General features: G+C 49.4%; 49 protein-coding genes and 1 riboswitch (1 of these 50 cut by a window edge). Of the genes, 15 read left to right on the plus strand and 34 right to left on the minus strand.

Going from position 1 to position 57,671, the window contains the following annotated elements:
* The 3 genes in view from ACXX53_RS11755 to eutL are tightly spaced (at most 19 nt apart) and all read right to left on the minus strand, a layout consistent with a single transcriptional unit that may run on beyond the window.
* On the minus strand, positions 1 to 883 hold the 5' portion of the coding sequence (locus ACXX53_RS11755) for an aldehyde dehydrogenase family protein (RefSeq protein ID WP_458568845.1). The gene continues 608 nt to the left of window position 1, outside the view; only the first 883 of its 1,491 coding nucleotides appear in the window; the start codon lies at positions 881 to 883; its stop codon lies beyond the left edge, outside the window.
* A 15-nt stretch (positions 884 to 898) separates the two neighbouring features.
* The gene (locus tag ACXX53_RS11760) at positions 899 to 1,186 is read right to left on the minus strand and encodes a BMC domain-containing protein (RefSeq protein WP_458568846.1); all 288 of its coding nucleotides are present in this window, start codon (positions 1,184 to 1,186) and stop codon (positions 899 to 901) included.
* Positions 1,187 to 1,205: 19 nt separating this feature from the next.
* A complete protein-coding gene (gene eutL, locus ACXX53_RS11765; protein WP_458569050.1) occupies positions 1,206 to 1,859 on the minus strand; it encodes an ethanolamine utilization microcompartment protein EutL in 654 nt (217 codons plus the stop codon).
* Between the two features lie 653 nt (positions 1,860 to 2,512).
* Here eutL and ACXX53_RS11770 point away from each other — a divergent pair.
* Positions 2,513 to 2,800 carry a CD3324 family protein gene (locus ACXX53_RS11770; protein ID WP_458568847.1) on the plus strand — a complete coding sequence of 96 codons (288 nt, stop codon included), beginning with the start codon at positions 2,513 to 2,515 and terminating at the stop codon, positions 2,798 to 2,800.
* A gap of 90 nt (positions 2,801 to 2,890) precedes the next feature.
* On the opposite strand, the gene ACXX53_RS11775 is transcribed toward ACXX53_RS11770, so the two are convergent.
* The 3 genes from ACXX53_RS11775 to ACXX53_RS11785 all read right to left on the minus strand — a co-directional run bounded on the left by ACXX53_RS11775 (position 2,891) and on the right by ACXX53_RS11785 (position 3,778).
* The gene (locus tag ACXX53_RS11775; RefSeq protein ID WP_458568848.1) at positions 2,891 to 3,022 is read right to left on the minus strand and encodes a hypothetical protein; all 132 of its coding nucleotides are present in this window, start codon (positions 3,020 to 3,022) and stop codon (positions 2,891 to 2,893) included.
* Between the two features lie 97 nt (positions 3,023 to 3,119).
* Positions 3,120 to 3,470 carry a hypothetical protein gene (locus tag ACXX53_RS11780; RefSeq protein WP_458568849.1) on the minus strand — a complete coding sequence of 117 codons (351 nt, stop codon included), beginning with the start codon at positions 3,468 to 3,470 and terminating at the stop codon, positions 3,120 to 3,122.
* Positions 3,471 to 3,472: 2 nt separating this feature from the next.
* Positions 3,473 to 3,778 carry a hypothetical protein gene (locus ACXX53_RS11785; RefSeq protein WP_458568850.1) on the minus strand — a complete coding sequence of 102 codons (306 nt, stop codon included), beginning with the start codon at positions 3,776 to 3,778 and terminating at the stop codon, positions 3,473 to 3,475.
* 143 nt (positions 3,779 to 3,921) lie between these two features.
* On the opposite strand from ACXX53_RS11785, the gene asnB reads away from it, so the two are divergent.
* Positions 3,922 to 5,769, plus strand: coding sequence for an asparagine synthase (glutamine-hydrolyzing) (gene asnB / locus ACXX53_RS11790; RefSeq protein WP_458568851.1), 1,848 nt, complete (start codon positions 3,922 to 3,924; stop codon positions 5,767 to 5,769).
* 97 nt (positions 5,770 to 5,866) lie between these two features.
* Here the strand turns inward: asnB and ACXX53_RS11795 are convergent, their stop codons facing one another.
* The 5 genes from ACXX53_RS11795 to ACXX53_RS11815 form a co-directional block, all read right to left on the minus strand.
* Positions 5,867 to 8,314 (minus strand): glycoside hydrolase family 38 N-terminal domain-containing protein, encoded by a 2,448-nt coding sequence (locus ACXX53_RS11795; protein ID WP_458568852.1) that lies wholly within the window; start codon positions 8,312 to 8,314, stop codon positions 5,867 to 5,869.
* A 741-nt stretch (positions 8,315 to 9,055) separates the two neighbouring features.
* The gene (locus ACXX53_RS11800) at positions 9,056 to 10,348 is read right to left on the minus strand and encodes a homocysteine synthase (RefSeq protein WP_458568853.1); all 1,293 of its coding nucleotides are present in this window, start codon (positions 10,346 to 10,348) and stop codon (positions 9,056 to 9,058) included.
* Between the two features lie 178 nt (positions 10,349 to 10,526).
* The gene (locus ACXX53_RS11805; protein ID WP_458569051.1) at positions 10,527 to 11,171 is read right to left on the minus strand and encodes an XTP/dITP diphosphatase; all 645 of its coding nucleotides are present in this window, start codon (positions 11,169 to 11,171) and stop codon (positions 10,527 to 10,529) included.
* A 15-nt stretch (positions 11,172 to 11,186) separates the two neighbouring features.
* A complete protein-coding gene (gene rph, locus ACXX53_RS11810) occupies positions 11,187 to 11,951 on the minus strand; it encodes a ribonuclease PH (RefSeq protein ID WP_458568854.1) in 765 nt (254 codons plus the stop codon).
* 151 nt (positions 11,952 to 12,102) lie between these two features.
* A complete protein-coding gene (locus ACXX53_RS11815; RefSeq protein WP_458568855.1) occupies positions 12,103 to 13,188 on the minus strand; it encodes a GerMN domain-containing protein in 1,086 nt (361 codons plus the stop codon).
* A 206-nt stretch (positions 13,189 to 13,394) separates the two neighbouring features.
* Between ACXX53_RS11815 and ACXX53_RS11820 the strand changes: the two genes are divergently transcribed.
* Positions 13,395 to 14,030, plus strand: a complete 636-nt coding sequence (locus ACXX53_RS11820; protein WP_458568856.1) for a phosphatidylglycerophosphatase A family protein — start codon at positions 13,395 to 13,397, stop codon at positions 14,028 to 14,030.
* Between the two features lie 123 nt (positions 14,031 to 14,153).
* Here ACXX53_RS11820 and ACXX53_RS11825 read toward each other — a convergent pair whose 3' ends face one another.
* Entirely contained in the window at positions 14,154 to 15,227 is a 1,074-nt protein-coding gene (locus ACXX53_RS11825; protein WP_458568857.1) for an MBL fold metallo-hydrolase, read from the minus strand.
* A gap of 233 nt (positions 15,228 to 15,460) precedes the next feature.
* On the opposite strand from ACXX53_RS11825, the gene ACXX53_RS11830 reads away from it, so the two are divergent.
* The gene (locus ACXX53_RS11830) at positions 15,461 to 15,877 is read left to right on the plus strand and encodes a hypothetical protein (protein ID WP_458568858.1); all 417 of its coding nucleotides are present in this window, start codon (positions 15,461 to 15,463) and stop codon (positions 15,875 to 15,877) included.
* Positions 15,878 to 16,052: 175 nt separating this feature from the next.
* Here the strand turns inward: ACXX53_RS11830 and ACXX53_RS11835 are convergent, their stop codons facing one another.
* The 4 genes from ACXX53_RS11835 to ACXX53_RS11850 are packed head-to-tail and all read right to left on the minus strand — an operon-like array spanning position 16,053 to position 19,727.
* On the minus strand, positions 16,053 to 16,772 hold the full coding sequence (locus tag ACXX53_RS11835; protein ID WP_458568859.1) for a ThuA domain-containing protein: 720 nt from the start codon (positions 16,770 to 16,772) through the stop codon (positions 16,053 to 16,055).
* Between the two features lie 55 nt (positions 16,773 to 16,827).
* On the minus strand, positions 16,828 to 17,796 hold the full coding sequence (locus tag ACXX53_RS11840; RefSeq protein ID WP_458568860.1) for a sugar phosphate isomerase/epimerase family protein: 969 nt from the start codon (positions 17,794 to 17,796) through the stop codon (positions 16,828 to 16,830).
* Positions 17,797 to 17,826: 30 nt separating this feature from the next.
* Positions 17,827 to 18,909, minus strand: coding sequence for a Gfo/Idh/MocA family protein (locus tag ACXX53_RS11845; RefSeq protein WP_458568861.1), 1,083 nt, complete (start codon positions 18,907 to 18,909; stop codon positions 17,827 to 17,829).
* A gap of 50 nt (positions 18,910 to 18,959) precedes the next feature.
* On the minus strand, positions 18,960 to 19,727 hold the full coding sequence (locus tag ACXX53_RS11850) for a sugar phosphate isomerase/epimerase family protein (RefSeq protein WP_458568862.1): 768 nt from the start codon (positions 19,725 to 19,727) through the stop codon (positions 18,960 to 18,962).
* Positions 19,728 to 19,911: 184 nt separating this feature from the next.
* Between ACXX53_RS11850 and ACXX53_RS11855 the strand changes: the two genes are divergently transcribed.
* From ACXX53_RS11855 to nagA, 4 genes are all read left to right on the plus strand, one after another.
* Complete coding sequence (locus ACXX53_RS11855; RefSeq protein WP_458568863.1) at positions 19,912 to 20,760, plus strand: AraC family transcriptional regulator; 849 nt, start codon at positions 19,912 to 19,914, stop codon at positions 20,758 to 20,760.
* Positions 20,761 to 20,984: 224 nt separating this feature from the next.
* The gene (locus ACXX53_RS11860) at positions 20,985 to 21,842 is read left to right on the plus strand and encodes a MurR/RpiR family transcriptional regulator (RefSeq protein WP_458568864.1); all 858 of its coding nucleotides are present in this window, start codon (positions 20,985 to 20,987) and stop codon (positions 21,840 to 21,842) included.
* An 8-nt stretch (positions 21,843 to 21,850) separates the two neighbouring features.
* Complete coding sequence (gene nagB / locus ACXX53_RS11865) at positions 21,851 to 22,579, plus strand: glucosamine-6-phosphate deaminase (protein WP_458568865.1); 729 nt, start codon at positions 21,851 to 21,853, stop codon at positions 22,577 to 22,579.
* Positions 22,572 to 23,747: an N-acetylglucosamine-6-phosphate deacetylase gene (gene nagA, locus ACXX53_RS11870; protein WP_458568866.1), complete on the plus strand. Its 1,176-nt coding sequence runs from the start codon at positions 22,572 to 22,574 to the stop codon at positions 23,745 to 23,747. The genes nagB and nagA overlap by 8 nt, the downstream gene beginning before the upstream one ends.
* A 1,039-nt stretch (positions 23,748 to 24,786) precedes the next feature.
* On the opposite strand, the gene xylB is transcribed toward nagA, so the two are convergent.
* Complete coding sequence (gene xylB, locus ACXX53_RS11875; protein WP_458568867.1) at positions 24,787 to 26,280, minus strand: xylulokinase; 1,494 nt, start codon at positions 26,278 to 26,280, stop codon at positions 24,787 to 24,789.
* 105 nt (positions 26,281 to 26,385) lie between these two features.
* Positions 26,386 to 27,699: a xylose isomerase gene (xylA, locus tag ACXX53_RS11880; protein ID WP_458568868.1), complete on the minus strand. Its 1,314-nt coding sequence runs from the start codon at positions 27,697 to 27,699 to the stop codon at positions 26,386 to 26,388.
* A gap of 328 nt (positions 27,700 to 28,027) precedes the next feature.
* Between xylA and ACXX53_RS11885 the strand changes: the two genes are divergently transcribed.
* Entirely contained in the window at positions 28,028 to 29,194 is a 1,167-nt protein-coding gene (locus tag ACXX53_RS11885; RefSeq protein WP_458568869.1) for an ROK family protein, read from the plus strand.
* Positions 29,195 to 29,316: 122 nt separating this feature from the next.
* On the opposite strand, the gene ACXX53_RS11890 is transcribed toward ACXX53_RS11885, so the two are convergent.
* Positions 29,317 to 31,932, minus strand: a complete 2,616-nt coding sequence (locus tag ACXX53_RS11890) for a DUF4855 domain-containing protein (protein ID WP_458568870.1) — start codon at positions 31,930 to 31,932, stop codon at positions 29,317 to 29,319.
* Between the two features lie 281 nt (positions 31,933 to 32,213).
* On the opposite strand from ACXX53_RS11890, the gene ACXX53_RS11895 reads away from it, so the two are divergent.
* The 4 genes from ACXX53_RS11895 (at position 32,214) to ACXX53_RS11910 (ending at position 38,105) form a co-directional block, all read left to right on the plus strand.
* Positions 32,214 to 33,152: an ABC transporter permease gene (locus tag ACXX53_RS11895; RefSeq protein WP_458568871.1), complete on the plus strand. Its 939-nt coding sequence runs from the start codon at positions 32,214 to 32,216 to the stop codon at positions 33,150 to 33,152.
* A 141-nt stretch (positions 33,153 to 33,293) separates the two neighbouring features.
* On the plus strand, positions 33,294 to 34,076 hold the full coding sequence (locus ACXX53_RS11900) for a carbohydrate ABC transporter permease (protein ID WP_458568872.1): 783 nt from the start codon (positions 33,294 to 33,296) through the stop codon (positions 34,074 to 34,076).
* Between the two features lie 22 nt (positions 34,077 to 34,098).
* Positions 34,099 to 35,760: an extracellular solute-binding protein gene (locus ACXX53_RS11905; RefSeq protein ID WP_458568873.1), complete on the plus strand. Its 1,662-nt coding sequence runs from the start codon at positions 34,099 to 34,101 to the stop codon at positions 35,758 to 35,760.
* Positions 35,761 to 35,867: 107 nt separating this feature from the next.
* Positions 35,868 to 38,105, plus strand: coding sequence for a helix-turn-helix transcriptional regulator (locus tag ACXX53_RS11910; RefSeq protein WP_458568874.1), 2,238 nt, complete (start codon positions 35,868 to 35,870; stop codon positions 38,103 to 38,105).
* Positions 38,106 to 38,297: 192 nt separating this feature from the next.
* On the opposite strand, the gene ACXX53_RS11915 is transcribed toward ACXX53_RS11910, so the two are convergent.
* On the minus strand, positions 38,298 to 38,522 hold the full coding sequence (locus ACXX53_RS11915; protein WP_019422432.1) for a helix-turn-helix domain-containing protein: 225 nt from the start codon (positions 38,520 to 38,522) through the stop codon (positions 38,298 to 38,300).
* A gap of 184 nt (positions 38,523 to 38,706) precedes the next feature.
* A complete protein-coding gene (locus ACXX53_RS11920) occupies positions 38,707 to 39,546 on the minus strand; it encodes a YhcN/YlaJ family sporulation lipoprotein (protein ID WP_458568875.1) in 840 nt (279 codons plus the stop codon).
* Positions 39,547 to 39,823: 277 nt separating this feature from the next.
* Here ACXX53_RS11920 and ACXX53_RS11925 point away from each other — a divergent pair, with 277 nt between their 5' ends.
* On the plus strand, positions 39,824 to 40,837 hold the full coding sequence (locus ACXX53_RS11925) for a beta-ketoacyl-ACP synthase 3 (protein ID WP_458568876.1): 1,014 nt from the start codon (positions 39,824 to 39,826) through the stop codon (positions 40,835 to 40,837).
* Positions 40,838 to 40,937: 100 nt separating this feature from the next.
* Positions 40,938 to 42,023, plus strand: a complete 1,086-nt coding sequence (locus ACXX53_RS11930) for a glycosyltransferase family 4 protein (protein ID WP_458568877.1) — start codon at positions 40,938 to 40,940, stop codon at positions 42,021 to 42,023.
* Positions 42,024 to 42,106: 83 nt separating this feature from the next.
* Here ACXX53_RS11930 and ACXX53_RS11935 read toward each other — a convergent pair whose 3' ends face one another.
* The 13 genes from ACXX53_RS11935 to ACXX53_RS11995 form a co-directional block, all read right to left on the minus strand.
* Positions 42,107 to 42,826 (minus strand): glycosyltransferase, encoded by a 720-nt coding sequence (locus tag ACXX53_RS11935; protein ID WP_458568878.1) that lies wholly within the window; start codon positions 42,824 to 42,826, stop codon positions 42,107 to 42,109.
* Complete coding sequence (locus ACXX53_RS11940) at positions 42,823 to 43,800, minus strand: NAD-dependent epimerase/dehydratase family protein (RefSeq protein WP_458568879.1); 978 nt, start codon at positions 43,798 to 43,800, stop codon at positions 42,823 to 42,825. The genes ACXX53_RS11935 and ACXX53_RS11940 overlap by 4 nt, the downstream gene beginning before the upstream one ends.
* Complete coding sequence (locus tag ACXX53_RS11945; RefSeq protein WP_458568880.1) at positions 43,797 to 44,636, minus strand: SDR family oxidoreductase; 840 nt, start codon at positions 44,634 to 44,636, stop codon at positions 43,797 to 43,799. Before ACXX53_RS11945 ends, ACXX53_RS11940 begins: the two co-directional genes overlap by 4 nt.
* Positions 44,633 to 45,619 (minus strand): polysaccharide biosynthesis protein, encoded by a 987-nt coding sequence (locus ACXX53_RS11950; RefSeq protein WP_458568881.1) that lies wholly within the window; start codon positions 45,617 to 45,619, stop codon positions 44,633 to 44,635. The genes ACXX53_RS11945 and ACXX53_RS11950 overlap by 4 nt, the downstream gene beginning before the upstream one ends.
* Entirely contained in the window at positions 45,612 to 46,700 is a 1,089-nt protein-coding gene (wecB, locus tag ACXX53_RS11955) for a non-hydrolyzing UDP-N-acetylglucosamine 2-epimerase (RefSeq protein WP_458568882.1), read from the minus strand. Before wecB ends, ACXX53_RS11950 begins: the two co-directional genes overlap by 8 nt.
* Before the next feature lie 35 nt (positions 46,701 to 46,735).
* Entirely contained in the window at positions 46,736 to 48,361 is a 1,626-nt protein-coding gene (locus tag ACXX53_RS11960; protein WP_458568883.1) for a glycosyltransferase family 4 protein, read from the minus strand.
* Between the two features lie 258 nt (positions 48,362 to 48,619).
* Positions 48,620 to 49,717 (minus strand): acyl-CoA dehydrogenase, encoded by a 1,098-nt coding sequence (locus ACXX53_RS11965; RefSeq protein WP_458568884.1) that lies wholly within the window; start codon positions 49,715 to 49,717, stop codon positions 48,620 to 48,622.
* Between the two features lie 53 nt (positions 49,718 to 49,770).
* Positions 49,771 to 52,110, minus strand: a complete 2,340-nt coding sequence (locus tag ACXX53_RS11970) for a histidine kinase (RefSeq protein ID WP_458568885.1) — start codon at positions 52,108 to 52,110, stop codon at positions 49,771 to 49,773.
* 28 nt (positions 52,111 to 52,138) lie between these two features.
* On the minus strand, positions 52,139 to 52,762 hold the full coding sequence (gene kdpC, locus ACXX53_RS11975; RefSeq protein ID WP_458568886.1) for a potassium-transporting ATPase subunit KdpC: 624 nt from the start codon (positions 52,760 to 52,762) through the stop codon (positions 52,139 to 52,141).
* A 38-nt stretch (positions 52,763 to 52,800) separates the two neighbouring features.
* Positions 52,801 to 54,831 (minus strand): potassium-transporting ATPase subunit KdpB, encoded by a 2,031-nt coding sequence (gene kdpB / locus ACXX53_RS11980; RefSeq protein ID WP_458569052.1) that lies wholly within the window; start codon positions 54,829 to 54,831, stop codon positions 52,801 to 52,803.
* A 99-nt stretch (positions 54,832 to 54,930) separates the two neighbouring features.
* Entirely contained in the window at positions 54,931 to 56,607 is a 1,677-nt protein-coding gene (gene kdpA / locus ACXX53_RS11985; protein ID WP_458568887.1) for a potassium-transporting ATPase subunit KdpA, read from the minus strand.
* A gap of 41 nt (positions 56,608 to 56,648) precedes the next feature.
* Complete coding sequence (gene kdpF, locus ACXX53_RS11990; protein WP_458569053.1) at positions 56,649 to 56,729, minus strand: K(+)-transporting ATPase subunit F; 81 nt, start codon at positions 56,727 to 56,729, stop codon at positions 56,649 to 56,651.
* Between the two features lie 261 nt (positions 56,730 to 56,990).
* Positions 56,991 to 57,157, minus strand: a riboswitch (cyclic di-AMP (ydaO/yuaA leader).
* Positions 57,158 to 57,195: 38 nt separating this feature from the next.
* Positions 57,196 to 57,606 carry a hypothetical protein gene (locus ACXX53_RS11995; RefSeq protein WP_458568888.1) on the minus strand — a complete coding sequence of 137 codons (411 nt, stop codon included), beginning with the start codon at positions 57,604 to 57,606 and terminating at the stop codon, positions 57,196 to 57,198.
* Positions 57,607 to 57,671 lie beyond the last annotated feature (65 nt).

Genomic DNA, 57,671 nt, shown 5'->3' on the forward strand with positions numbered 1-57,671 from the left:
CTCCGTTCAGCAGGATCAGCTTGGATACTCTCTCCTTCTCCGCATCTGATAGGACATAGCCGCCAAGCTTCACTAAAGCCTCTCTTACCGCCGGTTTAACAGCTCGATCCACAACGAGCGCCTGTTCAGACGCACATATCGTTCCGTAGTCAAATGTCTTGCTCTGTACAATCAGCTCCGCCGCTCGAGCAATATTGGCGCTGCGGTGAATGTAAACCGGCACATTGCCGGGACCAACGCCATAGGCGGGCTTGCCGGAGCTATATGCAGCCTTCACCATTCCCGTGCCGCCGGTCGCTAGGATCACGTCCGTGTCACGGTGCTTCATCAGCTCTGTGCTCGCTTCGAGCGTAGGCATCGTCAAGCACTGGACCGCATATGCGGGCGCCCCTGCGCGCTCGGCTGCGGCTTGCATGCACATCGCCGCTTCCAGCGAGCAGCGCTTCGCCCCCGGGTGCGGGCTTATCACAATCGCGTTGCGCGCCTTCAAGGCGATCATCGCCTTGAATATCACCGTCGAGGTCGGATTCGTAGACGGTACGATGCCGGCGATGACCCCGACTGGCTGCGCAATCTCCCACACCTTGCGCGCTTCATCGCGATGGATAATACCTACCGTTTGCAGCGGCCGTATCGCCTCGTAGATGTCCCATGCAACAAATTCATTTTTCGCCTTCTTATCCGCCGCATTTCCATACCCTGTTTCCTCTACCGCAAGCTTTGCCAATGCCTCGGCTTGGCGAGACGCCTCACTCGCCATTTCGTCGATGATGGCATCAATTTGTGCTTGATTAAGTTCTTCAAGCGCTGCCTGCGCTTGCTTGGCTCGCTTAAGAGCTGCCCGCACCTCTTGAATGGACAGTAAATCTGGATCCATGTCCACCATAACTCCTCCTTCCTACAAGGCTCTTCCCCTTATCCATTCCCTCAGTTGCCCATCAGGCCGCGCGATGACGTGGGTTGAAAGCAGCTTGCCTACCCGTTCAGCCGCATCCTTTCCCGCATCTACAGCCGCTTTCACGGATGCCACATCACCAACGACATAGATGGTCACGATGCCCGCATCCACCTTCTCATAGGTCAGCACCTGCACATCGGAGGCTTTCGCCGCCGCGTCGGCAGCCGCTATCAAGGCAGGCACTCCCCACGTCTCAATCATCCCTAATGCTTCCTGCTTACCAGCCATAGCTCACACCCTCCATCCTTCATCGCAATGAGTGCGGTGTCTGGGCAATCTCTTTAACCTTATCTCGGAATGCCTTCGCCGCGGCAGTGCAAGCCGATTGGCTTCCAGTCAACAAGCCCCCTGCAAAGTTCGTTTCGGTCGGCGGGCCGTAAAAGGTTTGCAGCGTCACATCCGCAGCCTTCAGCGCGGCGTCCAGCCCGGCAATCGCCTCAAGAGGCGGGGCGATCAGATAGGCAATCGGATCGCCTTCCCGCACGCCAGCGATTCCGGATAGATATCGCCCTGATCGTGAGATGACATGCGCGTAATAAGCGTGGCTCGCATCCTCATTCAGCGAATAGAAGCATGCGCCGCGCTCCATAACCTCCATAGCCGCATCCAGACCGCTCTGCACCTCCGCAGGGTTGTCGCCGGCTATGATGCCGATAAACTCTCCAGACAGCGGACCAGACGCATGTGCCGAGCCTGCATAAAAGGACTTGGCATACACCACCTCTACCGCCGCTCGTTTAGTGGCTTCATCAATAGCTGTATAGCCCACATCGTCAATGCTTGATGTTATCAGTCCCAAGCTGCGGACGGATGCTTCCAGATTCAGATGCCTGGCAAGTCCCGCGTCCACATTCGGTATAATTCGCACGGCTAGAGGGACTGCGCGAATAGGTTGATCCAACACATGCATGCAACTCCGTTCCTCATTCGAATTGGAAACATAAAAACGCCAAGCCAAATGAAAGCGATTACTCGTTTTCATTCGACAAGGCGCCATTGCCTCAACATTTACTTGTATGATCAGCATATGATGGACAACTGTGATTATTCCCTTAATCTGCACATTTGCTTTGCCTATAGAGCCGCGACGATTATTTTTTGTAAAGAATACTTGTAATTGTTCTCTCCATTGATTGCCAACAATAGCTATGATTAACTATAGTTAGCCGGCCGGCTTAATCCTGTAGAAAGGAGTTGGTTCCGTTGATCAAACATTATGAGGTGATCTCTGCGTAAGCAGAGAGAAGCCAATGCAAGGAAAGGAGGCGTCTAACGCGGCGCCTTCTTTCCCCAATATAATATGTGCTAGAATGGTCACATTTGCAAAAGTAGAACTTATCACGAGGTTCACAATGCCCCGTTAACCTAGTGTAAATAAATATCCCGCAGGCGGTTGTCTGCGGGTCGATTTCGTTGTAGCATAGTAATATGTGTTATCCAAATAATTCAAATATTCGAGAGGAGGCGTAAGCATGTTGAATTTCATCGATTTCAATCAACAAATCGCATGTTCCAACGTGAAAGGCATTAAAGGTATCAGAGGAGGTAACCAGAATGGGTTACGTAAACGGAAAGGATATTCTTCCGGCTAGTTTGCTGCGTGAAATTCAAAAATACGTTCAAAGTGAATTAATTTATATACCGCGTGAGTGCGGACATATTCGCGCCGGATGGGGAGACCAAAACGGCACGAAGGAAAGTTTGGCTAGACGCAATCAACAAATATTCGAGCTTCACGCAACAGGTGCATCCATTGACGAATTGATGAATCAGTTTCATCTGTCAAGGGACAGCATCTATAAGATTGTGCTGAAGACACGAAAGATGGTTCAAATGCAGTGAGACCGAGAGATCGTACTCACTCATGGATCATCTTATTTAGTCATTAGGATGCCCCGCCACGCTGTTGGACTGGGGCATCTTGCTGCATTCTTACTTGTTTCTGCCAAGCTCCCAATGGTTTTTAGCTCCGGGATGCTTTAGGTTTTTTGCGAGTACAGCCTCCGCATGCTTGCGTTGATGGACGTATTTGTTGCCTTTATTAGACTTGAATTGTTCTGTCATGTAAAGCCCTCCTTCGTTGGGTTCACTTCGAGTTCATTTCAACTCCATAGAAACTGTACCTTCTTGCTGCTGCTCATCTGATACTGCTTCTTAACGCCTACTGTCCGAACTGCTGCTCCAGCTCGCTGCGCACCTCATTGCAGGACAATAGATTGTCCAGAAAATGCGATTGCGCATTCCAATCCATACCAAAAGCTTGATGGTCTACAAACATCTCACTCGATCCTGGGATTACCGTTTGCGACAACGAATAAGTATACCAACCCTCCGGCGCATCCCCTTGGTTCTGTGTGATCTTTACAACCTCAAACCCTCCGCTCTGGATAGGAGCTATATAGGCAATCAGATGACCGTATTCTGGCTGCAATGGCACCACTTCAACAGAAGCGCAGACGCGTCCATTCAAGTCCACCTTGCCGCGATAGTAAGCTTGTTGAATCTCAAGCATCGTTAGCTTCCCCCTATATGTTGTTCAATAAACGCTCTTGTATTGGCAGTTCCCAACCGATACAGTTCTTGATACAATTCATGTAAACGACGATCATATTGTTGATTGATCTGATCGTTCGTCTCCTTCGTAAAGAGCATAAAGTGCTCGTACATGGCATCTGACTCTTCATCTGCCACTTGACCTATCAGCTTGTACAGCTGATCGACCTGAGCTTCTGTCGCCTCAATCTCTAGATCAACGCCTTCTGACGGCTCCAGCAATATAGTCCGGTGATGCACCGAAACATAATATTTCCTGTAATCCATGGCAACACTCCTTTTTTCATAGCATCTCCCGATGGACATACATCTTATGCCGATTCCTGCATACCCATGTTATTATCTGATTTGCCGGCAACCCGGTTCATTGGTCTTCTGGGAAGTTACGGAACGGAGAGGATGAACAGCACATGTGTGGAATTACTGGATGGATAGATTGGAATCGGGACCTCACCCAGCATACAATCGCCTTGGAGAAAATGACCGAAACTTTAGCATCTCGAGGACCGGATGCCAGTGGTACCTGGATTGCCGGTTCATGCGCGTTTGGCCATCGAAGATTATCGGTGATCGACCCTGAGAACGGTGCGCAACCTATGATCCGTCAACATGAGAGTGGATTATACTCCATTGTTTATAACGGAGAATTATACAATTTTATCGAGCTCCGAGCTGAGCTGGCGAGTTACGGGTATCCTTTCTTAACGAATTGCGATACGGAAGTGCTGCTGTATGCTTATATTCATTGGAAAGAGCATTGTGTGGAGCGCTTTAATGGCATATTTGCGTTCGCTATATGGGATGAGCGGGAACAGAAGCTGTTTATGGCGCGTGATCGGCTCGGAGTAAAGCCGCTCTTCTACAGTGAGGGCAACGGCTGGTTAGCCTTTGGGTCAGAACCTAAGGCTCTGCTGCAGCACCCTGACGTTCATCCTGAGATCGGAGCGGAAGGGATTGCGGAGATCTTTCTCGTCGGACCTGCACGCACTCCAGGTCATGGGGTTTACAAGTCGATGCTTGAGTTAAGACCCGGACATACGCTGACCTTCGATCGCGATGGCAAGCACGTAGCAGCTTACTGGCAATTGCGCAGCATCGAGCACGAGCACGATGCGGAAGAAACCGCACGCGCAGTGCGTGAACTGCTCATTGATACGGTGGAAAGACAGCTCATCTCTGATGTGCCTGTCTGCACATTGCTGTCTGGCGGACTAGATTCAAGCGCCTTAACCGCGCTGACTGTACAGTCCTACAACAGAAGAGGCATGGGGCGAATTGACACCTACTCAATTGATTATGTAGACAATGATCTCTTTTTCCAAGCGCATGCTTTTCAGCCTAATGCGGATGAACCTTGGATCCGCCGTATGGTGGAAGAGTTGAATACGAACCATCATTGGGTCAAATTCGATACACCTGAGCTAATTGCCGCATTGGAACACGCGGTTCAGGTTCGCGATATGCCAGGCATGACAGACATCGACAGCTCGTTGTACTTGTTCTGCCGTCAGATTAAGGAGGGCGCAACTGTTGCATTGTCCGGTGAAGCGGCGGATGAAGTATTCGGCGGGTACCCATGGTTTCACCGTGAAGATGCCTTGAACGCAAATACATTTCCTTGGGCGCTTGCAACGAAGCTCCGCTTAAGCCTGCTAAAGCCCGATATAGCTGAGAGCATCAAGGGGGAGCAATATGTCGCGGATCGCTATGCGGAAGCGTTGAATGAAGTCCCTAGGCTCCCAGGCGAGGATCATGCCGCCGCACGCATGCGTGTGATGTCCTACCTGAATATTACACGCTTCATGCCTACTCTGCTGGATCGCAAAGATCGCATGAGCATGGGATCTGGCCTCGAAGTGCGTGTACCTTATACGGATCATCGGCTTGTGGAATATGTATATAACATTCCATGGGGGATTAAGACCTATGGCGGACGTGAAAAGGGTATCTTGCGCAAAGCATTAGAAGGCATACTGCCAGATGATGTGCTGTACCGCAAGAAGAGCCCTTATCCGAAGACGCATAATCCGAGCTATCTGCATGCGGTGAGAACGCTTGCGTTAGAACGGCTCAGCGATTCCAGCTCCCCGCTTCACACCTTCATTAACGCGGATCGAATCCGTGAGATTGCGGCTTCCGAGGAAGCCAGCTCCCATCTGCCTTGGTTCGGCCAGCTCATGTCTGGTCCGCAGCTGTTCGCCTACCTGCTGCAGGTTGATTATTGGCTGCGCACCTACAAGGTTAAAGTCATTCTGTGAAATAGGCATTCATGCATAAGAAAGAGCCGCTGAATATGAGCGGCTCTGTTCTTTATGGGTCATATGGGCACATACACCATATCCCGAAATCCTGATATTATCGTGTTCTCCACGCTAATATTCCTGCATTCATACTTTCGCAAGCTTCAATTGCTTTTTCCGGCGTGTGATAAGCCTCGCCCCAAGCTACATTGTAGCGGAATTCATAGAAGCCTCCCAAAGTTGGCGCAAAGTTCGTTTCCCAATAGTTGTTCATTGGCCAGGAATACAGATGTGCTGGATCTGATGCCAGCTTAGCGTGGCCGCTCAGCAAACGGGACTCATATGCTAAAGATCCAAGCTGAACCAGTGGTGTATCCGGCAAGGCGATGACGACACCTTCGGACTCACCCACGTAAGCAACCCCTTCACCAGCACAATAATAATCCGCCAATGAACCTTCAAGCTGATCTATTCGCGGACGGACCAGCGCACCGGCCTTATCGAGCCACAATTGAGGATGATCTGCTGCAATCGAATTGCCAAACGGCAATGATACGTACAGGTTCTCAGGATCCCAGACGCTATCCTTATGCAGACGTACCGCAACATCAACTCGAGGTCGATCTGCATACGCTGTGATCAAGAGCGAATAATGGCTGCAGCCGTCTACTTCATATGTCAGCTGAACCTTGCCATATACAGCTCCCTGTTCGATAACAGCTGCATTCGTGAGCTTACCTACCGAAATCAGCGCATCGGCTCCTTTACGATTGCGTCCCATCTTGCGACGTACCTCGTTCATATCCGATAAACCATTCGCCTTCGTGACATCATATACCGGTGTAAAGGCGTCGTGATTCCGATCCTCGCGCAGCATATCACGATTGTTGCGCTTATCGACCCAACTCGTGATCCCTTGCCCCTTCTTCCACTCGATGCGGACATAAGGGGTTTCAAGATAGGTAGGTGTTACGAGCATTGGTTGCTCTTCTGGTCCAAGCATATCACTCATCCGATCAGAGCCAACATAATCATTGCGGAACGCCGTTTTCGCAGGTACCTCGCTCAACGGTTGAATTTTCAATACCCGTTCCTCTTTTGGCTGCAGCACCAGCGGCACACTCACGACAACTCCGCGTGAAACAGTCGCCATCTGTGATGGATATACGGTGTTATTCTGCTCATCAATTACTTCAAAGCCATTTTTGATCAAGTCATAGTGCCAAGATTCCATGATCAGATGAGCAACCTCGTTCTGCTCTATTTCAAACGGATTATATACCTTGAACCGCATCGGACGGTCCGGAGACAGCAGCGCATCTCCCTTTGCTTCCAGAATATCATAGAGTGCAGTATGCGCTAGTCTGCTCGCATTAGCCGCATAGGCTTCCTTCCGCACGCCAAGCTCCTGAACAAACGGATTCCATGGCTCGCTCACGGAAGAATGATAGCCCCATGTATGCTCTGCAAACAGTGCCAGCTCATACTCGATATCACGGATTCGCGCGTCTGAGACGATTCGATGCTCCGGATCCAAGCACTTCACCTTGTGATACACGCGCTGCGCTTCACGGAATATCTGTACATGCTTAGGCGTTGAGCACGCACCATCCGTCCACCAGTCAGGCCAGTCGCCACGATGCACAGCAATTGCATCTGGGTGATGCTCCGCATATTGGCGAAGCTCTGCAAAGAAATCGTCCAGTGTAGCTGGCACAATGCATATGTCATCGACATACTTCTCATTCCATGCATTGACGAACTCCATCATCTGCGCATTCGGTGATCCATTATCCGTTGGCAATCCCGACAGCATAACAGGTACAAATGGGAATTCATAGCCATCCTCTGTCAATCGTTTGAGGTAACGCTTAATCCGTACTTCTGCTATTTCAAAGGTAACGCCTTTGCTTGCGTCCAGCTCATCCTTGATCGTATACGATCCTCCCAAGCCCGGCATCAAGCCTAAGTCATTACCGAACATATAATGTTCACCATTCCAGACTAGGAGGTGATCCCCATTCGGAGTCTCCCACCAAAATGGCTGCTGCTTTTTCCACAATGGGAACATCGAGTGATGAGTGTGTATACAGGTGAAAAAGTTTTGGATGCCTGCGTCTGCTAATACTTGTCCGTAGCCCCAGCCAAAGCCTGTAATGTCTGCAGTCATCGCAGATCGAACCGGTACTTGGATGCTGTCGCCATATGCTGTAATTCGTTGAATCACGGCTTCAAGCATTTCCTTGCTTATGAGCTCGCCAAAGTTAAGATAAGTACCAGACAAGCCCATATCGCCGCGTTGAAATGCAGCCTTTAACTGTGCCTTCTCCTCTTCACTCGCCTTCTGCAAGAAGGATTCAACAGGCCAGAACGTCTCACATACCCACTTATAGCCCTTCCAATCTGGACGACGACCAGATTCAATCTCTTGAAAAATACGCAGTGCTTGGCGGATATAGTCCACATGGTACTGCTGGATCTTTTCCTGTCTTTCCGTGTAGCCTACATCTGTATGCGAATGTTGGATCGCAAATATTTTCCATTGTTTCCCTTTAGTTGTCATCATTTCTGTCCTCCCAAATCTCATAATTGAATTAGCCGAACGGCATCATGTTGTGTAATGAAGCTTCAGCCCATAAGCCACTAGCCAAGAGTGTCCATGATCCAGATGTCCTCTGAACATGATCCCAGCTTAAGACCGGATGAATTAGCTGATTGCTCGCTCCAAATATGGAGATCTGCTTCGATCATATATTTTTTTCATCGTGATGACTTCCTTATAGATATCTAATAGGATTATAAACATCATGATGCCAGTTCGCTTCCGTAACACGGTTTTACCCCGTTATCGCGCATCCTCATGCTCGCTCCTCACTCTGTAACGGGGTTATACCCCGTTAACTCCACCGCGGGGCTCCTCTCGCGTACCGGTTCGCCTCCGTAACACGGTTTTACCCCGTTATCGCGCATCCCATGCTCACTCCTTACTCCGTAACGGGGTTATTCCCCGTTAACTCACCCGCGTGACTCCGCTCGCATGCCGATCCGCCTCCGTAACACGGTTTTACCCCGTTATCGCGCATCCCATGCTCACTCCTCACTCTGTAACGGGGTTATTCCCCGTTACGGAGCGCGCGGGACTCTGCTCACCCGCAGGACTCCGTTTAGCGCACCGCACAGCACTTCTCAGGCCGGATGTGAGAAAGAGCTTGCCGAAGGCAAGCAAGCTACTAAGCAAAGAGAAAGGCCGCCCCGCACAGCGCTCTCGCAGCTGCTATAGGACGGCCTACATATATGATTTAGATTATACCTGACTTGCTCGAATCGCTTGGTCAAGATCCGCAATGATATCTTGGATGGATTCCGTTCCGATGGATAAACGAATCATGCCAGGTCCAACGCCTGCAGCGATCTGCTCTTCCGGACTCAGCTGCTGATGCGTCGTGCTCGCCGGATGAATGATCAGCGACTTCGAATCGCCGACGTTCGCCAAATGGGAGAACAGCTTCACGTTCTCGATCACTTTGCGGCCCGCTTCAACGCCGCCCTTAATCTCGAACGTCATGATCGCGCCCTTGCCGTTCGGCAAATACTTCTCAGCAAGCGCATAAGACGAATGGTTCGGAAGTCCGCAGTAGCTGACAGACTCCACACTTTCATGCTTATCGAGGAACTCAGCCACCTTCTGCGCGTTCTCGCTGTGGCGCTCCATACGCAGATGGAGTGTTTCCAAGCCTTGAATGAGCATGAACGCATTGAACGGCGACAACGCCGCACCCATATCGCGCAGCAGCTGAACTCGAGCTTTAATGATATAAGCAATCGGACCGACCGCTTCGGTATACACCACGCCGTGATAGCTTGGATCCGGCTCAGTCAAGCCTGGGAACTTGCCGCTTGCAGCCCAATCGAACTTACCGCCATCAACGATAATTCCGCCGATTGAAGTCCCGTGACCACCGATAAACTTCGTTGCCGAATGAACCACGATGTCCGCGCCGTGCTCAATCGGACGCAGCAAGTACGGGCTCGGGAACGTATTGTCAACGATAAGAGGGATACCATGCTCATGCGCAATCGCCGCTACAGCTTCAATATCGAGCACATCTCCCTTGGGATTGCCCACGGTTTCCGCGTACAACGCCTTTGTATTCGGCGTGATCTTCTTGCGGAAGTTCTCAGGATCAGTCGGATCTACGAAATGAACCTTGATTCCCAGCTTCGCTAAAGTCATAGAGAACAGATTGTAGGTTCCGCCATATAAGGAAGCTGCGGACACGATCTCGTCTCCAGCTCCCGCGATGTTCAAGATGGCATACGTTATCGCCGCTTGACCGGACGCCGTCGCAAGTGCTGCCGCGCCTCCTTCAAGAGCCGCTACACGCTTCTCAAGCACATCAGTCGTTGGATTCATTAGACGCGTATAAATATTGCCGAATTCCTTCAGTGCAAACAAGTCCGCAGCGTGATCTGCGTCGCGGAAAGCGTAAGAAGTCGTTTGATACAACGGCACTGCGCGAGACAGTGTGGTCGGATCTACTTCTTGTCCTGCATGAATAGCCAATGTTTCTAAGCGGTATTGCGTGTTGTCACTCATAAATTCGGCCTCCAATCCAATGATTCCACTAGTGTATAAGTATAGTAATTTTGAAAAAGACACCTCTACAAGATGATCTTGTGAAGGTGTCTGTTCTACTCTCCTAAATGTACTTCATTATGCCAAAAATGTCCATACCCAAATAAATTAATCAGATTACTTGGGATTAACAAGCGAATTACAGGATGGACAGGCGCTGAGTCAATAGACGCAGCGCTTCGCCCCGATGGCTGATCCGCTGCTTCTCCTCAGGGGTAAGCTCCGCCATTGTGCGATCATATGATGGCACATAGAACAGCGGATCATAACCGAATCCGTTGTTGCCGCGCGGTTGATCAATAATCTGCCCATCCACCGTGCCCAATGCTTCATAGGCCCGCTTTCGTGACGGATCGTACAGCACCAATGCGCATACGAATTGCGCTGGACTCAGCAGATTCAGCTGTTCCTGCTTCTCATTCTCGACCTGGCAAGCTGTGCCGCATGCAGGCAGCGCATGAAGTGAAGCAAGCAGCTTAGCGTTGTTCGCCTCGTCGTTGCCGTGTTCGCCCGCATATCGCGCGGAATATACTCCGGGCTCGCCGTTCAACCGATCCACACATAGCCCTGAATCGTCCGCCAGAACGGGCATCTGCAACACTTCAGCAACCGTCTTAGCCTTCTTCAGCGCATTCTCCAGAAATGTGTCCCCATCCTCTACTACATCAGGAATGGCAGGATAATCGGCTAAGCTCTTTACTTTTAAACCAAGCGAAGAGAACGCATAGGCAAACTCACGGAGTTTGCCTGCGTTTCTCGTCGCCACAATGATCGTATCTCCCATGATCGGCACTGCGGATCAGCCCTCCTTGTTCAGGCTTGCAGCGCGAGCGGCGATCTTGTCTGCAATCGGACCAAGAACAGCCTTCTGCTGTTCAATCACTTGCATGATGCCGTTCTCAGCCAGCTCAAGCAGCTGATTCAGTTCTTCACGGGAGAATGGGCTTTCTTCGCCTGTACCTTGAACCTCTACGAACTTGCGGTTCCCGGTCATGACGACATTCATGTCAACCTTAGCGGAAGAATCCTCATCGTAATTAAGGTCGCACACGGGACGTCCTTGGATAATGCCTACACTTAATGATGCAAGGAAGTCGGTTATTGGGAATTTAGATAGATGATGCTGTTCTGCAATCTTATGTACTGCTATCGCCATAGCAACGAACGCGCCTGTAATCGATGTTGTCCGCGTTCCGCCATCTGCTTGGATTACATCGCAATCCAATGTGATCGTGCGCTCGCCAAGGGCTTGAAGATCGACGACTGAGCGCAGCGCTCTACCGATTAAGCGTTGAATTTCCATAGTGCGGCCAGTCAGCTTGCCTCGTGCAGATTCACGTTGATTTCGTACATGCGTTGCACGCGGCAGCATCGAATACTCTGCCGTTATCCAGCCCTTGCCTTGACCTTTCATAAAAGGTGGAACTTTCTCGTCTACTGTAGCCGTACACAGCACTTTCGTGTCGCCTACTTCAATAAACACGGAACCTTCCGCGTATTTGTTTGTTTCCGTGCGAATTGTGATTGGGCGAGTGTCCTCTGCTCTACGTCCATTGCTTCTCATTCAAGTGCCTCCTACATTGCTCCATACTCTGTGCGGGGATATTACGCTTCCCACGAAGTAATTCGATTCATATCAAGTAACATCCCCTATTCTACCAAAGTCCATAAGGAAAAGCATCTTGATACCTTAAATCATAGCGTATTTTTCAGCCTTAACCTTTGCTCGCCTGATTCACTGACGGTCTTGTTACAGGCTGCGAATAGTCTTTGTCGTCTGTACCGATAATATCCTTCATTCCGTTCATCGTGATCTGCACTTTAGACACATCCGGCAGCTCAGTTAATGTAAGTACAACGGACTTCAACAAGTCAGAAGGAATCTTATCACCCTTCTCAAACATATTGTCGCTGAGTTCAACGGTAACCGTGTCGCCATTTCGTTCAGCATGCTTAATCTGGGTTCCCTCTGTTGCTACCATGGACATCGCCTTCTTATCTTGCGGACCTTCGATTATCTGTTCGAGCGCTGTCTTTACCAGATCATCGGATGGATCTACGAGACGCGTGACCGGGATATAGTACGATTTGCCGTCCAAGGTTAACGAAGTAAAATAAACCATAACAGGCATCGAGTTCATATAGCTGACGTTGTCTGCGATCTCCAGGTTAATACCGAGGCTGCGAGTCAGGTTCGAGTCAAGCGGTATTCCGCCCACCGGCATTTCAGTAAGCTTCTGTGAGTCCATCCAGAGCTGCACCTGCTGTACATCCTTCATCGAAGTCAGCGTCCACGTAACGGACTCGAGAATGCGGCGTTCCTGCTCAGCCGAATATTGTTTGAATTGTCCTGAAAATTCAACCACTGCGAGCTTCTGCTCTGGATCGATCGTCACATGTTTTACCGAAGTTCCCTTCGGCAATGTGGCACTGAAGCCAAGTGGAAGCGTAGCCGTATTCGGGTTACCTTCAATCAGAAGATCAAGACCCGCTTTCGCTAGGGATTCACTATCTTGCGCTTCCAGCTTGTAAGATACCGGCGCCAAATAGCCGTTTCGGTCTTTTAAATATACCGTCATGTTTGTATCTGCCGTTTGATCGTGAATCAGACTTGTCCCTGATACACCTGCGGAATTATCTTCAACTGCGCGCAGCATCTCAGTTTCAACATCGGTAGGAGGCGCGTCAATGGCGCTGTTACCTCCACAGGCAGCTAGACCCATCGACAAGGCCATAATGCAGGCGGCTGCTCCATAACGGAGCTTTTGGGAACGGGATACAGAGTGCGATGAATGATTCATTTGGAACTTGAACCTCCTTGAATATTGGGATTTGGATGCACGCGTTCAAACCTGCATGAGCTCTAGGCTTGAATATCGCATGTTCGTCCTATGTATACGAGAAGGTTGTCCGAAACATGACAAGCATTTGCAATTTTGGCGTAAAACAGTCATGCTAAAGAAGTATGCTCAATGGGTTTATAAACCAATCTATAGAGGTGACCGAAATGACTCCTAAACACGAAGACAACAATTTGACGCAAGACGCGCATTTGCAGCCTGCTGATTATGTCCCTGAGCAGAATAAACCTTACAGCTTGAATAGTGAAAAAGTAGAAGAAGCAACGCGTGAATGGCTGCAGAAGCGCGGGGTTTCATTAGACGATATCGCGGAACTAGTGCTGTTCCTGCAACAGAAATATTTTCCTGAGCTCACGCTTGAATATTGCCGCTACAACATCGATCAGGTGCTTATGAAGCGTGAAGTGCAGAATGCAGTGCTGACCGGCATCCAGCTCGATCTTCTTGCGGAGGAAGGCAAGCTCATGCCTGCACTTCAGGAAATGGTGGAAAATGATGAAGGGCTGTACGGTGTAGATGAAGTGCTGGCGTTCTCGATTGTGAACGTCTACGGCAGCATCGGCTTTACGAACTTCGGATACGTTGACAAGATGAAGCCGGGTATCCTTGAACGTCTCAACGATAAGCACGATGGTCAGATACATACGTTCCTGGACGATATTGTCGGCGCGATCGCAGCGGCTGCGAGCAGCCGTATCGCTCACCGCAAGCAGGCGGAGCGAGAAGAAGATATGGAGAAGATGCGCCAGATCGCAAAAGCACAGGAGCAATCCAAGAACTAATGAAGAAAGGCTCTTGACTCTTCAACTATCGACGCAACACTCTAAACTACAAGCTGCTCTCTGTACGGAACAGGGAGCAGCTTGATTTATTTATTCTTGAAAAATGATAATGTAGGGATGAAGCTAGAGGGCGTGCCAATGTGCGCTGCCATCTGTCTTTATGGATGCCGCCTGACCGCGACGCTCCAACTCTTTCAGATGAGCTAGCGTTTCCCCCATCGCGAATCGGAATTGATGTACGGTCAGCTTGCCTACCGATCCGAAAGCGCGCAAGCAAATCTCGTATGCCGTCATTGGCCCTCCTGCAAGCCACTGCAGCCACTGCGACAACCGTTCTTCATGGTGAAGCTTCAAGTATTCAATTCTGCTGGCCGCATGACGGAAAGGATGCCGATGCCCCGGCAGCACAAGCGCCGCTGGAAGCTCTGCCAGCCGATCCAATCCCGCTATATACTGCTGCAGCGGTTCCGGCTCGCTATTCGGCAGCAGGCTGATATTAGGCGTAATCTGCGGCAGAATATGATCACCAGCGATCAGCACGCGATGCTCCGCATCATAGAAGCTAATATGTCCCGCAGCATGGCCAGAGGTCTCAATAGCTGTCCATCTGCGTCCACCCATCATAAGCTCGTCTCCATCACGCATGTACGTAACTTTAGGCAGCGGATAAACATGCTCCATAAAGCTGTCCATATGTACCACGAGCGGCTCCATCATCTCAGAAGGCAAGCCTTGTTCTTGGAATAATTGAGTCAAGGCCTCTGTCATCTCGTTATCAGGGCCCCACAGCATGAGCGCATGGCGATAGCCCTCCTCTGACAGCAGCACAACTGCTCCCGTCAGCTCCTGAAACCATCCGGCGAGCCCCATATGATCTGGATGATAGTGGGTGAGCACGATGCGTCTAATCCGTTGAACTGGAGTGATTAATTCACGTATGATATGTTCCCAAACAGCTCGCGCAGTTGGGGTGTTCAGCCCTGGATCAATCACTGTCCACTGCTCTCCGTCAAGCAGCATGTAGGCGTTCACCCATCGCAAGGAATAGGGCACCGGAATTCGAATCTGCCAGATTGCTCCCGCTGTTGAATCATACTCCCATTCCGTAACCGACCAGTTCTCTCCTTCTAATAGAATCCTTCCAGCTTGCTCTGTCCTGCTGTCCATCGCAGTCCGAGCCTGTTCTTCTGATGGCATGTAGACTCATCCTCATCTTAGAATTACGTTCCTATCATCCAGCATACACGATCCTGCCCTGCGATGCGATCTCATGGAACAAGCATAGCGCCAGCGAAACCGCTAATTCCCAAAGACTCAAGCCCGATTCCAAGTGAAAATGGACCCCTGCCTGCAATAGCTTTCAAGCATCCAATCACTTCACTGTTAAATGTCATACATATAATCTAACCATAAGTAAAGGAGGTTCACTGATGACGAGATTATTAGATGTACGAACATCGCAGAATGCTTCTGAAAATAACATTGCTATTCCGGTAGAGAGAAATACACAGACGCTATTTGCTCAGGTCGGACTGGATGCGACCGGTGCTGTCGGAGTGATTCGCACCACGATGGCAGGTATGATTGCACTGAAAATCACACGTCCAAACACCACTGTCACAATAACAGTTGTGCGCGGAACGACGGCTTCCAGCCCGGTTGTACTGAAGCTTGCTACAACGGTTTCAGAAAATGACGAATGCCCGCTTATACTGACCTTTGCTGGCGCCGACTTTGACGTGCCGTTTAGTCCGGAGATTGTATACTCTGTATTCTTACTCGTTGATCGCAAGGGCGTTACACGCACAGGTCCAGAAAGCTTCTACGCCCAGCTCTATTCGGACTAATCGTATCTCCAGTGAAACTCATAGCAGCAACTTGTCACCCTCTATTGCAGGGTGATTAGCGTCATGCCGTCGGTTGCATCGTCTCCGTCGGCTTTTTCTACGAATGTGTCCCGTATAACAAACAAGAAGGCAGGTGGAGACCATCTCCAACACTGCCTTCTTATATGTCTAGTTCTTATATTTGCTCCAGCGGTTGTGCATGTCCGTAAGCCGGATAATTTCTCGTGGATGGCTTAGCCCATTCCACCGCATTACGGATAACACGCTGTATCTGTTCATTATGATACGTCGGATACGTCTCATGACCTGGACGGAAATAGAATACCTTGCCCATACCGCGCTTGTACGTACAGCCGCTGCGGAATACTTCCCCGCCACTGAACCAGCTCACGAATACGAGCTCATCCGGCTGTGGAATATCGAAGTGCTCACCGTACATTTCCTCGGCAGGAAGTTCGATGTATTCTCCGATTCCTTCTACGATCGGATGTCCAGGTGTCACCACCCATAGGCGCTCCTTATCGTTCGCTTCGCGCCATTTCAGGTCACAGGATGTACCCATCAGCTTCTTGAATATTTTTGAGAAATGACCGGAATGCAACACGATAAGTCCCATGCCGTGAAGCACACGATTGTATACGCGTTCGACTACAGCATCGTCCACTTGATCATGTGCAATATGTCCCCACCAGATGAGAACGTCAGTGTCATTCAACACTTGTTCAGTCAAGCCATTCTCAGGCATATCAAGTGTAGCATACTGTACGCGATAATCGCCTTCGAGCGGCGCGCCTATTGCACCGTGAATACCCTTTGGATAGATGTCTGCGACTACTGGGTTCTTCTTCTCATGCTGATATTCATTCCAAATGGTCACTGTCAATGGTTGAGTCATGAATGTATATCTCCTTTATTTAAACCAGTATCATAGCCAGTTGGCTGATGAAGTATTACACCCACCACATCTCGCCAAGCGGCTCCTTCATTAAGATAGGCTGCAAGGCATTAACAGCTTTCGTGAAGCCTTCATCTACCGACATGAGTCCGTCTTCATGCTCAATGCTGATGACATAGTCATAGCCTACGAGACGCAGCTCGCTTATGATATCAGCCCATGTCTTCGCGTCGTGGCCGTATCCAACAGTGCGGAACTGCCATGCGCGGTCCAGCATATTCGTGTATGGCTGCATGTCTGTAATACCGTACATATTGACATTGACCGGATCGATCGTTGTATCCTTCGCATGGAAATGGTGCAGCGCACCCGCGCGGCCAAGAATACGGATCGCTTGAACCGGATCAATTCCTTGCCACCACATGTGGCTTGGGTCAAGGTTCGCGCCGATCACGTCGCCTACAGCTTCACGCAGCTTCAACAATGTAGCTGGCGAGTGAACGGAGAATCCGCCGTGGAGCTCCAGGCCGATCTTGATGCCGCGATCTGCAGCGTACTTGCCGACTTCCTTCCAGTAAGGAATTACTTTCTCCGACCACTGCCATTCGAATACTTCTCGGTAATCATTCGGCCAAGGAGCAACCGGCCAGTTCGGATACTTCGCGCCCTCATGATCGCCCGGGCAGCCTGAGAAGCCATTTACAACAGGCACGCCAAGCTTAGCAGCCAAGTCGAGAGTAGCCATGAAGTCATCATGGAACGACTTCGCGATCTCCTTCTGTGGATGCAAGGCGTTGCCGTGACAGCTCAACGCGCTGATCGTCAGATTGCGTGAATCAATCGCATCTTTGAATGCTTTCAGCTTAGCTTCATCTGCAAGCAGCTCATGCGGGTTGCAATGCGCCGGGCCAGGATAGCCGCCGCAGCCGAACTCAACAGCTTCAACTCCTTTGGCCGCGATTGTATCAAGTGCCTCTTCAAGCGATAAATTTCCATATAGTACAGTGAATACACCTAGTTTCACGTTGTCAGCCTCCTTTACCTAATACAGCAATTATTCGAAGTAAACCGCTTTGCCTGTTTCAGCAGACTCATAGATTGCTTCGAGCAATTGAGATACGACATACGCTTGCTTAGGAGTTACAACAGGCTCTTTATCCTGATCGATCGCATCAATCCACAAGCGCATTTCAACATCGGATTCACGTTCCGTTTGTCCGTCGAAGAACGCAACGCCGCCAGATGTCAATTCAACCTTCTGCTCATACAAGCGGCTGTGATGCTCACCGTTGATAGTCAAGCCGTTCAACATGTCAGCTCCGCCTTCAGTACCGCACAGCGTACATTTTGCTTCATGCACTTGTGTTGTATTTAATGCCCAGCTGGACTCCAATACAATCGTAGCGCCGTTCTTCATTACAATCATACCGAATGCGGAATCTTCTACTGTAAATTTCTCAGGATCCCATGGTCCCCAAGCATTCGCTGCATTCTCTTTCTGGCCAAGCTTGTGGAAGGATGTACCCAGAACCACTTTCGGCTCGTAGTTGTCCATCATCCACAATGTCAAGTCAAGCGCGTGTGTACCGATATCGATGAGCGGTCCTCCGCCTTGCTTCTCTTCGTCCAGGAACACGCCCCATGTAGGAACAGCGCGACGGCGAACTGCATGAGCCTTCGCATAGTACACTTCACCAAGAGTGCCCTCTTCGCATACTTTCTTCAGATGCAGGCTGTCTGGACGGAAACGGTTGTTGTATCCTACCGTAAGCTTCTTACCTGTGCGCTCAGCAGCTTCCATCATACGGCGAGCGTCTTCTGCTTTCTTCGCCATCGGCTTCTCACTCATAACGTGCTTATCGCTTTCCAGCGCAGCAATCGAAATTTCCGCATGGGAGTCATTCGGAGTACATACGTGCACGATGTCGATTGTGCTGTCTTTCAACAGCTCTGTGTAGTCTGTGTATACTTTCGCGTCTTCGGAGCCGAATTTTTCTTTCGCTTCGATCGCGCGTTCTTCGATGATGTCACAGAAAGCGACCATTTCAACGTTCTTAAGTCTGGACAGGGAAGGCATATGTTTGCCGTTAGCGATGCCCCCGCAGCCGATAATTGCAATGCGATATGTCTTTGCCATAATAATAACTCCTCCAATTAGTTGAATTAAAATTTAGTTGAATTAGAATATTATGAAATGATGCCTTGTAAATGCTCCTTAGCCCATTGCAGGCTTGCCTCTACGCTTTCCAGCGCATCACGCTGCGTAAAGTCTTGTTCGACGATCAGCCATTCCGCTCCTGCAGCTTGTGCAGCCTCTGCTACGGCGCGAAGATCCAATTCGCCTTGTCCTAGCTCTACGGTTAGCGGCTCGCCTTCTTCTGTTCTTCTCAGATCCTTCAGGTGAACGAGCGGCAGACGTCCTGCGAACGACTTTACCCATTCTACTGGTTGATTTCCGCTGTACTGTACCCAGCAGACATCCAGCTCACAGAAGAGCTCATCAGTAGAAGTCGAAGAGAAGATAATCTCTTCCATTGTCTTGTTGCCATAAGTTGTCAAGAATTCAAAGTGGTGATTGTGATAGCCCAGCTTCATGCCGTGTGCGGCAAGACGCTCAGATGCTTGTTGCAGCTGACGTATAGTCTCGGATAGCGCTTCTTCCGTATCGAAAAGCTCTTTCGGCAGATACGGACAGATCAATCTGTCATTGCCAACTGCCTTGTTCATTTCGATATGCATCTCTAAGTTGTCTGTTAATTGATCCAGCCCAACATGACTGCCAGCCACAGCTAATCCTAGGCGGGATAACGTAGCTTTCAGCTCTTCTGGAGTCAGTCCGCCGTAGCCTGCAAATTCAACACCCTGATAACCCATTGCGGCTATACGTTCTAGCGTTCCTACAAAATCTTTCTCCGCGGCATCCCGTACTGTATACAGCTGCAAACCGATACGCATTTCAATATCCACCTCAATCCAAATTTGTAAAAATTCCAGTCTAATTGCTCGTCTTAATATGGAACGCTTTCATTGTGCCATATGCTCAAGAAGTTTGGTATGAAGGATATCGTCCGAACATGAACTATCCTGCTGTTTGTGGTAAACTATTTCTATAGATTTTGTTGACGGGAGTGCAGTAATCATGACCAATTCTGGTTCTCATCACGAAGAACAGCCCTTCTATACTTTATTCTCAGGTTACGCAAGACACAGCAAGCCGCACAGCCTCATCATCCCTACCTTGAAGCACTATACGATTCGTATCCAACTAGAAGGCAGCGCTCATTCCATGATCGGTGATCACTATGAGTCTATGAAGCCTGGCCACCTGCTTATGCTGGCACCAGGACATTATTATGATCTCAAGATTGGCTATCAGTCCCCAGAGCGACTAGAGCCGCTGAACAAAGTCCACAGTCTCGATTACTATATGATTCTAAATGGGCCGTGGGTTGACAGCTGGTGGGAACAGCATAAGCCTCCGATGTTGTCGTATCATGCCATCGATGATCGCATGCTCTCCATCTGGCGCGAGATTACGCAGGAACAACGCCAGTCCGGCACCTCTATTAATGATATTGTGATGCATTTATCATTCGTGCTATTTCATATGCTGGAACGCGCCTTGGCTCATCCTATCCTGAATCAAAGCCGCATGTCGCAATCAGCTCAGATGATGAAGAACTTTATCGAGCAAAATGCTACAGAGAGCTTCACGGTTCTGGATGTGGCAGAACATGTTAAGCTGAGTTCGTCACGAGCAGCGCATGTGTTTAAGGAAGCCTTTCAGCAGTCAATCATGGACTATGTGATCGACCTGCGCTTGAATATGGCATGCGAGCGCATTCAGCACGGCTATATGTCGCTTGAGCAGATAGCCGAAATGTGCGGATTTCAGAGCTACTCTTATTTTCATCGTACTTTTAGGACAAGATTAGGGTTGTCACCGAGTCAATTCCGCGATCAACGTCAGCTGAAGGATGAGGCTTGAACTAGATCACCTGGCGTTCATTTTTTCAAATATGTCAGAGCTGCGAACTTGCTGTAATTGTTGAGCATTATGCGACAATCTCAACTGATTCTTGATTACGGTTGCATTATTATATATAGTAAAGATGTAAAAAAAATTTTCATGGTTTTTTATATGTACGTAAAAATGATTTTCATGAAAAATTGTTAACGTACTCGTTTTCCAAATGAAAGAGTGTGATTCCATTGTCTAGTATTTTACAAGCTATCCGGCAGCAATATGATCAATTGCATCAACAAGAACGCAAGTTAGCGGACTATATGCTTCAATTTCCGGGTAACGTAGTGACGATGGGAATTACTGAGCTTGCTGAACAATCCGGCACTTCTGCGGCAACGGTTTCGCGCTTTTGCAAATCACTGCATTTTCGCGGATATCCGGACTTTAAGACGAAGCTCGCAGCCGATCTGGCACAGCAGATGACGCCCATGACCTATCAGGATATTATTGCGGGCAACCCGCTTTCAGAGATCGTAACCGCGATGGAAACCAATCATCTCCGATCGATATCTGATACAACTCGCCTATTGGACGTGCATCAGCTGGAACGCGCGATTATCGCGCTCAACCAGGCCCGGCAGATTGACTTGTACGGAGTCGCCACTTCCGGCATTGTAGCTCTAGATTTCTATCAGAAGCTCATCCGGGTCGGGAAGCAGGCGACGGCATTTTCCGATCCGCATATGCAGATCACGTCCGCAGCCAACCTTGGTTCGGAAGATGTGGCAATAGCTATCTCCTATTCAGGCGAAACGCCTGAGACCCTCGACGCCTTAATGTGCGCCAAGGAGCGCGGAGCATTGACGATCTCTCTGACGAAGATCGGCTCCAACAGCATTGCGAATATCGCGGATATTAATCTGTTTGCCTCTTCTCTTGAAGAAGGCATGCGACGCGGCGACATGGCGTCCCGTATCGCGCAGCTGCACGTTATTGACATCCTGTTCTCAGCCATGGTCAGCGAGCAATTTGACGCGCATATTCCGAAGCTTGAGCAATCGTATCGCATGGTACGCAAGTACCGCAAAGATAAAGGGAGGTAATATCCAACATGAACATTATGACATTCAACACGAATGAAGAATTGAACCAGATCGGCGCTAACATCATTGCGAGCCTCGTGCAAACGAAGCCGAACGCAGTATTGGGTCTTGCTACTGGCAGCACGCCAATCGGCATTTATCAAGAATTGATTCGTCTTTATGAAAAAGGCTATGTCAGCTTCAAGCATGTTACATCCTACAATCTGGACGAATATGTCGGCTTGCCTGACGGTCATCCAGAATCTTATCTTTCCTTTATGAATAAGCAATTGTTTGATCATATTGATATCGACAAGAACAACACTCGCGTACCAAACGGCAATGCAGCAGATCTGAAGGTAGAATGCGAGCAATACGATGCTGCGCTGTCCGGCGCATCCATCGACCTTCAATTCCTTGGGATTGGGCATAATGGACACATCGGCTTCAATGAGCCGGATGCTAACCTGAGCGCAGGTACACATGTTGTAGATCTGAAAGAAGAAACACTGCAAGCCAACGCTCGCTTCTTCGATTCCATTGACGATGTACCCAAACAAGCAGTAACCATGGGAATCGGCTCCATCCTGAAAGCGAAGATGATCATGCTCGTCGTTCGCGGCGCAGATAAAGCTGAGATCGTTCATCGCGCGTTGACGGGTCCGATCACAACTGAAGTTCCGGCATCCCTGCTGCAAACTCATTCAAACGTGGTTGTCCTGCTTGACAAGGAGGCGGCAAAATATTTCCATGAATAATCAAACCTTTACTATCAAAAACGCGCGCGTCGTTACGCTGAGCAGCATCATTAACGATGGTGTTGTGCGAGTAGAGAACGGCCGCATTGCTTATATCGGCGCATCCTCTCAATTATCAGCGGCAGATCAAGCATGGCTTGCAGATGCCATTGATGCAGAAGGCGGATACCTGATGCCAGGCTTCATCGACGTGCATGTGCACGGTGGCTTCAGCGCTGACTTCATGGACGCTTCCGAGGAAGCGTATAATAAGATTACCAAGTTCCATATGGAGCACGGCACAACGAATATGCTGGCTACCTCAATGACGCAATCACGCCAAGCGCTTAGCGCTGTCGTTAAAGCCGTTGATGAGTATATGAAGCAGGATATGCCTTATGCTCAGCTTGCTGGCTTGCATCTGGAAGGACCATTTGTGAACCCGAAATACAAAGGGGCTCAGAACGAAGCATTTATGCTTGATCCGCAGATCGAGTGGCTGGAAGAATGGGACCGCGAGCATCCAGGCGTCATGAAGCAGCTTAGTCTCGCTCCAGAACGCGAGAACGCGCATCAGGCGATTTGCTGGTGCCGCGCTCACGGCATCAACGTTGCGGCGGCTCATACTGATGCAACCTACGAACAGCTGACAGAAGCCGCGAATGCAGGCTTGAACCAAGCGGTTCATACGTTCAATGCGATGACTCCTGTTCATCACCGCAAGCCGGGTGTGGCAGGCGCGGTCTTGACGGATGACCGCATTACAGCAGAAGTAATCGCGGATGGACATCATGTGCATCCAGCTGTTATTAAGCTGCTCGTCCGCGCGAAAGCTGCAGGCAAGCTCGTGCTGATAACAGATGCGATGAGTGCAGCAGGCATGCCGAATGGCATCTATGACTTGGGCGGCTTGTCGGTGACTGTGAAGGATGGAGTGGCGCGTCTAACTGAAGGCGATTCCCTGGCAGGCAGTACGCTGACGATGATCGGCGCTGTTCAATTCATGGTCAACCAAGTTGGCTTGTCTGTGGAAGAGGCTTCGCGTCTCGCCAGCATCAATCCTGCTACGCTCCTTCGCATCGATGACGTGACAGGCAGCATCGAAGTCGGCAAATTCGCTGACCTCGTATGGACAGATGCTGACCTAAATGTTCAGCGTGTGTGGGTTAAAGGCAGAACTCATATGTAATTAGCCTTGTATATTAACGGCTGTCGAGCTAGTCTCGATGGCCGTTTTTTTTCGTGTCAGAACAAGTAGACCCCTCTCCTGACTTGAAGGGATAATAGTCAGACGCTCTCTGAGATACCATATGCTTGTACAAAAACGCTTGAATTATCAACGAGAATTATGTTTCTTTTTGATCGAACAAACGCCATTCACTTACAGTATACATCTTTAAGTTAGCTTTTATAGTTTTCCCCTGTTACAGCGGGCTAGACTCGCAAATTTGGTGAGATAACAGGGAGAAACCGTGTTACAGAGGCGAGGCAGTGCACGCGTGGGAAGACCCGAGCGAGATAACAGGTTTTTACCCCGTTACAGCGGGCTAGACTCACAAGTTTGGTGAGATAACGGGGGAAAACCGTGTTACAGAGGCGAGGCAGTGCACGCGTGGGAAGGCCCGAGCGAGATAACAGGTTTTTACCCCGTTACAGCGGGCTAGACTCGCAAGTTTGGTGAGATAACGGGGGAAAACCGTGTTACAGAGTCGGTTCATCGTACATGTATATTCAACAGAAATCACATAACAGTCGTAGTTCACCCGATTATTCCAATCATTTTTGAACATACTTACACAAGCAAAAGTGTACATCATTAAATTAGCATTTATATATTTTGGGTAACATTGCCATAAAGAAAGGAACAGGAGAACACAACATCGAATAAGAAAAATGATAGTGAGCAAGGAGAGTGAGTTGAACTATGAAATTGATATTATTTTTAATTAGACCCATAGGTAATGCTATGTACTTGTTAATAGGGCTGGCAGCTTTAAATTCCATACAAAATGAATTTATAAACGAAGCTAATATGAGCTTTTTTTTATACTGTGCATTATTAATTGCAGACCTTATGATATTGTATTTGATACATGTTCAGTTCATCAGGCCGCATACAAGAAAGCTGAGTGTTAAATCGAAAAATCTTAGAGCCAAACATAAAAACCTCTGGCTCTTATAACAAGTTCCAGAGGTTTTCATTAGATTGAATTCACAATCACTGCATCTTATCGAAAAGGTACAAGCCGCTCGTTCAGTGCACGAGTTGCCTCATACACATCCTGATACACTGCAAATAACGCATCATAACGCGATGCCGTCTCTTCATTTGGCGTCCATCGCTTAGCCGGCTTCAAGAATGTTTCGCTGCAAGCCTGCAGCGAGTCGAACCATCCGCAGCCGTATGCGGCGAGCATAGCCGCTCCCATCGCCGGCCCCTGCTCTGTCTCCAGCTTAACGATATCCGCCTTGAAGATGTCCGCCTGCATCTGAAGCCACGCCTCATTTTTCGCCCCGCCGCCGATCGAGATGATCTGCTGCACAGACTTGCCTGATGCACGCAGCAGTTCAATCGATTCTCGCAGCGAGAACGTGATCCCTTCCATGACAGCTCGTGCCGCGTGCTTTAAGGTATGGCTTCCGTCCATTCCGATAAAGCTGGCACGGATGTTGGCATCCGCATGCGGCGTGCGCTCACCTACTAAGTAAGGAGTGAACAGCAGCCCTTGCGAACCAGCTGGGATCTGCTCGATCTCTTCTAACAGCTCATCGAAGCTGAGCTGTTGTGCGAACGTTTCCTTGAACCACTGCAAGCTGTACCCCGCAGCGAGCGTGACGCCCATAACATAATAAGCCTGCTCTTGCCCGTGATTGAAGTAATGGACCTTGCCGCGATAGTCAGCCGCTTGATCTTCCTCGTATGCCAAGATAACGCCGGATGTGCCAATACTGCACATCGCCGCTCCTGGGGCAACGATGCCGGCGCCAATTGCGCCGCAAGCGTTATCCGCTCCGCCCGCAAACACGCGCACGCCTTCGTGAAGCCCCATCGCTTCTGCCGCATCCGGCACTAAGCAGCCTGTCATCGCGTGTGAATCGACGAGCGGAGGACATAGGCTTACGGGAATCCCAACGCCTGCCGCAATCTCCTCGCTCCACTCGCGCGCGTTCACATCCAGCAGCAGCGTGCCTGCCGCGTCCGAGTAATCCATCGCCAGCTCGTTTGTCAGGCGATATCGCACATAATCCTTCGGCAGCACGAACACCGCTGCGCGCTCCATAATCTCCGGCTCATGCTCTTTTACCCATAGCAGCTTAGGCAGAGTGAAGCCTTCCAAGGCTTTATTTTTCGCAATATCGAGCAGTCGATCGCCTAATCTCGCTTCAATCTGTCGACATTGGGCTGTCGTACGTGTATCATTCCATAGAATCGCTCTTCGCAGCACCTCGCCTTGACTGTCCAGCAGCACAAGTCCGTGCATCTGTCCTGAGAAGCTCAAGCCTTCAACCAGCGCAGGCTGAAGATTGTTCTGTTCGATTAGCTTGCGAACGGCTTGATACGTTCCTTGCACCCAATCTTCCGGCTCCTGCTCACTATATCCAGGCCGCTCATGATACAGCGGGTATGGAGCACTTGCTTCGCCGAGTACCTTCCCTTCACGGTTAACCGCTATCGCCTTGACCGCACTTGTGCCAAGATCGATGCCGATGACATAAGACATGCTCGTGTTCCTCCTTCATCCATCACATGTGGGATAAAAAGGACTGTCCCGCAACAGATGTCGAGACAGTCCAAGAACCTGCTTGCAGCCGATACAGCCGCCCTATTATTCCGTAAACAAATATTGATTCAGCACCGACTTCAGGTGCTCTTGACGTCCGGAAACATTTTTGCGAATCTCGTTGTTCAGCGCGTATTGTTCCAACGACTTCAGCGTCGCCTTGCCTGACACGATCTCAAGCCCAATACCCTCTTTAAAGCTGGAATAACGCTGTTCAATCACATTTTCAAAAACACGGTCCTCGATCAGTTTAGCAGCAACTTTCAAGCCCTTCGCATATGCGTCCATACCAGCGATATGAGCCAGGAATAGATCGTCCTGCTCGAACGAAGCACGGCGCACCTTCGCATCAAAGTTCACACCGCCGCGGCCAATCCCGCCGTTCATTAAGATTTCATACATCGTAAGCGTCGTCGCATACAGGTCTGTCGGGAACTCATCCGTATCCCAGCCGAGCAGCATGTCGCCTTGGTTCGCATCAATGGAACCCAGCATGCCGTTAATGCGAGCAACACGAAGCTCATGCTCAAATGTATGCTGAGCCAGAGTCGCATGGTTTGCTTCCAGGTTCAGCTTGAAATGCTCTTGCAAACCATACTTCTGCAAGAATGAAATAGTCGTCGCCGCATCAAAATCATACTGATGCTTAGAAGGCTCTTTCGGCTTCGGCTCGATCAAGAACTGTGCATCGAACCCGATCTCTTTGGCATAGTCAACCGACATCTGGAACAAACGTGCCATATTGTCCATCTCTAATGCCAGATCCGTATTCAGCAAGCTCTCATAGCCTTCGCGTCCGCCCCAGAACACATAGTTCTCAGCGCCCAGCTCTTTACCAACTTCAAGCCCCTTCTTCACTTGTGCCGCAGCGTAAGCAAATACATCTGCATTGCAAGTTGTAGCAGCTCCATGAACATAACGCGGATGAGAGAACATATTTTGCGTATTCCAGAGCAGCTTCTTGCCTGTATCCTTCATATAATCCTTCATCATCGCTACGATAACATCCAGATTCTGATTCGTTTCACGGAGCGAGCTGCCTTGCGGCGCAACATCAACATCGTGGAAGCAGAAATACGGGATCCCCGTCTTCTCCATAAACTCAAATGCAGCCTCTACACGAGCCTTCGCCAGATCCATCCCCTTGAAATGGTTCCAGCTGCGCTCCATCACTTGATCGCCAAACGGATCAACGCCGCCATATGTGAAGGTATGCCAGTAAGCCATAGCAAACCGGAGATGCTCTTCCATCGTCTTACCCATTACGACCTCAGATGCATTGTATTGCTTGAATGCAAATGGATTCGTTGACTTGCTGCCCTCATAAGAGATCTTGCCTACTTGTTCAAAGTGAGCCATTTATAGTTCCTCCTTATGCAGATCAATTTAGCTCTATCCTAGCACAAGCCCCTCACTTTGTCTATCCATTAAACTAAGTAGCCGCATTAAGTTCTCCACTGTATAAAATGAACGACGATTTTCACTAAAATTCCACCTTATCCTTCACTTTAGTATCTATTTCCTTGCAACCGCCATCATCTCATCAACTGCAGTATTTTTCTCTTTTTGTTGATAAAGGTAGATATTTCTTCTACACTGTAAATAATTCTACATTCGATTCGATAATATATTTAACCAATAAACAAAGATGCAAAATAATGATACATACATATAAAGGATGAACCCAATGAAGATTACAGGCGATCAAGCTCTTGTGAAAAAAATAAATACCGCGTTAATTCTAGACACGATTCGTCTGCATGCCCCGATATCTCGAGCGGATGTTGCTGAGATGACAGGCCTTAATAAAGCGACTGTGTCTAAGCTTGTGAACGACCTGATCGAGAATCAATTGGTATCTGAACTCGGTCCAGGTCAATCCAGCGGCGGCCGCAAGCCGCTTATGCTGTTATTTAACCGCCATGCAGGCTATGCGATCGGCATCAATCTTGACGTAGACCGCTGCCAAGCGATGCTGTGCGATCTGTCCGGTCAAATCGTGATTGACAGCGGAGTGCTGCAGCTCCAATCAACAGATCCCGCTTCTGTTCTGGATGTACTATGCGGAGCCATCGATCATCTAATGAGCCAAATGCCGGATTCTCCTTATCAGGTCATTGGAATTGGGGTTGGAGTACCTGGGATGGTGGATGAGGACGGCACCATTCAATTCGCTCCTAACCTCGGGTGGGAGAACGTCCCTCTGCAGGCTTGGCTGCAAGAGCGCTATCCCGAGCAAATAATTGCGGTCGAGAATGAAGCCAACACAGGTGCGATTGGTGAACTTCGATACGATGCGGGCCAATCTTCGCCCCATCTGATCTATGTAAGTGTTGGTGCCGGTATTGGTACCGGCATTATCGTTGGCGGTGAGCTGCTGCGAGGCGCATTCGGATATTCGGTCGAGCTGGGCCACATGACCATCGAAGCGAATGGTCGAAAATGCTCCTGCGGCAATCGCGGATGCTGGGAGCTGTATGCCTCGGAGAAGGCGCTCCTTGATGAGCGGCTTAAGCTGCCGTTTGCAACGCTGGAGGAAGCGATCAGACTTGCTGAGACCGATGACCCGGCAGCGCTTCACGCGCTTCAGCAGATCGGCGAGTACCTTGGTATCGGCCTCACTAATCTGGTGAATGCCTTCAATCCGCAGCTTATTATTATCGGCAATAAGCTGGCGCACTCGGAACGCTGGCTTCGCAGCGCATTAAGCCGAACCGTACAGCAGCGCGCGCTGCGCTCCCATCAGAGCGGAATGAGGATCGAATTCTCCTCTCTCGGGTCGTACGCGGCTGCGCTCGGCGCCGCAAATCTCGTGATCTCTTCCTTTATTGGCAGGGCAAAAGTCAGCGTATAAATGTTGTCAACATAAAAACACCTCCAAGGTTGTCCCTATAACTTACGAAATAGGAGCATTCCCTTGAAGGTGTTTTGATTTATCTTACATTGTGAGGTCAGTCCCTTTCGACAGCCATACAATTAGAATCTTTTGTGGACTTCAAACTCATAGAACGAATAGCCGTATATCGTTGCTCTTTGAATGCCCTGAAGCTTCACGTATCTGGCATTCGTTGTTTGTAGACGAATGGTTTGCTTTCCGTCTTTCGCTTCGATTACGCCATCATTATCCGTAATATTTGTCCATTGTTCCTTATCGTTCGATACGAATATTTTAAAGGTTTTCGCGCGAGCATATTCCCAATCGATGACAATCGTATCGAAATCCTTCACCCCGCCAAGGTCAACGGTAAACCAAGTATCGTCCGTATAATTGCTTGACCACCTTGTGCCATACACGCCGTCCACGGCTTGATCAGGAGATAGATTCGGTCTACCCGATTCAACCGATGAAGCCTCCGCGTTTTTATGTAATGCAAGGTTGCTGCCAAGTAAGTAGTCTACATCGGTCTGCAAAACATCGTACGCCCGCTCGGATATCAGCGCCTCTTCTCTCTCCATGTCCAACATTTTATTCATATCTTTCAAATGCTTCATCGCTTTTGCCGTGTCGCCTTTCATTTGAAATTTCTTCACGGTTTCCAAATGGGCTTGTAACGAACGAGCGCTGCCATGATCCGTAAAATCTCCCGCTGCCTCGAAACGCGAAATCAGCGTCATCATCTCATCGACGTTCGTTGCGATCTCAATCCAGAGCGTTTTTTTCGTCACGTTGCCGACCATATCAATCGCAGTGATTTCCAGTTGGTGCTTGCCGGGCTTTCCTGCGAGATCGATCTTTGTTCCCGCTTGATAACTTCCGCGGTCGAATACCGCTTTCACATCCACAACACCGCTGCCGCTATCGATCGCATCCCATGTAAAGCTAAATGCTTCCGATTCGGTCACGGTCACATCGCCTGACACTTCCTTACCGTTCATCGATACATTGATGGTTGGACCTGTATAATCCGTCTTCTCGTAGGTTCCTTTCAAGAACTGATACAGCCAATCATACAATATACGCGTCTTAGGAACCTTGCTCATCGCAGCCTCATATACCGCGTCGTTGCCTTGGTAATAGGCTTTGAACACGTTCGGCTGCATATAACCATACTTGACGCCCGCATCCAGATACTCAATATACCGCTTACGGAACACGTCATCCGTGATCATCCGGTTGTCGAATTCCATCTCGATTCCCATGCCATACTGCTTCGCTATGTCTGCAGCGTCTTCAAGACGATTGATGTTCATGTCCTCAAAGAAATAATTCGGCTGGAAGGCCGCCGCGTCAATACCGAGATCCTTCCAGAGGAAGCTCTTGTACGCATTGAAATGCGGAACCCAGAACAGCTTCATCTGATTCTCTTGAACAAGACGGCTTGCGGCACGAACCAAATCTTCACCTGCGTTGTCGGTGCTGACCTCCTCGTCAAGCCAATACATCCCTGCAAGCTCAAGATGGGCATAATTGCCTTCAATCCATTTCGCATTTGATTGTTCAATCCACCACTTGATCGCCTTCTCCCGATTCGCGGCTGCAGCCTCTTCGCCGACGACTCCGGCATTAAAATTCTCGGAAACGCCGTCACCATCCACATCGCCGAAATCGGTTACCCAGTAGCCGGGATTCGGAATCATTAGCCCGACTTTGATCTTATGATCCGGTTGATTCAGCTTAAGAGCCACTTCCTTGGCGGCTTCATCCAGTTGCCGGATATCCCCGTGCTCCACATTATAAGTCTTCTCAAAATGCCATTTCCAGTCTTCGAGCGTTCCATTGCCATAACCAACATCCCGTCCGCTCGGCGAAGAACCCGCAGCAAAGAACACACTGTCGAACAACCAGTCAACCGGTTCACCTTGTTCATTCACATAGCTGATGAACGGAATGATCTTCTCCTTTGGGAAATCGCCTTTGCCGCCTGAATAATAGCCATTCGGAAGGAAGACAAGATTGTGGACACCGGCGGTGGCATCCCCAACTTCCTGATAGGCCGGTTGGTACGGAGGCACTTCTACAGCGCCGTCTTGCCGCCCGTCCGCACCCCAAACTTCGATTTCATCAATGAAGATCAACGCCGTTTGATGTGTGTAAAAAGTAACTTTGACGTATCGGGCATAAGCCATAGCTGCATCCGGATCAGACAGCAGCCCTGTCTTGCTTCCATCCCATTCAAAGGTCTGCTCGCGCGGTGGACCATACTGCAAAAATTTCAAGGTTGGAAGATTCGCCACGGTCCCCCAATTGACTTTATCGTTAGATACGTACACGGATACAGTCAGAGGAAACAGGATGTTATGCGCGCTGTAATCCTCCAAAAAATGCGCCTTCACACTGGCAATAGACTTCTCTTCACCTAGATCAAATACGACGGTACGCATTTTTTGATCCAAATGCCCCGTCCAAGCTGGATCATTATAGTCTTGCAAATTTCCATACTTGCCGTCTGTCAACGCTGTCCCGGTATCGGGATGAGATAGCATCGGAGCGACTGACCATTCATAGTCGAGCCCTGCTGCGAGATTACGCATCCCAGTCTGTGCTGCTTGTTCTGGTTGATTGGGTGCTTCACGCGCGGAGATTATCGGAGTCATCGTCATCATGAGTGCTGCAACCAGAACAATAGAGAAGCATGTCTTTAACGATTTCATTTCCTTACCTCCTTGGTTTTAACAGTTGGTAACTTAGCGTTATTATGTTGAGGCTATCGGGCCTCTGCAAGTCTCTGCAATATACATTTATATACTTTGATATACTTTTATTTACTTTTCAACGCTTTTCAAGAATTGTTTGGGCGTCAAAAATGGTGCGAAAATATTGTGCGAGTATCAAATTTTGTTTCTTGCCCCCAACCAAAATTACCCATTATCATGAATCCATGCGGAAGAAAGGGCCCAGTAATACCGCAATTAATCGGTGAAAGGAGAAAGTTATGAGAGCAGCCAGTCAGCCAAGTAAGCGTGTGTCATCCTATCGCTTACGTGAGAATATGCAGCTTTACTTGATTATGCTCCCCGTTCTGCTGCATATTTTTATTTTCAGCTATATTCCGATGTACGGGATCATTATCGCTTTTCAGAATTATTTTCCAGGAAAACCTTTCTTCTCTCTTGAAAGCGCTAACTGGGTTGGTTTTCAACACTTCATCGATTTTTTTAACGGACCTTACTTCGGAAGACTCATGCGCAACACCTTTTTACTCAGCTTTTATACACTCGTATTCGGCTTTTGGGTGCCAATTCTTTTTGCCCTTCTGATTAACGAGCTGAGGAGCGGTATTTTCAAAAAAATTGTCCAGACGGCAAGCTACTTGCCTCACTTTATCTCCAACGTCGTCGTTGCCGGCATGGTATTGTCCTTCATCAATGCGGACGGCATCATTAATGCTTTTGTTAATCTGTTTGGCGGCGAAACGACGGTGGCATTGAATACCGAGCCGGGATATTTTCCGGCCATTTATACGATTACGAGCATTTGGAAGTCGTTCGGCTGGAGCAGCATTTTGTATCTCGCAGCGATGTCTTCCGTTGATCCTCACTTATATGAAGCGGCGAGAATGGACGGAGCTAACCGGTTAAAGCAAATGTTTCATGTTACACTGCCTGCCATTCGTCCGACGATCTTCATTCTGCTGATCTTGGCAATTGGTAATTTACTGTCAGCGAATAGTGAGTTTATTCTACTTATTTATAATCCAATGGTTTATGAAACAGCGGATGTTATTGGCACCTATTTGTACCGTGAAGGCTTGCTTGGCGGAAATTTCAGCTCAGGTGCGGCTGTCGGCCTGTTTATAGCGCTCATCAATTTCACTCTCTTGTACATCGCTAACACACTAAGCCGCAAACACACGGATTACGCTTTATGGTAAGGGGGAATTCGATTGTTCGCCTCGTCCCGAAGAAACCCGAACGCGATTAGGCAAGGTTCTATAATCGTCGATATTGTCTTTCTTGTAATCGCGCTCTTGATTTGCTTCATTACCTTGTATCCTTTCTATTTCGTTATCATCATGTCCATCAGTTCGCCCCAGGAAGTGGCAGCCATGAACGTGTTCTGGTATCCGAAAGGCTGGTCTCTCGGTGCTTACGAACTCATTGTCCGAGACACCAAGATGTGGTGGGCCTATACGAATACGTTGATATACGTTACTGCGGGAGCGTTCCTGAACTGCCTGATGGCCGTACTCGGCGCCTATCCGCTAACCGTACGCAATCTTGCGGGGCGCAAATGGGTGGTTGCCTTCATCTTAATCCCCATGTACTTCGCGGGCGGATTGATTCCTTCCTACTTGCTGGTGAACCAGCTTGGGCTGTACAACACGATGTTCGCTGTCATTATTCCCGGCATGGTGAGCATCTGGAACATCATTCTTGTCAGAACATTCTTTACGACGATACCGGAAGCGCTGAAAGAGTCCGCTTTTATCGACGGCGCTTCCCATTGGCAGCTGCTATTCAAAGTCATCCTGCCGATTTCCAAGCCGATCATCGCGGTCATTGCCATCTATTCGATCGTGGGCATTTGGAACAGTTGGTTCGACGCACTCGTCTATCTGCCGAATGAGAAGCTTCATCCGCTGCAAATGTATTTGTACCGTGTCGTGGTGCAGCAGTCGGTTGATTTGAAGACACTTTCGCTCCAGGATACCCGCACTGCCGTAGAGAACATGCTATCGAACATTCAGTTGAAATATGCGATTATCGTCTTCACGACGCTGCCTGTTATTTTTACCTACCCGTTCTTTCAGAAATATTTCATCAAGGGAGCGCTTCTTGGCTCGTTAAAAGAATAATCATTTTAGGGGGAAATCGTCCATGAAGCATTGGAGAAAAACACTTCTATCCGGTCTGACGGCAGTTCTGTTAATCGGATCAATCACCGCATGCAGCAGCAGCAACGAAGGTCAGAGCAATACCGACAGCACTAAAAAAGGGGAATCTAGCAACAACGTTTCATCCGATCAAAAATTCAGTACACTTCGGATGCTTGGTCCTACAAATGGAAACAAATATATTAAATTCGACGACAGAGAACAGTACCCTGTATGGAAGGAAATTGATACGCTGCTGAATAACGCCGGCTTGAAACTGGATTACGAATGGGTACCCGCCGAGCAATATGAAGTTGTCCTCAAGACGAGAATGGCTTCTGGATCCGACCTTCCCGATATCGTGAACATTACGAAACTCGATAATACAACCGTACTGAATCTTGCGAAGCAAGGTGTCTTTCTAGATCTCAATCCGCTAATCGAGAAGTACAGCAACGGCAATATCAAAAAAATGTATGACACCGAATTCCCTTATGCCAAAAAATCAACCACATCCCCAGACGGCCAAATGTACTGGTTCAGCAATCTTCACAAAAAAACATATCAAGGAAAAGACCCAGCCCCTGTCTCTCTAACCATGATGATTCGCAAAGATTGGTTAGATAAGCTCAATCTCCCAGTACCGACAACGGCGGACGAATATTTGCAAACACTGAAGGCATTCCGAGAAAACGATGCCAACGGAAACGGCAAGAAAGACGAAATCCTTTCATATCCTTACCCTGGTCAGTTCAATGGTGCGATTGCCCAATGGTTTGGACTAGGCACAGGCGTCACAGCCGTTGATGTTGAGAACAAAAAAGTCGTATCTCCGTGGTATCAAGACGGAGTCAAGGATTACTTCCGTTTCATGCAGAGTCTAGTGAAAGAAGGACTTCTCGACACGAGCCTGATCGAAGCCAAGGGCGAACAAGTGCAGCAAAAAATGACAGACAATCAGGTTTCATCCTTGAGTGATTATAATCTGGAGAACTATCAAGAACCGACGATCCGCGGGGGCGGCGAATATCTTCCACTGATGCCGCTTAAGGCTGTTGACAACATCACCCCTGCAGCACAGTTGGAGCCACCTTTCCTTATTTTCAATAAATTCGCTATCACCAAAAATTGCAAAGACGTAGAAGCAGCCATTAAATTTTTTGATACGGTCTACTCTGACAAATACGCGGATCTCATGTTCTGGGGGATTGAAGGACAGACTTACAAAATTGAGAGCAACGGCGCAAAAGTATTTCTTAATAACGGATCAGCCGAAGAAATGGCCAAAACGAAGCAGGTTAATGGAAACGCACTGCTCGGAGATACCGTATTCCCTCGCGTGCAATTCGCCAATCTTGAATACGAGCTTTCCAGATTGCCGCAATACAAAGTGGATAACGAGCTGCAAATCCTGAAATACAAACCGTACTATGTCAATATGAACGACAACTTCTTGGCGATCCCGGATGAGAAGCAATTGGAAACGAAGACGAAAATATTAACCAACCTGAACACCTACTCCTCAGAGCTTGCAACGAAGCTCGTACTTGGTCAAAAATCGCTCGATGATTGGGATCAATATATCGCCGAACTGAAAAAGCTCGGGCTCGATCAATTGATGGAAATCGATCAGCAATTACTTGACAGATACAATAGCATTCAGTAACTTTAATATTAGTAATATATGGAAAATGACAGATCCCACTCTTGATGTAGGTTCTGTCATTTTCTTTCATTCATTTCATTTGATTTCACACCGAAGGAGGGACGAATTTGAACAAGAGATGGTACGGAAACAGCGCGTTTCGAAAAATCTTTATGTCCTACACTGCCATATTGATCATCCCCATTATTATATTCAGTGCCTTGAACGTACACCGAAACATCATGGAAGAACAGCAACAGCAATATGAAAAGCATGCATCAGATGCCAAACGAATTGCGGATCTGGCAGACAACAAACTAAATGAGCTCAGACAATTCAGCAAGGACATGAGCAGCAAAACATGGGTTAGAAAACTCATGCAAACGACGAACGTCTACGACAAAGAATTCGATCTTGTTAAAATGATTGAGCTTAGAAAAGATCTGGAGAACGACATCAATGCGATGAATATTCTCTCCTTCGGCATGATTGTTTTTCCAGAAAAACAATGGATCCTATCTTCGGTCGGTACATTCCCGGAGGACGATTTTTTTGCTAGTGTAGCCGTATTCAACCCAGATTTACAACTCACCATTCAAAACGCCCTCTCAGACCCCAACGATTTCACAATCATGCAGCCGACTACAATGAACCTATGGGACAGCAGCAAGCGTGTCGTTCCTGTCCTTCAGAGCTTGGAGACTGTCAATCATCCGCGCGCTATATTGGTCCTCTTTATTGATAGCGCATACTTCTCCGATTATATACATCGTTTCGCAGGCACCGAGTACAACGACATCTTGATTTCTGCCGATCAATCGAGCATTTTTAAGCAAACGCGGAATACTCCGGACAAGCAAAATGCTAATAAGAAAGCACATACAATTGTTCTGCCATCTCTAGCTAGCGATTGGACATATACCATCTCCTATACCGATAACAGCGGTGTATGGATTCATAATTTATTTAGTTCAATGCTAGCCATTCTCATTTCAATCGCCGTGGGTACATGTTCTGCTCTTATATTAGCTCGAATCACTTACCGTCCACTGTACATCTTACTAATGAAGCTCTCAGATAAATTTCGATATGAGGATGTCAAAAATGGAGCCGTCTCTGGTTCTGAGTACCATTTCATCGAGAAATCATTTGACCACTTACTGCATGAAAACCAAAAGCTTCAACAATCCATGCACGAATTTGAAAGCGCTGCCAGATCAAACATGCTGCTTCGCTTATTGAAGGGGTATTTCTCGGATAACGAACCTATGAACGGGATGAAAAAATTCGGAATCTCTTATACGGACAATTTGCATTATTGCACAATGTTGGTTAGCTTTCATGCCATTCACGAAATTTCGGATTTCGAACATATTCGAAAACTGGAGATGCTCACGATGCTGGTTGTCGAACAGACGATTCAGCGTTATCAGCTTGACTATGAGCTGTTCGAGATCACGAATGCAGACAAAGCTTTGATCCTGTCTTCTGAACATCATTTTGGAGACGATGGAATGATTGAACAAATCGCTTCCGAAATTGCGGCTGAGATGGAGCAGCACTGCGGATTTCATCCTGACGTCTTATGTGGCTCATTAGAGCAAGGAATTGTCGGCATTAGCAAATCGTATTATGCAGCCCATGAACGCTTGCAATACCTGTTATTTTCACGCGGACATATACGCCTGATGCAGGAAGAGACGATCTTGAATGAATTCGACTACTATTATCCGACCGACTGGGAAGTTCAGCTGATCAACAACTTGAAGATCGGCAACCTGGATACGTCATTGCATATTCTTCAAGAAATTAGTGCGGAGAATGACAAGCGACAACTGTCTGAAGGCAGCATAGTCAAACTAGTCTCGTTGTTGATGGAAACGATGCTCCGAGTTCTTCATGAGGTAAATCTCGATACAGGCATTTACGCCAAGCAGTTCGCAAATCTGGTAAACTCGTCGGATACCCATGCCATGTGGAGCTATGTGTTTGAAGTAGGAACATTAATATGTGAAAGAAACCGATATTCCAACACATCATCCGTGATGGAAGTTGGCAGCGAATTGCTCCTATACGTTAATATGAACTATACAAGCGCCGACGTATCGTTAAAAAAGCTAGCGGACATGTTTCAAATGTCAACTTCTAACGTTTCTAAAATGTTTAAAGAAGTCTCGGGCATCAATTTCTACGATTATTTGTGTCGGTTACGAATGGAAATGGCCAAAGAATTACTGAGGGAGAAAAAATGCAAAATCGATGATATTGCCCATCGAGTAGGCTATGAAAATGTGTACTCCTTCAAGCGTGCTTTTACTCGATACGAGGGGATTAAACCGGATGAATACATGCAGTTGGCTATATGAGAGCATCGTAGTCCAACAACAAAAATAGAGCGTCACATTTACCTATACCATAAATGGCTTAAGCAAACGGACGCTTACATCTATCGACGCAAGTTGGTAGACTTGCTCATCAACGAACCTCTTTCCCATGGGTAAGGTTCAATCCCTTATCCACGGTACCAGATGGTTAAATGGTCAGGGCGATGGGCTTTGTCAGATTTTTAACTCCCCTAGCTTGATTAGCTCGACAACCGCTTGCGACCGACCCTTCACGTTCAACTTCTGCATCACATTCGAAATGTGGTTGCGAACTGTCTTCTCACTGATGAAAAGTTGTTGTGCGATATCACGGGTCGTTTTGTCCTGCACAAGCAGTTCAAAAACTTCGCGCTCACGGTTCGTTAACAGGAACTTGCTCTTGTGATCGCTACCCTTCAAGTGTCACCCCTCCTTGCCCGAGTTTTTGTAATTTAACAAGGTTAAGGGATACAGTCAAATTTATACTATGAAGGGCAGTTTCACTTGGTGCGGTTATAGCTAAAAATGGGCTGGTATCAGCAGCTTAAACCTTGTGAACAAGGATAATCTCCGTCGACCAGCCCTACAAAAAGTCCGTTATACCTTATCGAGTTCCAGGTGCCATGTAGCTAGTTGCACTCGGTGCTGTATGAGTTGTACTCGGTGCCGCATTAGTTGGGAACAATCGGCTTACCATGTCTTGGAACTCTGTTGTAAAGCCCTGAATTGGATGTCCTGCTGCTGCTTGCTTAGCAAAATCATTCATGTGTGAAACAAAGTTTGCATCTGACGATACATATACATTTTGACAGTTCGGTGCCATACTCTTCACTTCTTTACCGATCTTGTCCTTCAGATCTTGCGGTACTTGACCAGATCCAGTAGTATGGGTAGTCATTTTACCGCCAGTAGTAGTGCTCTTCGACTTCATTCCTGTAGTGCCAGTGTCTTTTGTCGATACTGCAACGTAAGCGTTGTTACCATAAAGCATTACATTCGCAGATTTCACTCCTGGAATAGTCGAAACCTTTTTAGCGATTTTATCGCTCATTTCAGCTTTAGTGCCAGTATGCATTTGTTGGTTGCCAGTTGTGCCAGTGCCATACGGATGCGTGCCATAAGTATGGGTCCCATATGCACTATAGCCTTGATGTGGTCCGCCCATGGTGTATGGGTATGCGCCATACATATTGGCATTGCGAGTACCATATGGAGCTACTCCATCTGTTCCAGACGGATGAGTTCCATAGGTGTTGTAGTTGCGGTTAGGGTTATAATTCGGATTCGTGTACGTATTCATTCCAGGTGCAGTTGTACGTCCAACAGTATTGGTGCGTACTCCTTTAGTAGTCATGCCTTGATTCGTGCCGTAAGTGCAGCCAGTAAGACCAGTCGTCAGCAACATAGCTGCTGTTAATGACAACAGCGCAGTTTTCAATTGCATTGTGATGCCTCCCTTGTCATGATTAATTATTAAGAACAGATGAAGAGTGTCACCATGCGTTAGAATGCGCAATCGGGTTAAACTTATACTGAACTCAAATTCCAGATTCAGTCGCTTTGCCTTACACAGCTTCACGCAAACGAATAGTCAGCTATTGACAGTGAGGATATTTTCCATTATGATCAACCCATTATTTAGTACCTGGTACTAACAATAAACCTAACGATCATTTACGTATAGCATGCACCCATTATCCATATCGTAAGGAGTGTACACAATGCCAATCAGCTTATTGCAATCCACAGCTTATATATCAGCCTTCGGCACTTACGTGCCGGAGCATGTACTAACGAATGCCTATTTTGAGTCGATTGTCGATACGAATGATGAATGGATCACGCAGCGAACAGGCATGAAGGAACGGCGGAAGGCTGCCCCGCATGAATATGCCAGCGACCTAGGTTGCCAAGCCGTGCGACAGATGGAAACCAACTACCCTGGGTGTCTGCAAAATGTGGATGCTATACTCGTGGCTACGTCCACACCTGATACTTTTTTCCCAAATACCGCTGCACTCATTCAAGCCAAGCTCGGACTCAGCAATTGCTTTACTCTGGATATATCTAACGCCTGTGCAGGCTTCGTCAGCTCCATGCAGCTTGCGCTCGGCTTGCTGGACTCCGGCATGCATAAGAAAGTGCTGGTTATTGGCTCTGAGACACTGACCAAAACCGTGGATTACACAGATCGTTCATCCTGTATTCTGTTTGGCGACGGGGCAGGAGCCATCATGCTGGAGCAGGCCGCCCATCAAGCACAGGACAGCGGCAAGCCAGCCTTCATTGCCTCATACGCGGTGACGCAAGGTGATCTTCGCGGTGCTGTGTACCGTTCCGCATGCGCCGATCGTATCGGAAATGAAAGCATCCTCGATCACGGGATGCTCGTTCAGAACGGCCGCGAGGTTTATAAATGGGCGCTGAGTCAAATACCGCAAGGCGTTACACAATTGCTGCAGGCGGCAGACATGAGCATACAGGACATCGACCTATTCGTACCGCATAGTGCGAATTTGAGAATGATTGAAAGTATATGCGATCGCGCGGAGATCCCGATGGATCGTACGTTAACGAGTATGCAGAAGTGCGGCAATACATCTGCTGCCAGCATTCCGCTTGCTATCCAGCAGGGTATCGAGGACGGCAGAGTGCAGACAGACAAGCTAATGCTGCTCTACGGCTTTGGAGGAGGACTATCGCAGGCTGCCCTGCTTGTGCGCTGGACGTTGTAACCCACACCATTAAGGACGCGATCACATAAACTGCTATCGAGACTGGGACTTGCACAGCCTATAGGTGCAGTTCGCCTTTACGAAAGGGCGGTAGCGGATAATGAAGATGTTGTTTACATTCTATGTGCCAAGCGGTGGTATCGATACTTTAAATCGATTACGGGGTCGTGCGCTGCAGCAGATCGGGGTATACAGCCATCTGCTCTATACTCAAACTGGCTCCGGCTTGCAAAATAGCACGAATTTACCGACATATGTAACCTCTTCTGACCATGAGATTCAAAGTCTGCTGCAGAAACATAACTTTGAAGCTATTCTAGTTTCTTCTGATTTCATTATGCTTGAGCGATTGCGAAGACTTGGATATCACGGTCCATTAATATACGAGGCTCAGGGCTTAGGGGCGCCAGATCATGCAGAGCATGTCGCCTCTCAAGCCGCGCCATATATACAGCAATACGCTCAAGGCATTCATCTGCCAGCGACAGCACATTTAATACGCTTATTCGAGAAATATTGCCCTGCTATCCCGCGCTATGTATTTTCTAACGTAGTCGACTACGACCATTTTCATTATCAAAAACGCCTAAGTACTCCTCGCCACCCGATCATCTCATGGATTGGACGGTTAGAGCCAAATAAGAATTGGGATCACTTCCTAGACATTAGTCACCAGCTCATTCTACGCAATCCCCGCATCCGTTTGTGGATGTTTCTAGATAACAATTTGTCACAAGAAAATGACTATAAACGATTCTCCTTCAAGGTCGGCAAGCTTGACCTAAAAGAAAAGCTAACTATATTCAACAATATTCCTCATGCTCGCATGATGGATTACCTCTCGAAAACTGGCGACTCCGGCGGATTCCTGATGTCCACGTCGATTCTAGAAGGCTTTGGATACAGCATTGCTGAAGCATTGTCCTGTCGTTGTCCCGTGCTCTGTTCCGATTCAGATGGTGTGAAAGTGTTTATCCAGCATAATGTGACCGGCAAATTCTATACCCACAACAATATTCAGCAGGCGATTCAAGAAGGTGTGGATCTTCTAAACAATGCCTCGCTGCGAGATCGGATTCGCAAGCAAGGGGTTCAGCACATGAAACAGAACTTCCAGCCGAAAGTGTACGCTCAGCACTTCTCTCACATGCTTAATGTTATAAAGCAGAATTACCGACCAATTTAGCTCAACCAACTGCGATGTTCAGAAACGATAAAGCTCCCTTTCAAGCCTTCTATACCGCTTGAGAGGGAGCTTTATGCATATCGTCAGCTATGGAATATATGTTGAATGAATTGCCTTAGAGCTGGATGATATCGACTGTTCGTCCTCTGCAGCTCTATCGCGATCGCGTCCCGGTGCCTCACCGTACCCATGGCATCGTGTCTGCGGTAAGCAGTCAAGCGATCCGGAATATAATGAAAGTCGTAGCCCGCCAGCATAACGCGGTACCACAAATCCAGATCGTGTGTATAGGGTAGTCCCTCATCGAATTGGCCGACGCGTTTAAGCAGGTCACGTTTCATCATAATCGTGCAGCCATTGATCGGATTCCCTTCGAAGAAGCTATGATAGAACGCTGACGCTGTCGCAATCTTCATCCCAGCGCCACTCTCCGTGATATGTCCTTCACTGTTGATCAAGTCAAAGTTGGTGTGACTGATGTACCCTCCGCGATTCACCAAATATTTGGTTTGAACTTCTAATTTTTTGGGATAGAACCGATCATCTGAGGACAGCCAGGTGATGTACGAGCCTGATGATCGGCGAATTCCGTGATTGAGAGCCGACGCCGTGCCTCCGTTATTCTTTCTTGCATATTTAATTCTCGACCGGTATGGCTTAATTCGATCCATAAAAGAAGTAGAGCCATCATCCACAACTATAATCTCTTTATTCATATACGTTTGAGCTAAGGCGCTTTCGATTGCTTCGGCAATATATGGATCATTGTAAAATGGAATGACGATAGAAACGAGCGGCTTCATGATGATTCTTCACCTCCGTAGCTGTTACGGTGATAATTCAATATATCGGCAACAGAATGCTCAAAGGCTCGTGCAGGTTGCCAGTCCAACGCTGCTGGAAGCGTCTGCGCTGCTTGTTCCACATGATCGGAATAGGCAGAATTCGATGCGGCGATCGGAGTCGGGGTTGTCCCGCCTCCTTCTAAGCTTGAGCTTTCATCCTGCCAGCGGAACAACACATCCGTCAACGCCATTCGGCGGAAGGTATCCGCAATGTCGCCAAGAGATCGATGGATGCCACTCTGCACGCTATATACAGTGCCCGCTTCTCCTGCCTGCAGCAGCTTCTCATAAGCCGCTACCGCATCGCGAACGTCCAGATAGTCCCTCATAACACTTCGTGAGCTCAATAGAAAATCGCCCGAATCCCAACCTCGTTCCCGCTTCGCGATATATTGTCCAAGAAGAGAGCAGATGCCGGTCGAGGGACCGGGTCCGATCAGGTTGGAGGGCTCTGCCAATATCACATCGAGTCCAAACAGCTTCGACCACGCGCGAGCCGCCAGCTCCTGTATCGACTTGCTGAAAGCATAGGGATGCACGGGAGTACCCGCTTGGCTAAGCGGCGCTTTCAGCTTGGATGTGATAATAAGCGCCCGGATATGAGGCGCAGTACGCAGAGCGTCCACAACATGGATCGTCCCCATGACATTGACCTGCATCGTATGAATCGGCTGCTTCCACGAATCCGTTACCGCATTCACACCTGCCAAGTGCAGCACATAATCTGGTGCGGCATCATGCAGCGCTGCTGCAACCGCAGCGCCGTCCAGTAGATCACATACGATGACCCGCATTCCTGCTGCGGCCAATTCTGGGTTCGCCCTGCGTACGAGTGCGGTCACCTGCATCCCGAGATTCATAAAATATCGGCAGGCATGCCACCCTGTGAAGCCTGATGCGCCTGTCACAAGGATCGACGCTCCATTCATCATAAGACGACCGTCCTTTCTACTAGCTCACGCAGCATCTCTTCATAGGCAGGCAGCTCATAATGGACATCTGCCCGCGTCTGTACAAGCGTTCGATCCGAATAAGGCTCATCCTGTGGAACGATATCGACATCGTTCTTGCCATATACCTCTTGAAACAAGTGAAGGAGCTCGCATTTGGAAACAGGTGAAGGATGTGCGAGATGGACTAATCCGGATAACGGCCCCTCGATCCAGCGATCGATCGCCTTCGCAAGAGCCAAGGTCGTAACCCCATTCCACCTTACGTTTCGGTATCCTCTAATCTCGCCCGTTTGCCGCAGGAACCAGGCTAATAAGCCAAGTCCGCCCGCACGAATCTCCGGTCCGATAATAGAGGTGCGTATCGTCAAGTGAGGGCTGCCATCATGTACCGGATGAAGCTCACCAAGCGCTTTCGTCATTGCATATGCCGTGGTCCCATCCGGCTCGTCTATTTCGGAATAGCTGCCTCTTGCTCCTGAAAATACGCAGTCCGTGCTAATATGAACAACTTTAGCTCCTAGTAGATTCGCTCGCTGCCGCAAGCGCTGAGGCAATATCCCATTTACCTGGTACGCTTCCATCAGCCTGCGATCACAAGCATCGTTCAGAATGCCCGCCGCATTGATCACAACGTGGGGACGCACTGCCGTTAACACATGATCGACGTGCGCCATATCGGTCAGCTCGAGTAGCAGTGAGCTGTCATCCTCCTTATTACGAGTCGTATAGAATACCCTATGTGTCCCCTGCTGCTGAAAATATCGGACCAGCATATGGCCCGCCATGCCGTTCCCGCCGATAATGAGCAGCTTCATTGTATAAAGCCTCCTCGCTTCAGCATGACGCGAATGTCTCCCTTGCTCATCAAGCGCACATCAGAACTAAAGCTGCGGAACGATACCGGAACACAGTGCTCATATTTCTCTTGTAATCCCGGAATGTATATCGTCGGCAATATGATTAAATATTCATCGTCATACACAACCGTGTTCATACTCTCGTATTCGCTCATCAAGATCTCATGGATCTTCTCACCCGGTCGAATTCCCTTTTCAACGATAGTCACACCTTCGAGACCTGAGGCTTCTATCAGCACCTCTGCTAAATCGACTATCCTGCAGGTCGGCATCGTCATCACATAGATCTCCCCGCCATGGCTGCTCTCCGTTGCCTTGAATAGAAGCTCGATCGCATCGTGCAAGGTTAGGAAGAAGCGTGTCATTCGCAGATCCGTAATCCCGATCTCGCGTTTCGACTGAATCTGATCTTTAAACAAATGCACGACGCTGCCATTGGTCCCGAGCACATTGCCGCCTCGCACGCATACGAAGGTCGTCGAGGAACGCAGCAGGTTCGCGTAAACGATCAATTTCTCACCAATCGCCTTGGTCATACCGTAGAAATTAGAAGGATTCGCCGCTTTATCCGTGGAGATGTATACCACTTTTTCAACCTGATTATCTATTGCCGCTTCGATTACATTTTGCGTACCGATTACATTCGTCTTCAACGCCTCATATGGATGTTCCTCGCATACTGGCACATGCTTGAGCGCAGCAAGGTGAAACACGATGTCCACGCCTCTGCACGCAGATGATAATGCTCCCTTATCCCTTACGTCTCCGATGCAGAAGGTAAGCCGTCTATCGTCGAACGCCCGGTTCATGGCAACTTGAGCGGACTCGTTGCGAGAGAATACGACTATCTCCTTCGGCTGCCGCATAAGCAGCTGTCGGATCAGTTCATACCCCCAAGAGCCGGTGCCGCCGGTCACGAGTATGCGCTTATTGTTAAACATCGATCTTCCCTCCAAGCAGAAATTTTACGACTGTGTGAGAAACATGCGGCGCCACATATCCGCTCGGACAGATCCAATCGGTTGGCAAGGCAGTCATAACAGCCACGGCATCGACGATATGCTCCGTTTCAAGACCGGAAACGATATTGCTGCCGCAATCCACGGTCTCCGGTCGTTCGGTGGAATGGCGAATCGTAACGGCGGGAACGTGGAAGATACAGCATTCCTCTTGAACTGTGCCGCTGTCGGTAATGACGCAGTAAGCCTGCTGTTCCAAATGAACAAAATCAAAGAACCCGAAGGGTTCATAATATTCAACCAAAGGGTGCATGGAAAGGTTTAATTGGAGAATGCGGCTCTTCGTCCGCGGGTGAATGCTGCAAACGATTCGTTTGGCGTAACGTTCCGCCAATTGATTTAAGGCTTCTAGTATGTTGGACAATCGTGTAGGGTCGTCAACATTTTCCGCGCGATGAGCTGTTACGAGAAAATACTGCTGCGGTGCTAGCTTCAAGCGATCGAGTACATCATTCCGCTCAATGCGGGGTTGATAGTGCTGAAGCACTTCATATATCGGGTTTCCCGTTACGATAATGCGATGACTAGGTATTCCTTCTTGCAGTAGATTCTGCTTGCTCTGCTCGGTATAAGGCATGTTGATGGAAGCGATTGAATCAATTAGCCTGCGATTCTTCTCCTCTGGAACCTTATTATCGAAGCAGCGATTGCCTGCTTCCATATGAACAACAGGCACTCCAAGACGCTCGGCGATGATCGCGCTCAGCGCGCTGTTCGTATCTCCCAGCAGCAAGACCCTGTCAGGCTTCTCCCTCTCTATTAAGCGTTCGGTTTCCGCAAACAGAATCGATAATTGGCTGCCAAGGGTCTGCTGATGCGGCGGCATCATATAGTCAGGTGCGCGCAGCCCTAGCTCATCAAAGAATAGTTGACTAAGTGTAGACGTGTAATTCTGACCTGTATGCACCAGCGTATGCCGCTCAGCCGCTTGATCGAGCTGCTTCATAATTAAGCTAAGACGAATTATTTCTGGTCGTGTGCCTAGTATCGTCATGATACGCATGCTTGATCTCCCCTCCTATAACGCGGAGCCGCACTTCACAGGCTACCCCGACTGCTTGAGCGTCTAGAGCGACCTATGCGGCTCAGTCGACTGCTTCGCCCTCGATGAGAATGAAGTGTGCGGCCAGTACGATTCTTGGCATATCTCGTCAGACCCCTCCTTCTTCCTAAGCTGCGCGGAAGCTTTCTTCTGCGAGCTGACGACTTCTTATATTCGTGACGTACGCGTTTGTTGGCGCGGATGAATCGGTTTCTATTTCGCCGCGATACGTTATTCCGCTTCCTAGAAGAGCTAGATGGTAAAGGCGGGATCGGTTCACCCAGCGGAAGCTCCCTTAGCACATCATCCGATATGCGGCGAACTGTGGTTCTGCCTAACCGTTTCAGCTCCTTCAGGCTTGCAACGTGACGAAATACACCGTCCATTCGGATATATATCTCATGACCGCTTCCTTGCACAGCTTGAAACAACGACTCCTGCTCCATGATGAAGCTGACAAATATTCGGTGCAGCTTCTGCCTGTAGCTATCTATCCCGAATGCCTGCTGAACGGCTCTGCCATTGTGTTTCTGAACCCGTCGCAGCAGCCTCGGCTGCTCCAGCCAACGTCTTACATGTGCCGCAAGGGCTGGCCAATTGCCTGGTTCAACTGCGTATTCATCCTGGTGGACAGCTGACATAATCTCGCCAAGCCCTCCTGAACGATACACTGCGACGGCTCTGCTGAATACAAGTCCTTCCAGCGCGGTCATGCCGAAGCCCTCTGGGATCAGACTTGGCACAATGACGATGTCCATAGCCGGATATATCGATTGGATATCCTTTGCGAATCGAATGAAGGTAAAGCGCGAGGCGTGAGGTGATTGCTGAATGAGCAGCTGGCAATGCTCCAGATATGACGGATTAACCGGTTCACCAATAATGAGAAATCTGCTCTGAGGAAATGAGTCCGCAATCGACAGCGCCATATGGATAAATTGGTCCAGCCCTTTCTGAACCATGAGCGATGATGAGATATAGCCTATTAGCGGGCTATCATCGGCAACGCCAAGCTCCTGCCGCTTCTGCAACCGATGCTGCCCCCAGGTATGCGGCTGCAGGTCCTCCATATGCCAGGATGGCGGCAATAGGAAGCGGCAGGGCATGCTGCGCGGATCGTTTCGCGGGGGAAATGCCTGCAATGCGGTATGCGATGTTCCGATCACCGCATCCGCATAGCTCTCGATTATCGCCGCCGCTTCGGACGCATAGCCATTGTCCGCTATGCATTCTGTAATATGCCACAGCACAGGAATGCCGAGTGACTTGGCCGCCATAGCTGGCAGCGCATGGACGCTCGTATTTGTAAGTACATAGTCCGGCTTTAATTGTTGAAGCAGCTGCAGCATCGCATTCCATTCTGAATGTTGGCGAGCATGCTCCAGCTGTGCATGCAATCCCGCGGACGGCTCCACCATAAGAGGAAACAGGCTGCAGGCTTGAACTCGATAAGAAATACCCGATACATAGGCTTCATGTGATAGAATACCTTCCTCTGGAACGACCAGAATACAGCGATAATGAGGCATCAGTTCACGCAGCATAAACAGAAGGAGCTTCTCTGCACCGGTAATGTAACCGGAATTGCATAGATGAGAGAAGCATACAATTGTAGGTTTCATGCGATAACCCGTTCTTCCGGCAACCGGTGAACAGGAACCGGTTCACCTCCTTCGCCAATGTACTACACTATATTAGACTACTCCTGTCGTCGGCACGACAGATGAACCTCATACAGGCGTACAATTTGCACATCACAAGCACCGATGGACTGCGGTCTATTCCACTCCATATAAAAAACCTTCAAAGCCGCTTGAAGACGGCTCTGAAGGTTCTGAATTTTCCGAAGGTTCTTAAGGTGTCTCTTGTACACTAGGCTTTTAGGGTTGAAAGGATACAAGCGAAGAATGCTGACATGCTGTATGCAGATCTCGCCAGATCTGATTAATACGGCTCTTCTGCATAATCGCCCCCATTCCGAGATAAGGGAATATGCTGTCCGCCATGGATCGCATCGCTTGCGCGGCAGACTTGGATTGCAGCACGCATTCTTTCTCCATTTGCTGAGATACGCTGCCTTGCTCCATTAATTCATTCCACGAACATTCCACATGAAATTTAAAATGGCGCTTCGCTTCCGTATAAGCACATCGACCTTCATTGATAAGATACTCAATAAATGCGGTGCGTCCAGGTCTAGCTGTCTCCCACGCATCTCGATGCTGGTTCAGCATGCTTTCTGCTTCATCCAGAAAGTGCCGCCCTACACCAAGCGTCACAGCAGCAAAGGAAATGGCAGCAAATGCGCCGAACGGATAATCGTACAATCGATGCTGAAACTCAGCGTGCGGCTCCATAATCGAGAACGTACGCTCATTCGGCACAAATGCAGCATGAACTGAAATCGTATGACTGTCAGTCGCCCGCATGCCAAATGCATTCCAATCGTCCATTATTCGTACTTGTTCAGGTAGAAACGCAAAGGATCTTACATTCGGCGCATCTTCTGGCGAGGAGGAGCCTCCATCTTGAATGACCGCATTCGCCGTAAAGAAAGTAGCATGGCGTGAGCCGCTGCAATACTTCCAGGTTCCATCCACAATATAGCCGCCTTCCACTTGCTTGGCAGTTCCCGTAGGCATGCCGCTGCCTGCAATAACCGCCTTATCAGGACTAAATAGAGCCTGCGCGGCCTTTGGCGGCAAGAACGGCACAAAGAAACCTCCGCCCGCTCCGATCGTAACCGTCCATCCAAAGCTGCCATCGATCCACGCAGCTTCTTCAAATACTTCCGCTGCTTGAGGGAGCGATGCCATTAAGCCGCCCAATTGCTCAGGAACGAACAGCTTAAACAGCTTGCGTTCCACGATCCAGTTGATAAATCCTGTGTGTACCGAGCCTTTCTCTTCCATATAAAGAGCTAGCTCTCGAATACGTTCTATTTCTGTATCTGTCCATGGTAGGATCATTTGTGTCATAGTCTCGCCTCGCAGTAACTAAATATTCTTGTAAATGAACTACAGCTATCATTCTACCATGACTTTACAGATTCAACATCTGTAAGAATAAGCATATCCATGTGGCGCGCGATTCGCATTAATCGTTTCATACGGCCGAGCTCTCTCCAGCGCTGTCGCTTCGCGGGCATACCAACGATCAATTGTGTTGCCCTAGCGGCATCTGCTTGATGAACAATTTCCGCTGCCCATGCCCGCCTGCTGACTTCGGAATGCAGATAGAACGTCCCTCCCAGCCGTTCAATTAAGCGGGTGATCGCCGTGATTCGTTGTGAATCAATAGAGCCCTGACGTTTAAATGGTATGCATACAATATGAAGCTGAGCCTTGAGACGATGAGCGATGCGAAAGCCATGGCGAATCAGACGCTCCGCGCTAGAATTAGGCTCCACACATACGAATATCACTTCTTCCCTTCGCCACGGACCGCGCATCTGCGCCCGCCTTTCCCATGATTCTAAGCGTTCATCCACATCATCAGCCACTTCTCGCAGCGCCAGCTCACGCAGCCCGATCAGATTCGAGATGCGAAAGAAATGATTCAGCGCTTGGGGCACTTTATCCATCGCATATATGAGCCCGCTCTGAAGCCGCTCCTGAATCGTCTGCGGCGACACATCAATCAGCTCCATCTCGTCCGCATTTCGCAGGATGCCATCTGGCACAGTCTCCCGCACTTTCACACCAGTCAACTGCTCCACTGCATCATTCAAGCTCTCCAGATGTTGAATATTTACGGTTGTCATCACGGATATTCCAGCTTCAAGCAGGATCTGTACATCTTCATAGCGCTTGGCGCGTATGCTCCCTGGCACATTCGTATGAGCCAGCTCATCGACGAGCACAAGCTCCGGCTTGCGCGCCAGAATCGCTTCCGTATCCATCTCTTCCAGCTCGCGGCCGTTGTACAACACCAGCTTGCGCGGGATTAGCGGCAGCGATCCAGCCTGTGCCGCGGTTTCACTTCGTCCATGCGTTTCTAATAAGCCGATGACGACGTCTACGCCCTGTTCTTGCAAGCGAATACCTTCGCGCAGCATCTTATACGTCTTGCCGACACCAGGTGCCGCTCCGATAATGATCTTGAACCGTCCGCGCCGCAGCTTCATCGCTTTCTCGGCAATCTCTGCCGATGATTGCCGCTTGAAGGGCTGCTTGCGCTCCGCAGGCTCAGCGCGCGCCGGCAGCACGCGCTCGCCTTCGTCAACCGCCCGATCCGCTACAAAGTACAGATCGGCACGAGTCAGCCGCTTCATCAAGCCGACGGCAATTGAACCGTTAAACCATTCCTGCCAGCGCGTCTGCCGAGAATGTCCCAGCACGATTCGGGACATTCCTTCTTCCCAGGCGAAGCGCGCCATCCTCTTCGGGATACCCCTCACAGAGCTTGTCGACAGCTCTGTGAGGGAAGCCCCGAGCTTATCCGCCAGCTTGCGAATCGAACGGCGAAATGAGGCTTGAACTGGCGTCAGCTCCTTATTGTCCATCACAAATGTCACGATAGACAGCTCGCTGTTCAAGCGCTTCGCGATCTGATCTCCGCGTCTGATATGGATGGAGCCGTTCCAGCCGTACTGCGCGAGCACCACGATGCGCTCTGTCGCTCCCGACGGACCCTCTAGTCCGAGTTCATGACGGTGCTGTTCCAGCTCGCCGTTCACATTGTCTGCTATCGTTCGCAGCGCCAGCTCTCGCAGGAGCATCATGCGGCTTCGCTCCGTTAAAGCCCCATTCGACCGATGCGAACGAGGCTTCCCCGTATGGCCTTCTATATCTGATTCATGCTTGCGCCGCTCGAGCAGCGCTTCCGCGGTCACATCAAGGAGACGGACCTCGTCCGCCTCCTTCAACACCTCACCTGGAATGATCCATCTTGTATCCACTCCAGCTATTTTTCTCGCCTGTTTACTTATTCTCTCATCTTCATAGGCGTTCATTGTTGCAATCACGCTGATGCCGTTCTGAATTAAGCAGCGCACATCTTCCAGACGATTGACCCGTTCCGCGCCGACCCTGTTGGGCTGGGCAAGTCCATCGACAAGCACTACGTCAGGCATCAAGGCAACAATGTCCTTCACACAGATATCTTCCATCTGCTGCTCATCCAGCTGCCATCGGTACGGAGGCACAACACGAAGAGCGGAGGCTTCTCCTTCTTGCGATGGCGGCGTCGTTGCCCACACGACCTTTAGTCCCTGCTTAGCCTTGGCCAGCCCTTCGTTCAACAGCTCGGTCGTCTTGCCGGCTCCGCTCGCTGCCGCTACAAGAATGGCGAATCGACCACGCTTCAGCTGCTCCATATATTGCAGCAGCACTTCCGGCGAACGCCGACGATAAAGATCGCTCTCCCGCATGTCATCCCTCCGTTCCTCTACCCCCGCATCATGACTGACTTTCTTTCATCGCCTGCTGCAAGTCCAGATTCAGCAGCAGTACATTAACTCGCGGCTCACCGAATATTCCGAGCTCTGGTGACTGCGTATGCTTCTTCACCAGCTCCGCCAGTTGCTCCTCGCTTATGCCGCTTGCTTCGGCAACCCGCGGAATCTGCGCGGCTGCCGATGCCGGCGAGATATGAGGATCAAGCCCTGAGCCCGAGTTCGTAATAAGATCGGCAGGCGGTACAACTGCCGGAGAATCTGGATTATTTGCCTGCCAATCCGCTACTGACTGCTGAATGCGCGCAGCAAGCTCTGGATTCGATGGTGCATAGTTTGGCGATCCTGCTCCGCCTGCATCATAGGCAATACTGGATACGCGACCATGGAAGTAATAAGGCTCTGTGAACGTTTGACCTATAAGCTCAGACCCGACCGCTCTGCCTTCCGCGTCATACACGATGCTTCCTTCCGCTTTCTTCGGAAATGCCGCTTGAACGACTCCTGTCATGACGAGCGGATAGATGAGTCCGCACAGCACCAGCAAGCCAAAGCTCATACGAATAATCGTACTTAAGCTGCCTGCACCTCGTTCAGTTTCTGAGCTATTTATATCCGTTGTTTTCATAGTTAAGCACCCGCACCTCTCGATATTTCAATCCTAATTTACATCACTAAGCCTAAGCACAGATCAATGATCTTAATGCCGATGAACGGAGCGATCAGTCCGCCGACTCCGTAGATGAGCATATTGCGGTTCAGCATTTTCTCCGAGCTCATCGGTTTATACTTGACTCCCTTGACGGCAAGCGGAATCAAGAGCGGAATGATGATCGCGTTGAATATCAGTGCCGACAGAATGGCTGACATAGGGGAATTCAAGCCCATTATGTTCAATGCAGCCATCTCAGGAATCGCGAGCATGAACAGCGCCGGGATGATCGCAAAATACTTCGCCACGTCATTCGCGATACTGAAGGTGGTCAAGGCGCCGCGTGTCATGAGCAGCTGCTTGCCGATCGCAACAACCTCAATCACCTTGGTCGGATCGGAATCTAGATCCACCATATTAGCCGCTTCCTTCGCAGCGGTCGTCCCGCTGTTCATCGCGATCCCGACGTCCGCTTGCGCCAATGCCGGCGCATCGTTTGTGCCGTCGCCCGTCATCGCTACCAGCTTGCCTGCAGCTTGCTCTCTGCGAATCAGCGCCAGCTTATCTTCCGGCTTGCTCTCAGCGATAAAGTCATCCACGCCCGCTTCTCTTGCGATCGTCGCTGCTGTCAGCGGATTGTCCCCTGTACACATGATGGTTCTAATCCCCATCTCACGCAGCTGCTCGAACCGCTCTTTTATGCCGGGCTTAACTGTATCTTTCAAATAAATAACTCCGTATATGCGGTTATCGACTGCTACAGCGAGCGGTGTTCCGCCTAATGTCGATATCTCTGTAGTCAACGTATCCAGATTCGCAGGGATGCTGCCGCCGCGTTCCAAAACCCAGCGCTTGATGGCATCTACAGCGCCCTTGCGCACCAAGCGTCCATCCGGTAGGTCGAGACCGCTCATTCGCGTTTCCGCCTTGAACGGAATCTCTTCCCCGCTCTCCGCCAGCTCGCGGTCATACGTCCAGCCCTGCTTGCTTACCCAATCCAGCACCGAGCGCCCTTCAGGCGTTTCATCCTGATGCGACGAGATTGCAGCCCAGCGGCTCAGCTCCTCCTTATCCTCATTCACGACTGGATACAGTTCGCTTGCCAACCGATTGCCGTACGTTATGGTACCTGTCTTATCCAATATAATGGTATGAATATCGCCGCATGCCTCTACCGCTTTACCAGAAGTCGCGATCACGTTGAACCGTGTTACGCGGTCCATCCCCGCTATACCGATCGCTGACAGCAGTCCGCCGATCGTCGTTGGAATCAGGCAGACGAGCAAGGCGATCAATTCAGCAACGTTCATCTCAATGTTCAGATATTGCCCGAAGAAGGGCAGCGTCACGACGACGATCAGAAAGATTAAGGTCAAGCTGACCAGCACCGTATGAAGCGCAAGCTCGTTCGGCGTCTTCTGGCGTTTGGCACCCTCTACTAGGGCGATCATACGATCTAAGAAGGATTCGCCGGGATCGCTGGTGATCCGAACGCGAATCCAGTCGCTCACGACGCGCGTGCCTGCTGTGACGGAGCAGAAGTCGCCGCCTGCTTCCTTCAACACCGGTGCTGATTCACCGGTTATCGCCGATTCATCTACAGAAGCTAAGCCTTCAATCACCTCGCCGTCGCCTGCGATCGTCTCGCCTTCACGAACGATGATGACATCTCCTTTGCGCAATGCTGTGGAAGCAACACGAGCGATGGCTCCTCCTTCCGTTATCTTATTCGCAAACAACTCCTTCTTCGTCTGCTTCAAGGAATCCGCCTGAGCCTTGCCTCGGCCTTCTGCCAGCGCCTCAGCGAAGTTGGCGAACCACACGGTTATGAGCAGAATAAAGCTCACTATGCCGTTATACCAGCGCGCTGTCGGTGTCCCGAACAGGTCTGGCGCGATCGTCAGCAGCAAGGTGATAACGAAGCCAAGCTCGACGATAAACATCATCGGATTCTTAATCATGAGCTTCGGATGAAACTTCTTGCATGCCTCGACAGCAGCCTGCTTCAACAAGCCGCCTTGCAGCATGCTCTTCCCTGCCTTCATTCCTCGTCCGCTCCCTGTATCATAGGGAGTCTGATTATTTATAGACATTGACGCCTTCATTGTTATTCCTCCTAGAGCCATACCCTGTTTATCTATCGTTTATTTCCACAATGTCAAATGTTCTGCGACTGGTCCCAGCACAATCGCTGGGAAGAATGTCAGCGCGCCTACGATAAGGGTACAGCCGACAAAGATCATACCGAAAGTTGCCGTATTCGTACGGAATGTCCCGCTCGTTACAGGTACAGGCTGCTTCTTCGCCATCGAGCCTGCTACGGCGAGCATCAGCACCATGGAGAGGAAGCGTCCCAAGAACATGACGCTGCCAGTCGCAATATTCCAGAACGTTGTCGCATCTCCTAAGCCCTCAAAGCCTGAGCCGTTGTTGGCTGCAGAAGAGGTGAATTCGTACAACGCCTGCGTCAAGCCGTGGAATCCGGGATTGCTCAAGGTATCCGCCTGGGTCATAACTGCAACTGCCGTCGGAAACAGGATGAGCAGCGGATGAATTATTAACGTTACTGCGATCAGCTTCATCTCGCGGCCCTCCAGCTTGCGCCCGAGAAATTCCGGCGTTCGGCCGACCATAAGACCGGATAGAAATACCGCGATCATCGCATACATGAGAACGTTGACGAAGCCCACGCCCATACCGCCGAATATGGTGTTCAGCATCATATTCGCAAGCGGGATCAATCCGCCGAGAGGCGTCATCGTATCATGCATCGTATTGACTGCGCCCGTCTCGGAGGCTGTTGTAACGACAGAATATAGAGCAGACTGCGCAACGCCGAAGCGCACCTCCTTGCCCTCCATGCTCGGCCCTTCAATGCCTGCCTGATGCATAACGGGATTGCCCGCCTGCTCAGCCGTTACAGATAAGCCGGTCATCACCACAAACATGATGAGCATCGCGACGAACAGCGTCCTGCCTTCCTTGGCGTTTCCAGCCATCTTGCCGTAAGCAAACGGCGTGGCTGTCGTCACGAGCAGCATCAAGATCATCTGCAGCGTATTGCTTAATGCATTCGGGTTCTCAAGCGGATGCGTTGAGTTCGGGCCATAGAAGCCTCCTCCGTTGTTGCCGAGCTCTTTAATCGCTACAAATGAGGCTACAGGACCACGCACAATCGTCTGCTCTTCTCCCTGCAGTGTCGTGACCGTTTCGCTTGGCGACAAGGTCTGAGGCACTCCACATGCTGCGAACAGCACAGTTGCGACGATTGCGATCGGCATGAGCACCCGAGTAATCGATCGAACCATATCAACGAAGAAGTTACCCATCGGTCTGCCAGTAAGCCCGCGGATAATAGCAAATACGAGCGCAAGCCCAGTCGCCGGAGAAGTAAACATGAGGAATACGATGGCGACCATCTGCGACAAGTAAGATAAACCCGTTTCACCGCTATAGTGCTGCAGATTCGTATTCGTCATAAAGCTGATCGCGGTATTAAAGGCCAAGCTGGGCTCCATGTTCGGGACACCGCTTGGATTCAGGGGCAGGTAAGCCTGCACTCGAAAGATCGTATACGTGATTCCGATCATCACAACATTCGTAAGCACGAGAGCCATCGCATAGCCCTTCCAGCTCTGATTCACTTCTCGTATCCCGAATATCTTGAACAAGAAGCGATCAACCGGACCAAGAATGCGGTCGCCTGGCAGCGGTGCTCCTTCGTTATTGAACACCTTCGCCAAATAATGCCCTACCGGTCGCGCCAGCAAAATAACGATCACAATCGTAATACCAATAGATAACCAGCCCAAAGCTGTCATTGTGCAGCTCCACCTTTCTCGCTTATAACCCCTATAGGAATCTAAAATTTCTCTGGTTTAACCAATGCGTAGCCAAGATAGATAAACAGTGCCGCTACAAGCACTCCCAGCGCGATCATCATGACGTTCACCTCGCTAATCAGCTTTCTAATTCAGAAGCGCTCCAACGATATACGATATATACGATCGAGGACAGCAGCCCTAGCAGCGCGACCATAATGACATCCAGCACAGTCTTCACACCCCTTATGAACAAATGAAGCACGATTCTCCTAATTTCAGCGCCGAATCGCAAAAAACCGCACGGAAAGAGGGGGTCCTCTTCCCATGCGGTTATCCAGTCACAGCTATAGAAAGCCGGACATCCTGCACGACGAAAGAAGGCTGCCTCTATGGACGCTTACGAGGTTAGCTGACGGATTCGGGCGCATGAGTCGCCCTACTCGGCTGGCCGCCGAGATTCACCCCTGCATGACTGAGCTTTTCTCACTCTGACATGCCTAATTGGTTCCCCCGCTCCCCTGCAACAGGGATTAAGCGATGAGCTTGGCCTTGGCTCTATGAAATTAGGATCAACCTGCAGCTCTGCTAACTGATCAGGTCCGTCAGTAGAAACGATACCTGCTCGGATTGTGTGTACAATACCATATCCGCTCCGAGCAGCTGATAGATCGATCTTGGATTATGATGCTTCGTAATGACCACGATACTGTCTGTGGTCCATGGTCGACAGTGCTTCAACAGTCGACAGGTCAACGCAAAGCTCGTTTCAAATAAATAAATTCGTCCTACTCTCCGCGAAGGCTGAGAGTCTGTCAGTGACTTGGATGTGTTGATGCGCCAAATATTTTTCACACCAAGCTTTTTCATCCGGGCATCGCACTGAGCATTGTTAACAACTGCGGCAACCGGGATTCCGGCTCCCTTAAGCGATCGAACGAAGTCCACTCCCATAGCATTAGGAGCGAATACCGCAATGGTTCGATCCGTATCATACATGATCCTCACTACCTCCTAAAATGTCCGCAAACGCATCATTCATTCGGGTAAGAGGCTGATCTGCA

The sequence above is a fragment of the Paenibacillus marinisediminis genome, from assembly GCF_054343325.1.

What these genes read in the sequence shown, in the direction of transcription:
- ACXX53_RS11760 (WP_458568846.1), bottom strand. Translation starts at nt 1,186, where the DNA reads ATGGCTGGTAAGCAGGAAGCATTAGGGATGATTGAGACGTGGGGAGTG.
- ACXX53_RS11770 (WP_458568847.1), top strand. Translation starts at nt 2,513, where the DNA reads ATGGGTTACGTAAACGGAAAGGATATTCTTCCGGCTAGTTTGCTGCGT.
- ACXX53_RS11775 (WP_458568848.1), bottom strand. Translation starts at nt 3,022, where the DNA reads ATGACAGAACAATTCAAGTCTAATAAAGGCAACAAATACGTCCATCAA.
- ACXX53_RS11780 (WP_458568849.1), bottom strand. Translation starts at nt 3,470, where the DNA reads ATGCTTGAGATTCAACAAGCTTACTATCGCGGCAAGGTGGACTTGAAT.
- ACXX53_RS11785 (WP_458568850.1), bottom strand. Translation starts at nt 3,778, where the DNA reads ATGGATTACAGGAAATATTATGTTTCGGTGCATCACCGGACTATATTG.
- asnB (WP_458568851.1), top strand. Translation starts at nt 3,922, where the DNA reads ATGTGTGGAATTACTGGATGGATAGATTGGAATCGGGACCTCACCCAG.
- ACXX53_RS11795 (WP_458568852.1), bottom strand. Translation starts at nt 8,314, where the DNA reads ATGACAACTAAAGGGAAACAATGGAAAATATTTGCGATCCAACATTCG.
- ACXX53_RS11800 (WP_458568853.1), bottom strand. Translation starts at nt 10,348, where the DNA reads ATGAGTGACAACACGCAATACCGCTTAGAAACATTGGCTATTCATGCA.
- ACXX53_RS11805 (WP_458569051.1), bottom strand. Translation starts at nt 11,171, where the DNA reads ATGGGAGATACGATCATTGTGGCGACGAGAAACGCAGGCAAACTCCGT.
- rph (WP_458568854.1), bottom strand. Translation starts at nt 11,951, where the DNA reads ATGAGAAGCAATGGACGTAGAGCAGAGGACACTCGCCCAATCACAATT.
- ACXX53_RS11815 (WP_458568855.1), bottom strand. Translation starts at nt 13,188, where the DNA reads ATGAATCATTCATCGCACTCTGTATCCCGTTCCCAAAAGCTCCGTTAT.
- ACXX53_RS11820 (WP_458568856.1), top strand. Translation starts at nt 13,395, where the DNA reads ATGACTCCTAAACACGAAGACAACAATTTGACGCAAGACGCGCATTTG.
- ACXX53_RS11825 (WP_458568857.1), bottom strand. Translation starts at nt 15,227, where the DNA reads ATGCCATCAGAAGAACAGGCTCGGACTGCGATGGACAGCAGGACAGAG.
- ACXX53_RS11830 (WP_458568858.1), top strand. Translation starts at nt 15,461, where the DNA reads ATGACGAGATTATTAGATGTACGAACATCGCAGAATGCTTCTGAAAAT.
- ACXX53_RS11835 (WP_458568859.1), bottom strand. Translation starts at nt 16,772, where the DNA reads ATGACTCAACCATTGACAGTGACCATTTGGAATGAATATCAGCATGAG.
- ACXX53_RS11845 (WP_458568861.1), bottom strand. Translation starts at nt 18,909, where the DNA reads ATGGCAAAGACATATCGCATTGCAATTATCGGCTGCGGGGGCATCGCT.
- ACXX53_RS11850 (WP_458568862.1), bottom strand. Translation starts at nt 19,727, where the DNA reads ATGCGTATCGGTTTGCAGCTGTATACAGTACGGGATGCCGCGGAGAAA.
- ACXX53_RS11855 (WP_458568863.1), top strand. Translation starts at nt 19,912, where the DNA reads ATGACCAATTCTGGTTCTCATCACGAAGAACAGCCCTTCTATACTTTA.
- nagB (WP_458568865.1), top strand. Translation starts at nt 21,851, where the DNA reads ATGAACATTATGACATTCAACACGAATGAAGAATTGAACCAGATCGGC.
- nagA (WP_458568866.1), top strand. Translation starts at nt 22,572, where the DNA reads ATGAATAATCAAACCTTTACTATCAAAAACGCGCGCGTCGTTACGCTG.
- xylB (WP_458568867.1), bottom strand. Translation starts at nt 26,280, where the DNA reads ATGTCTTATGTCATCGGCATCGATCTTGGCACAAGTGCGGTCAAGGCG.
- xylA (WP_458568868.1), bottom strand. Translation starts at nt 27,699, where the DNA reads ATGGCTCACTTTGAACAAGTAGGCAAGATCTCTTATGAGGGCAGCAAG.
- ACXX53_RS11885 (WP_458568869.1), top strand. Translation starts at nt 28,028, where the DNA reads ATGAAGATTACAGGCGATCAAGCTCTTGTGAAAAAAATAAATACCGCG.
- ACXX53_RS11890 (WP_458568870.1), bottom strand. Translation starts at nt 31,932, where the DNA reads ATGAAATCGTTAAAGACATGCTTCTCTATTGTTCTGGTTGCAGCACTC.
- ACXX53_RS11895 (WP_458568871.1), top strand. Translation starts at nt 32,214, where the DNA reads ATGAGAGCAGCCAGTCAGCCAAGTAAGCGTGTGTCATCCTATCGCTTA.
- ACXX53_RS11900 (WP_458568872.1), top strand. Translation starts at nt 33,294, where the DNA reads ATGTCCATCAGTTCGCCCCAGGAAGTGGCAGCCATGAACGTGTTCTGG.
- ACXX53_RS11905 (WP_458568873.1), top strand. Translation starts at nt 34,099, where the DNA reads ATGAAGCATTGGAGAAAAACACTTCTATCCGGTCTGACGGCAGTTCTG.
- ACXX53_RS11920 (WP_458568875.1), bottom strand. Translation starts at nt 39,546, where the DNA reads ATGCAATTGAAAACTGCGCTGTTGTCATTAACAGCAGCTATGTTGCTG.
- ACXX53_RS11925 (WP_458568876.1), top strand. Translation starts at nt 39,824, where the DNA reads ATGCCAATCAGCTTATTGCAATCCACAGCTTATATATCAGCCTTCGGC.
- ACXX53_RS11930 (WP_458568877.1), top strand. Translation starts at nt 40,938, where the DNA reads ATGAAGATGTTGTTTACATTCTATGTGCCAAGCGGTGGTATCGATACT.
- ACXX53_RS11935 (WP_458568878.1), bottom strand. Translation starts at nt 42,826, where the DNA reads ATGAAGCCGCTCGTTTCTATCGTCATTCCATTTTACAATGATCCATAT.
- ACXX53_RS11940 (WP_458568879.1), bottom strand. Translation starts at nt 43,800, where the DNA reads ATGATGAATGGAGCGTCGATCCTTGTGACAGGCGCATCAGGCTTCACA.
- ACXX53_RS11945 (WP_458568880.1), bottom strand. Translation starts at nt 44,636, where the DNA reads ATGAAGCTGCTCATTATCGGCGGGAACGGCATGGCGGGCCATATGCTG.
- ACXX53_RS11950 (WP_458568881.1), bottom strand. Translation starts at nt 45,619, where the DNA reads ATGTTTAACAATAAGCGCATACTCGTGACCGGCGGCACCGGCTCTTGG.
- wecB (WP_458568882.1), bottom strand. Translation starts at nt 46,700, where the DNA reads ATGCGTATCATGACGATACTAGGCACACGACCAGAAATAATTCGTCTT.
- ACXX53_RS11960 (WP_458568883.1), bottom strand. Translation starts at nt 48,361, where the DNA reads ATGAAACCTACAATTGTATGCTTCTCTCATCTATGCAATTCCGGTTAC.
- ACXX53_RS11965 (WP_458568884.1), bottom strand. Translation starts at nt 49,717, where the DNA reads ATGACACAAATGATCCTACCATGGACAGATACAGAAATAGAACGTATT.
- ACXX53_RS11970 (WP_458568885.1), bottom strand. Translation starts at nt 52,110, where the DNA reads ATGCGGGAGAGCGATCTTTATCGTCGGCGTTCGCCGGAAGTGCTGCTG.
- kdpC (WP_458568886.1), bottom strand. Translation starts at nt 52,762, where the DNA reads ATGAAAACAACGGATATAAATAGCTCAGAAACTGAACGAGGTGCAGGC.
- kdpB (WP_458569052.1), bottom strand. Translation starts at nt 54,831, where the DNA reads ATGAAGGCAGGGAAGAGCATGCTGCAAGGCGGCTTGTTGAAGCAGGCT.
- kdpA (WP_458568887.1), bottom strand. Translation starts at nt 56,607, where the DNA reads ATGACAGCTTTGGGCTGGTTATCTATTGGTATTACGATTGTGATCGTT.
- kdpF (WP_458569053.1), bottom strand. Translation starts at nt 56,729, where the DNA reads ATGATGATCGCGCTGGGAGTGCTTGTAGCGGCACTGTTTATCTATCTT.
- ACXX53_RS11995 (WP_458568888.1), bottom strand. Translation starts at nt 57,606, where the DNA reads ATGTATGATACGGATCGAACCATTGCGGTATTCGCTCCTAATGCTATG.